This window comes from Acinetobacter sp. TR3, assembly GCF_027105055.1.
Lineage (GTDB): Bacteria > Pseudomonadota > Gammaproteobacteria > Pseudomonadales > Moraxellaceae > Acinetobacter.
Window position 1 is genome coordinate 173,015 of sequence record NZ_CP114264.1, and the last position, 57,671, is coordinate 230,685.

At 39.0% G+C, this 57,671-nt stretch carries 54 protein-coding genes and 1 pseudogene (2 of these 55 running past the window's edge); 29 read left to right on the top strand and 26 right to left on the bottom strand.

From position 1 onward, the window contains the following. The 4 genes from O1449_RS00845 to O1449_RS00860 form a co-directional block, all read left to right on the top strand. A protein-coding gene (locus O1449_RS00845; protein ID WP_269238893.1) for an MFS transporter crosses the window boundary here: on the top strand, window positions 1–1,174 show its 3' portion. 29 nt of this gene lie to the left of the window's left edge; the window shows 1,174 of its 1,203 coding nt (coding positions 30–1,203); the start codon falls outside the window, past its left edge; the stop codon is at window positions 1,172–1,174. Window positions 1,175–1,280: 106 nt separating this feature from the next. Continuing rightward, on the top strand, window positions 1,281–1,790 hold the full coding sequence (locus O1449_RS00850; RefSeq protein WP_087545085.1) for a hypothetical protein: 510 nt from the start codon (window positions 1,281–1,283) through the stop codon (window positions 1,788–1,790). Between the two features lie 166 nt (window positions 1,791–1,956). Then, the gene (locus O1449_RS00855) at window positions 1,957–4,338 is read left to right on the top strand and encodes a YgiQ family radical SAM protein (RefSeq protein WP_250753850.1); all 2,382 of its coding nucleotides are present in this window, start codon (window positions 1,957–1,959) and stop codon (window positions 4,336–4,338) included. A gap of 305 nt (window positions 4,339–4,643) precedes the next feature. Beyond that, window positions 4,644–5,177: a DUF2726 domain-containing protein gene (locus O1449_RS00860; RefSeq protein ID WP_005218803.1), complete on the top strand. Its 534-nt coding sequence runs from the start codon at window positions 4,644–4,646 to the stop codon at window positions 5,175–5,177. 4 nt (window positions 5,178–5,181) lie between these two features. On the opposite strand, the gene O1449_RS00865 is transcribed toward O1449_RS00860, so the two are convergent. The 4 genes from O1449_RS00865 to creC all read right to left on the bottom strand — a co-directional run bounded on the left by O1449_RS00865 (window position 5,182) and on the right by creC (window position 8,801). Next, the gene (locus tag O1449_RS00865; RefSeq protein WP_004659495.1) at window positions 5,182–5,535 is read right to left on the bottom strand and encodes a RidA family protein; all 354 of its coding nucleotides are present in this window, start codon (window positions 5,533–5,535) and stop codon (window positions 5,182–5,184) included. Window positions 5,536–5,616: 81 nt separating this feature from the next. Then, a complete protein-coding gene (locus O1449_RS00870; protein WP_034600758.1) occupies window positions 5,617–5,814 on the bottom strand; it encodes a hypothetical protein in 198 nt (65 codons plus the stop codon). A gap of 62 nt (window positions 5,815–5,876) precedes the next feature. Further along, complete coding sequence (gene creD / locus O1449_RS00875) at window positions 5,877–7,298, bottom strand: cell envelope integrity protein CreD (RefSeq protein ID WP_269238894.1); 1,422 nt, start codon at window positions 7,296–7,298, stop codon at window positions 5,877–5,879. 75 nt (window positions 7,299–7,373) lie between these two features. Then, window positions 7,374–8,801 (bottom strand): two-component system sensor histidine kinase CreC, encoded by a 1,428-nt coding sequence (creC, locus tag O1449_RS00880; RefSeq protein ID WP_269239649.1) that lies wholly within the window; start codon window positions 8,799–8,801, stop codon window positions 7,374–7,376. 180 nt (window positions 8,802–8,981) lie between these two features. Between creC and O1449_RS00885 the strand changes: the two genes are divergently transcribed. After that, window positions 8,982–9,779, top strand: coding sequence for a hypothetical protein (locus O1449_RS00885; protein ID WP_241335759.1), 798 nt, complete (start codon window positions 8,982–8,984; stop codon window positions 9,777–9,779). On the opposite strand, the gene creB is transcribed toward O1449_RS00885, so the two are convergent. From creB to O1449_RS00920, 7 genes and pseudogenes are all read right to left on the bottom strand, one after another. Beyond that, window positions 9,780–10,496, bottom strand: a complete 717-nt coding sequence (gene creB / locus O1449_RS00890) for a two-component system response regulator CreB (RefSeq protein WP_269239650.1) — start codon at window positions 10,494–10,496, stop codon at window positions 9,780–9,782. Window positions 10,497–10,792: 296 nt separating this feature from the next. Continuing rightward, window positions 10,793–11,848 (bottom strand): DNA polymerase IV, encoded by a 1,056-nt coding sequence (dinB, locus tag O1449_RS00895; protein ID WP_269239651.1) that lies wholly within the window; start codon window positions 11,846–11,848, stop codon window positions 10,793–10,795. A 1-nt stretch (window position 11,849) separates the two neighbouring features. After that, the gene (locus O1449_RS00900; RefSeq protein WP_269238895.1) at window positions 11,850–12,611 is read right to left on the bottom strand and encodes a glycoside hydrolase family 25 protein; all 762 of its coding nucleotides are present in this window, start codon (window positions 12,609–12,611) and stop codon (window positions 11,850–11,852) included. A 157-nt stretch (window positions 12,612–12,768) separates the two neighbouring features. Next, entirely contained in the window at window positions 12,769–14,166 is a 1,398-nt protein-coding gene (gene mdtD, locus O1449_RS00905) for a multidrug transporter subunit MdtD (protein WP_269238896.1), read from the bottom strand. 374 nt (window positions 14,167–14,540) lie between these two features. Then, on the bottom strand, window positions 14,541–15,134 hold the full coding sequence (locus tag O1449_RS00910; protein ID WP_269238897.1) for a hypothetical protein: 594 nt from the start codon (window positions 15,132–15,134) through the stop codon (window positions 14,541–14,543). 118 nt (window positions 15,135–15,252) lie between these two features. Next, window positions 15,253–15,414 (bottom strand): annotated as a pseudogene (locus tag O1449_RS00915) (IS1595 family transposase); the annotation flags it as partial. A gap of 145 nt (window positions 15,415–15,559) precedes the next feature. Continuing rightward, window positions 15,560–16,186, bottom strand: coding sequence for a TIGR00730 family Rossman fold protein (locus O1449_RS00920; protein ID WP_269238898.1), 627 nt, complete (start codon window positions 16,184–16,186; stop codon window positions 15,560–15,562). 326 nt (window positions 16,187–16,512) lie between these two features. On the opposite strand from O1449_RS00920, the gene O1449_RS00925 reads away from it, so the two are divergent. From O1449_RS00925 to O1449_RS00950, 6 genes are all read left to right on the top strand, one after another. Continuing rightward, on the top strand, window positions 16,513–18,096 hold the full coding sequence (locus O1449_RS00925) for a TerC family protein (protein WP_269238899.1): 1,584 nt from the start codon (window positions 16,513–16,515) through the stop codon (window positions 18,094–18,096). Window positions 18,097–18,180: 84 nt separating this feature from the next. Beyond that, window positions 18,181–18,651, top strand: a complete 471-nt coding sequence (locus tag O1449_RS00930; protein ID WP_269238900.1) for a YchJ family protein — start codon at window positions 18,181–18,183, stop codon at window positions 18,649–18,651. Between the two features lie 52 nt (window positions 18,652–18,703). Beyond that, window positions 18,704–19,348: a trimeric intracellular cation channel family protein gene (locus O1449_RS00935; RefSeq protein ID WP_087545102.1), complete on the top strand. Its 645-nt coding sequence runs from the start codon at window positions 18,704–18,706 to the stop codon at window positions 19,346–19,348. Window positions 19,349–19,496: 148 nt separating this feature from the next. Then, a complete protein-coding gene (locus O1449_RS00940; protein ID WP_269238901.1) occupies window positions 19,497–20,084 on the top strand; it encodes a tetratricopeptide repeat protein in 588 nt (195 codons plus the stop codon). Between the two features lie 114 nt (window positions 20,085–20,198). Then, on the top strand, window positions 20,199–22,418 hold the full coding sequence (gene parC / locus O1449_RS00945) for a DNA topoisomerase IV subunit A (RefSeq protein ID WP_269238902.1): 2,220 nt from the start codon (window positions 20,199–20,201) through the stop codon (window positions 22,416–22,418). A 156-nt stretch (window positions 22,419–22,574) separates the two neighbouring features. Then, window positions 22,575–24,254 (top strand): long-chain-fatty-acid--CoA ligase, encoded by a 1,680-nt coding sequence (locus O1449_RS00950; RefSeq protein ID WP_004659466.1) that lies wholly within the window; start codon window positions 22,575–22,577, stop codon window positions 24,252–24,254. Window positions 24,255–24,334: 80 nt separating this feature from the next. Here O1449_RS00950 and O1449_RS00955 read toward each other — a convergent pair whose 3' ends face one another. Next, window positions 24,335–24,727 (bottom strand): hypothetical protein, encoded by a 393-nt coding sequence (locus O1449_RS00955; protein ID WP_269239652.1) that lies wholly within the window; start codon window positions 24,725–24,727, stop codon window positions 24,335–24,337. 151 nt (window positions 24,728–24,878) lie between these two features. Between O1449_RS00955 and O1449_RS00960 the strand changes: the two genes are divergently transcribed. Continuing rightward, the gene (locus O1449_RS00960) at window positions 24,879–25,277 is read left to right on the top strand and encodes an MAPEG family protein (protein WP_269238903.1); all 399 of its coding nucleotides are present in this window, start codon (window positions 24,879–24,881) and stop codon (window positions 25,275–25,277) included. A gap of 116 nt (window positions 25,278–25,393) precedes the next feature. Next, on the top strand, window positions 25,394–25,921 hold the full coding sequence (gene ppa, locus O1449_RS00965; protein ID WP_004917070.1) for an inorganic diphosphatase: 528 nt from the start codon (window positions 25,394–25,396) through the stop codon (window positions 25,919–25,921). 102 nt (window positions 25,922–26,023) lie between these two features. Here ppa and O1449_RS00970 read toward each other — a convergent pair whose 3' ends face one another. Continuing rightward, on the bottom strand, window positions 26,024–27,349 hold the full coding sequence (locus tag O1449_RS00970) for an OprD family outer membrane porin (RefSeq protein ID WP_269238904.1): 1,326 nt from the start codon (window positions 27,347–27,349) through the stop codon (window positions 26,024–26,026). A gap of 725 nt (window positions 27,350–28,074) precedes the next feature. On the opposite strand from O1449_RS00970, the gene O1449_RS00975 reads away from it, so the two are divergent. Together O1449_RS00975 and O1449_RS00980 are read left to right on the top strand one after the other, a co-directional pair. After that, window positions 28,075–28,887, top strand: coding sequence for a TorF family putative porin (locus O1449_RS00975; protein ID WP_269229068.1), 813 nt, complete (start codon window positions 28,075–28,077; stop codon window positions 28,885–28,887). A 333-nt stretch (window positions 28,888–29,220) separates the two neighbouring features. Next, window positions 29,221–30,009 (top strand): TorF family putative porin, encoded by a 789-nt coding sequence (locus tag O1449_RS00980; protein WP_269238905.1) that lies wholly within the window; start codon window positions 29,221–29,223, stop codon window positions 30,007–30,009. Window positions 30,010–30,066: 57 nt separating this feature from the next. Here O1449_RS00980 and O1449_RS00985 read toward each other — a convergent pair whose 3' ends face one another. From O1449_RS00985 to O1449_RS00995, 3 genes are all read right to left on the bottom strand, one after another. Next, on the bottom strand, window positions 30,067–30,762 hold the full coding sequence (locus tag O1449_RS00985; protein WP_269238907.1) for a hypothetical protein: 696 nt from the start codon (window positions 30,760–30,762) through the stop codon (window positions 30,067–30,069). A gap of 12 nt (window positions 30,763–30,774) precedes the next feature. Next, window positions 30,775–32,253, bottom strand: a complete 1,479-nt coding sequence (locus O1449_RS00990; protein WP_269238908.1) for a YifB family Mg chelatase-like AAA ATPase — start codon at window positions 32,251–32,253, stop codon at window positions 30,775–30,777. A 68-nt stretch (window positions 32,254–32,321) separates the two neighbouring features. Further along, window positions 32,322–32,549, bottom strand: coding sequence for an accessory factor UbiK family protein (locus O1449_RS00995; RefSeq protein WP_087536529.1), 228 nt, complete (start codon window positions 32,547–32,549; stop codon window positions 32,322–32,324). Between the two features lie 275 nt (window positions 32,550–32,824). Between O1449_RS00995 and glnK the strand changes: the two genes are divergently transcribed. The 7 genes from glnK (at window position 32,825) to O1449_RS01030 (ending at window position 39,640) form a co-directional block, all read left to right on the top strand. Continuing rightward, window positions 32,825–33,163 carry a P-II family nitrogen regulator gene (gene glnK, locus O1449_RS01000; RefSeq protein WP_000780326.1) on the top strand — a complete coding sequence of 113 codons (339 nt, stop codon included), beginning with the start codon at window positions 32,825–32,827 and terminating at the stop codon, window positions 33,161–33,163. Between the two features lie 67 nt (window positions 33,164–33,230). Beyond that, the gene (locus O1449_RS01005; RefSeq protein ID WP_269238909.1) at window positions 33,231–34,649 is read left to right on the top strand and encodes an ammonium transporter; all 1,419 of its coding nucleotides are present in this window, start codon (window positions 33,231–33,233) and stop codon (window positions 34,647–34,649) included. Between the two features lie 126 nt (window positions 34,650–34,775). Further along, window positions 34,776–35,240, top strand: a complete 465-nt coding sequence (nrdR, locus tag O1449_RS01010) for a transcriptional regulator NrdR (RefSeq protein WP_269229062.1) — start codon at window positions 34,776–34,778, stop codon at window positions 35,238–35,240. A gap of 12 nt (window positions 35,241–35,252) precedes the next feature. Beyond that, window positions 35,253–36,353 carry a bifunctional diaminohydroxyphosphoribosylaminopyrimidine deaminase/5-amino-6-(5-phosphoribosylamino)uracil reductase RibD gene (gene ribD, locus O1449_RS01015; RefSeq protein WP_269238911.1) on the top strand — a complete coding sequence of 367 codons (1,101 nt, stop codon included), beginning with the start codon at window positions 35,253–35,255 and terminating at the stop codon, window positions 36,351–36,353. Continuing rightward, on the top strand, window positions 36,350–37,642 hold the full coding sequence (locus tag O1449_RS01020) for a DNA adenine methylase (RefSeq protein ID WP_004659442.1): 1,293 nt from the start codon (window positions 36,350–36,352) through the stop codon (window positions 37,640–37,642). Before ribD ends, O1449_RS01020 begins: the two co-directional genes overlap by 4 nt. Before the next feature lie 347 nt (window positions 37,643–37,989). Next, window positions 37,990–38,829, top strand: a complete 840-nt coding sequence (locus O1449_RS01025; RefSeq protein WP_005163178.1) for an MIP/aquaporin family protein — start codon at window positions 37,990–37,992, stop codon at window positions 38,827–38,829. Between the two features lie 151 nt (window positions 38,830–38,980). Continuing rightward, window positions 38,981–39,640, top strand: coding sequence for a riboflavin synthase (locus O1449_RS01030; protein WP_046738931.1), 660 nt, complete (start codon window positions 38,981–38,983; stop codon window positions 39,638–39,640). A gap of 43 nt (window positions 39,641–39,683) precedes the next feature. Here the strand turns inward: O1449_RS01030 and blhA are convergent, their stop codons facing one another. The 3 genes from blhA to O1449_RS01045 are packed head-to-tail and all read right to left on the bottom strand — an operon-like array spanning window position 39,684 to window position 42,205. After that, complete coding sequence (gene blhA / locus O1449_RS01035) at window positions 39,684–40,310, bottom strand: cell division protein BlhA (protein ID WP_269238912.1); 627 nt, start codon at window positions 40,308–40,310, stop codon at window positions 39,684–39,686. 35 nt (window positions 40,311–40,345) lie between these two features. Next, entirely contained in the window at window positions 40,346–40,753 is a 408-nt protein-coding gene (locus tag O1449_RS01040; RefSeq protein ID WP_269229058.1) for a DNA polymerase III subunit chi, read from the bottom strand. Window positions 40,754–40,756: 3 nt separating this feature from the next. Further along, window positions 40,757–42,205: a leucyl aminopeptidase gene (locus tag O1449_RS01045; protein ID WP_269238913.1), complete on the bottom strand. Its 1,449-nt coding sequence runs from the start codon at window positions 42,203–42,205 to the stop codon at window positions 40,757–40,759. 157 nt (window positions 42,206–42,362) lie between these two features. Between O1449_RS01045 and lptF the strand changes: the two genes are divergently transcribed. The 5 genes from lptF (at window position 42,363) to O1449_RS01070 (ending at window position 47,890) form a co-directional block, all read left to right on the top strand. Next, window positions 42,363–43,463 (top strand): LPS export ABC transporter permease LptF, encoded by a 1,101-nt coding sequence (gene lptF / locus O1449_RS01050; RefSeq protein ID WP_269238915.1) that lies wholly within the window; start codon window positions 42,363–42,365, stop codon window positions 43,461–43,463. Continuing rightward, entirely contained in the window at window positions 43,463–44,533 is a 1,071-nt protein-coding gene (gene lptG / locus O1449_RS01055) for an LPS export ABC transporter permease LptG (protein ID WP_269238917.1), read from the top strand. The genes lptF and lptG overlap by 1 nt, the downstream gene beginning before the upstream one ends. Window positions 44,534–44,547: 14 nt before the next feature. Next, window positions 44,548–45,042: a putative molybdenum carrier protein gene (locus O1449_RS01060; protein ID WP_269238918.1), complete on the top strand. Its 495-nt coding sequence runs from the start codon at window positions 44,548–44,550 to the stop codon at window positions 45,040–45,042. Between the two features lie 118 nt (window positions 45,043–45,160). Further along, window positions 45,161–46,705 (top strand): 2,3-bisphosphoglycerate-independent phosphoglycerate mutase, encoded by a 1,545-nt coding sequence (gene gpmI, locus O1449_RS01065; protein ID WP_269229053.1) that lies wholly within the window; start codon window positions 45,161–45,163, stop codon window positions 46,703–46,705. A 9-nt stretch (window positions 46,706–46,714) separates the two neighbouring features. Continuing rightward, complete coding sequence (locus O1449_RS01070; RefSeq protein WP_269229052.1) at window positions 46,715–47,890, top strand: S41 family peptidase; 1,176 nt, start codon at window positions 46,715–46,717, stop codon at window positions 47,888–47,890. A gap of 41 nt (window positions 47,891–47,931) precedes the next feature. On the opposite strand, the gene O1449_RS01075 is transcribed toward O1449_RS01070, so the two are convergent. Genes O1449_RS01075 through gacA form a run of 3 tightly spaced genes read right to left on the bottom strand, consistent with a single transcriptional unit; the run spans window position 47,932 to window position 51,599 of the window. Then, window positions 47,932–49,356 carry a sigma-54-dependent transcriptional regulator gene (locus O1449_RS01075; RefSeq protein WP_269238919.1) on the bottom strand — a complete coding sequence of 475 codons (1,425 nt, stop codon included), beginning with the start codon at window positions 49,354–49,356 and terminating at the stop codon, window positions 47,932–47,934. 22 nt (window positions 49,357–49,378) lie between these two features. Continuing rightward, window positions 49,379–50,944 (bottom strand): sensor histidine kinase, encoded by a 1,566-nt coding sequence (locus tag O1449_RS01080; protein WP_269238921.1) that lies wholly within the window; start codon window positions 50,942–50,944, stop codon window positions 49,379–49,381. 19 nt (window positions 50,945–50,963) lie between these two features. After that, window positions 50,964–51,599, bottom strand: coding sequence for a response regulator transcription factor GacA (gene gacA, locus O1449_RS01085; protein WP_005163158.1), 636 nt, complete (start codon window positions 51,597–51,599; stop codon window positions 50,964–50,966). Window positions 51,600–51,809: 210 nt separating this feature from the next. Here gacA and pbpG point away from each other — a divergent pair, with 210 nt between their 5' ends. Then, window positions 51,810–52,877: a D-alanyl-D-alanine endopeptidase PBP7/8 gene (gene pbpG, locus O1449_RS01090; RefSeq protein WP_269238922.1), complete on the top strand. Its 1,068-nt coding sequence runs from the start codon at window positions 51,810–51,812 to the stop codon at window positions 52,875–52,877. A gap of 160 nt (window positions 52,878–53,037) precedes the next feature. Then, window positions 53,038–53,805 carry a hypothetical protein gene (locus O1449_RS01095; RefSeq protein ID WP_269229048.1) on the top strand — a complete coding sequence of 256 codons (768 nt, stop codon included), beginning with the start codon at window positions 53,038–53,040 and terminating at the stop codon, window positions 53,803–53,805. A 68-nt stretch (window positions 53,806–53,873) separates the two neighbouring features. Here the strand turns inward: O1449_RS01095 and thrC are convergent, their stop codons facing one another. The 4 genes from thrC to xerD all read right to left on the bottom strand — a co-directional run. Then, window positions 53,874–55,013: a threonine synthase gene (gene thrC, locus O1449_RS01100; RefSeq protein WP_269238923.1), complete on the bottom strand. Its 1,140-nt coding sequence runs from the start codon at window positions 55,011–55,013 to the stop codon at window positions 53,874–53,876. A gap of 108 nt (window positions 55,014–55,121) precedes the next feature. After that, a complete protein-coding gene (locus O1449_RS01105) occupies window positions 55,122–56,423 on the bottom strand; it encodes a homoserine dehydrogenase (protein ID WP_269238925.1) in 1,302 nt (433 codons plus the stop codon). Window positions 56,424–56,550: 127 nt separating this feature from the next. After that, entirely contained in the window at window positions 56,551–57,366 is an 816-nt protein-coding gene (locus O1449_RS01110; protein WP_269238926.1) for a DsbC family protein, read from the bottom strand. 119 nt (window positions 57,367–57,485) lie between these two features. Continuing rightward, window positions 57,486–57,671: the 3' portion of a site-specific tyrosine recombinase XerD gene (gene xerD / locus O1449_RS01115; RefSeq protein WP_269238927.1), read on the bottom strand. Its footprint extends 735 nt past the window's final position; only the last 186 of its 921 coding nucleotides appear in the window; its start codon lies beyond the right edge, outside the window — the gene reads right to left on this strand; the stop codon is at window positions 57,486–57,488.

Sequence of the window (57,671 nt, forward strand, 5' to 3'; positions counted from 1 at the left end):
TATTGAATATGGTTCGAAATCGTTTACTGCGATTTTATGGTCTTTGTTCTTTGCTGGTTTTGCATCCTTTTCATCGTTGTATTGTGTACAACCGATGATGCCAATTTTTGCAAAATTCTTTCAGGTCACGCCGACGCATAGTAGTTTTCCATTATCTTTTTCAACCGTTGCTTTGGCGATAGGACTGCTGTTTACAGGCTTTATTTCTGATCGCTTTGGGCGTAAATCAATTATGGTTTGTGCCTTATTCCTCGTTTCGATTTTATTGTTAATCAGTGCCTCATTTCCAGTTTGGGAAATTTTTCTTAGCACCCGTATTTTTATTGGTTTAGCCGTGAGTGGTGTGGCTGCTGTTGCAATGACTTATATCGGCGAAGAAATTGCGCAGAAAGATATCGGTTTTGCGATGGGATTGTATATCTCTGGCACAGCGATTGGCGGCATGGGTGGACGTTTAATTGCAGGGGTATTGGTTGACTTTATTTCTTGGCAATCTGCAACCTATATCATTGGTTTTCTAAATTTTATTATTGCCTGTTTATTTTATTTATTGTTGCCCAAATCAGAGCATTTCAAACCATATCCGTTCCGATTTTCCCGTTTTAAAGCAGCGTTTGAGCAAAATTTAAAAGACTCGAAACTACGAATTTTATTTGCCCAAGGCTTTATTTTAATGGGCTGTCTAGTCACAGTTTTTAACTATATTAGTTATCACTTATTAGAAGCGCCATTTCATTTATCACAAACTTGGATTGGTTTGATTTCGATTGCTTATCTTGCTGGAATTTATAGTTCACCGAAAGCTGCGCAATGGGGGTATCAACATGGTCGAGCAAAAGTGCTGCCTTTTTTATTATTTAGCATGATGGTTGGCCTGTTCATTACGCTTATTCCTTCGCTTTGGGCAATTTTACTGGGATTGACGATTTTCACTTTTTCATTTTTTGCGGCACATTCAACTGCAAGTAGTTGGGTCTCAGTGCAAGCTGTGCAATATCGGGCAGTTGCTTCTTCGCTGTATTTATTTTGCTATTACATCGGCTCAAGTTTGCTTGGGAGTAGTGGTGGTTTGGTCTGGGAGCATTTTGGATGGATTGGAATTAATTTGAGTGTCGGAGTGGTCTTAGTGATTGGTTTTGCGCTCGCGATACACTTAATGAAAAAACGAAACTAAAACGACAAATAAAGTCGCATAAACTTGATAAAAGTCCTGAAAATTTAGTAATTTAAATAAGCACCTATTTGGGTGTAGAGATAATATTAAAATTGGGGGAGATAAGATGGAATTACATAGTCGAGTTTATTATAAACATCCTGACTCAACAATCATGGGACAATTAGAGGTCCTATTTACGACACATCATGGAGATGAAGAAAAGTTCATTCAGACAGCTTTACTCATTAATCCGCAAGCGGATGAGATTACTCAAGAGCTAGTTGATTTGATTGATTCGATTGAACATGATCTTGCGCCAGAAACATTACACTATATTGATGGGTTTGCTGTACTCGATTTTACCCATGGCTCAAATGGTGATGAAAACATTGAAAATATTTTATTATTTTTAAAAGGATTATTACCTGATATTCATGCTCAAGCTTGGGGCTGTGGTGATGATGATCCATGGGAGTTTTGGTTCAAATTTGATGGCGATGAGCTTATCCGTGAAGATGATGAACCATTGAATGATCCTGATGAAGATGAAGAAATTAAAGCTTCTATTTATACATGGTGGCATCAAGATTTACCTTCTGGAATTAAAGAAGGCTTCTTGAACGAAGAAGAGTAATTATCAACATCTTATGATGCTATTTCCTCCATAAGTTACAAATACTTTTGGGGAAATGCTTCTGTTTGTTTTTTAACCTATAAAAATGAATTGAATTCATGTTAAAATGATCGGCTTTCATCTTTGATGCTATCCCAGCATTTCAGCTAGCCGAGATTCGCAAGCCATGTCTACTGCCTATACCATGCAGACCGCGCCCAAAGCGTTGTTTGATTACGACAAATATTGGGCGTCGTGTTTTGAACCCGCACCATTTTTGCCGATGTCACGAGAAGAGATGGATCAACTCGGCTGGGATGCGTGTGACTTTATTTTGGTCTGTGGTGATGCCTATATTGACCATCCGTCTTTTGTTTCGGGTGTAATTGGGCGTGTACTTGAGGCACAAGGTTTCCGTGTCGGGATCATTGCACAGCCAGACTGGACCAATGCAGAGAGCTTTCGTGTTCTAGGCAAGCCAACCATTGCATGGGGTGTGACTGCAGGGAACATGGATTCAATGATCAACCGTTATACGGCAGATCGTAAAATTCGTTCCGATGATGCCTATTCGCCAAACAATGAAGCAAATAAGCGCCCAGACCGTGCAGCAACAGTTTACTGTCAGCGTTGCCGTGAAGCTTTTCCTGACGTTCCGGTCTTACTCGGTGGTATTGAAGGCAGCTTGCGCCGTATTGCACATTATGATTATTGGTCTGACAAAGTTCGCCGCTCTATTTTGATGGACTCAAAAGCTGATCTATTGATGTATGGTAATGGCGAGCGTGCGATTATCGATGTGATGCATCGTTTAGCCAAAGGTGAGAAAATCCACGAGATTACTGATGTTCGTGGTACAGCATTTATTATTAATAAGCATAATAAAGCATCTAAAGCGAAATTCGTTGAAATTGCCAGTAATGACGTGGATACCATTGGACGTGTTGATCCAATTATTAATCCTTATGTTATGACTGAAGATATTGATGGCTGTGAAGTTGAAAAAGAAAAAGGTAACTCATTAGCGCAGTATCAAAACTTCCAAAAAGAAATCGTTGCCAATCCAATCGTGCGTGAAGGCGACCAACTCGATCCAGATACACAGATTGTGCAGTTAAAGCCTGCACCATCAAAAGCGATTAAACATAAATTACCTCCACGTGAATTGGCCGTGATTCGTTTACCTTCTTTTGAAGCAGTGGCCGACGATCATGTGTTGTATGCCCATGCCAACCGTATCTTGCATCTTGAAACCAATCCGGGCAATGCACGTGCCTTGGTTCAGCGTCATGGTGAGCGGGACGTCTGGATCAACCCACCACCAATTCCTCTGACCACTGAGGAAATGGACTATGTGTTTGATTTACCCTATGCACGTTTACCGCATCCTTCTTATGGAAATGCACGTTTCCCAGCCTTTGATATGATCAAATTCTCGGTCAATATCATGCGTGGTTGTTTTGGTGGATGTACCTTCTGTTCAATTACTGAACATGAGGGTCGTATTATTCAAAACCGTTCTGAAGATTCGATTTTGCGTGAAATCGAAAAAATTCGTGATACGGCACCTCAATTTACAGGCATTATTTCGGACTTAGGTGGCCCAACTGCAAACATGTATCGTTTGCACTGTAATGATCCTGAGATTGAAAAGAACTGTCGTAAGCCATCTTGTGTCTATCCAGGTGTTTGTCAAAACCTACACACCGATCATGCGCCTCTTGTTCAGCTTTATCGTAAAGCGCGTGAAATCAAAGGGGTGAAGAAGATTTTGATTGGTTCTGGTCTACGTTATGACCTTGCGGTATTGAACCCTGAATATGTGAAAGAACTGGTACAGCATCATGTCGGTGGCTATTTAAAAATTGCACCTGAACATACCGAACAAGGTCCATTGTCGAAGATGATGAAACCGGGAATTGGTACGTATGATCGTTTTAAACAAATGTTTGAGCGTTTCAGTAAGGAAGCAGGGAAGGAACAATATTTAATTCCTTACTTTATTGCGGCGCATCCAGGTACGACCGACTATGACATGATGAACTTGGCGATTTGGTTGAAAAAGAATGGTTTCCGTGCCGATCAGGTACAAACCTTCTACCCATCACCAATGGCAACCGCAACGACAATGTACTATACAGGTAAGAATCCACTCTCTAAAGTGGCACGTTATACTGAAAATGTTGATATCGTGAAAGGTGAAAAGCGCCGTCGTCTGCATAAAGCATTCTTGCGTTACCATGATCCAAATAACTGGCCTTTGTTACGTGAAGCACTGAAAGAGATGGGGCGTTCTGATTTAATTGGTAATTCGAAGCAGCATCTGATCCCAACCTATCAGCCACAAGGTACAGCTGAAGGTGAATATAAATCGGCACGTAAAAAGAACTCAACTGTTGCAGGTGATTCAGCGAAACGTGGTCAAGCGCAATCTCAGCCACAATCAGGTCAGAAACGTCCACAAAAAGGGCAGATTTTAACGCAACATACAGGTTTACCGCCACGTGAAACAGGTGACAAAAAACCATTCTCAGGAAAAGCAAAACCTAAAGTGAAACCAAAGCGTTAAATGGATAAACAGAAGGCATCAATCATGATGCCTTCTTTTTTATACATAAATGGTAGGGGAGTCACAATCTGGTTATAAAAGTACAATTTATCGAAACATATACTGACAATATCCGCTTGAATATTTGCCTACTGATGATTATAAATATAGATGCAGGATGCTTTTACGACTTTGGTCGACGAGGGAAACGCGATTAAAAAAATTTAAGTTACACTGCTAAAATGACTTTAACTATCGTTATTACTGATTAAAAAAATGGCTCAAAGCCAAAATGATTATAAAAAATCTAAAGGGATTCGTTAGAAATGTATTATTTCATAACAATAGTTGGATTGCTGTTGATTACAGCACTTGTGTTTCGACGCCTACATCCTAATCGGCGTCAAGATAGTCCATTAAAACGCCGTGGTATTCTCAATATTTCTGAGCAAATTACTTTGATGCGTTTACAAGCTGTATTACCTCGTCATACGATTTTGGCGCATGTTTCTTTTGATGCGCTATTAACAACAAAATTTGCGCATACGCGCCGTAAATATCAAGGTTTAGTTGCTGATTTTGTCGTACTCGATCAGCAACACCAAGTGCTTGCAATTATTGAGATTGCAGACGAGTCATATGTGAATCGTCTACATCAAAAGCATTATCAAGACAGCTTATTAGAATTAGCGGGTTATCGAGTATTGCGCTATAGCAGTATTCCAACGGAGCAGGAGTTACGTGAGAACTTAGTTCCTGATCTATTTGAACCGATCATGCCTGTTTCAATTACAGCAACCACAATGCCGCAAACGGAACGGGTTATGAAATATAATGTTCTAGCAGCAAAATCATCTTAATTGATTATGGACGTACTGCTGTTACGGTCATTTCGACTAAAACATCTGGTGTATACAGTTTAGATTCTACGCAGGTACGTGCTGGGGGATGACCTTCAGCAATCCATGCATCCCAAACCGCATTCATTGCTGCATAATCTTGTTCAATGTCTTTTAGAAAAATAAGTACAGATAAAATATGCGTTTTGTCTGTACCTGCTTCTGCGAGTAAACGATCGATATTATCTAAAGTTTGTTGTGTTTGTGCAGTAACATCGACACTGGTATCATCTGCTAGTTGACCTGCTAAATGAACTAAATTTCCTGAAATTGCGACTTCGCAATAACGTGAAGTGACATGCAGTCTTTGCACAGTCATAAAGAATTACCTAATTAAAATGGATAACTAGAATTGTACTTGATGACATTTTGTCGCTGTGTAATTTTGTTTAAACCAAACTCAATAAGTTTCTATTTCCATTAAATTACGCTGTTGAAAAAACAAAATACAATGTTGTTGTGGACAAATAATCATATTACCGAGGTTAAGAAATTGGATTTTGGCTTGGCGTAGCCGATTTAGACAAGTTGCAATAGAACTGTGCATTGGGCAGAGTTGTTTTATTTGGCTTAATGCTGAATAAGTAGTTTGGTACATCATTTTATTCCTATCAATATGATTCAGTGCTTGGGCGAGATGAGAATTTCGCCCAATTCGATTTATATGGTTTGTTGTTCTGATTGATACCAATTGACATGACGAGTAATAAACATCACGCAGGCGATAAGAATGAAGGAAAGAATAGAACCAAATAAAAAGGTTTTACCGCTAGATTGCAGAAGTAGATACATCATGCCGTATAGCGTACTCAGCAAAAGCCCAAATAGTAATGCTGCTTTATAACCTTGAACAACAAAGTACAAATACCATGTAATTAAACTGATACAGGCAATTGCAGCGACTAGATAAGCCCATGCAAACGCATAATATTCACTGATTGAAAGTAATAATACAAAGAACACGCCTTGAGCCATAGCGACTAACGCATATTGGATAGGGTGAATTTTAAGGCTTTTTAAAACCTCGAATAAGAAGAAGCACCCAAAGGTAATAATAATGATCATGATGCCATATTTAATCGCGCGATCAGTTTGGGTATAGATATTTACAGGTTCTATAAATTGAGTAGAAATCCCTGAGATATTCGATAATGTGGTTGTAGCATAGGATGTTACGCTATCAGCAGCACGTGCTGCTTCGAGTGCCGCCATTGCAGCGCCTGAATTATTTAACACATCATAAATGCACTGGCTGTTTTCACACTTCGAAACACTGTCTAAATTACGCTTACCTAAAGCGATATTTTTCCAATCAGCTGAAAATTCTTGTTTTTTGCTGGACTTCTTAAACGGTAGACTTTGCCCATCATATTTGATATCAGCCCAATTGCCTGTGGCGTGATAGGTCATTTCATAACTGGTGGGAAGAAATGTAAATTTATTCAGTCCTTCTAGCTTAAATTGCAGATTGAATTTAAACCCTTGTTGAAATTTTTGGACTAACTCAGGATATTGTTTTGCGGTGATATGCATCAGATCAAAGCCTTGTTGACCTTGGCTTTGTTCAGCAAAGTCGAATTTATAGGCTTTACCATCAATATTAAACATGGGTTTGGCATTTAACCCACGTGCATCCTGAATCGGGAAAATAATTTCAGCCTGATCCCAGAGATAGTTACGTTGAGATTCATTGCTGACCGCTTTAAATACCCCTTTACCAGACATTGTATTTTGATAGCTGATGGCTTTATACATGTTCCGTTTATAAGTGCTGTCTGATACGTCAAATTGTGCTGTCCAGTCTGCTGTTTCTGCTCCTAAAGTAACAAAAACGGTTTGAGTACAATCATAAGTCTTCTTTTCTTCATTGGTACATTTGGTTTGCATTTGATAAGGAAGTTTTAAATAAGGTGCAATGACTTGCTGTGGTCGGATTTGTTCATTGGCAATATCTTTGATGACTTGTTGTTGATAGCTTTGGCGTTCAGTCACCAAGTTGGAAATAAAGAAAAGACCAATATAAAAGACCAAAATCAGAAACAGAATTGCTCCTATTTTGAGGTTAATAAAATTACGGCGCATGGTGGAATCCATTGTCATTGTGATATGACAAGTATCCTGAATTGAGATGCGCTTCGGATGAGTTCCGCTTGAAGCTTATGTGAAGTTTGTATGAAGTGTTAGTGTGACCAGTACGCCAGAACTATGATTTCCTAAGAAATCGAGAGCATTTTTTGAGATATTTTGAATGCTAATTTTACCTTGATGTTGCTGAATAATTTGCTGCACGATGCTAAGACCAATTCCTGTACTTCGTTGTTGGTTGTGCGGACGTGGTAGTGAAAAATAAGTCTCAAAAACACGCTTTAGGGCGTATTCAGGAATCGCTTCAGCCTCATTAAACAAGAAAATTTCAGTACTGTTTATAACGCTATGCTCTTTCACTTGAACTGCAATCAAGCCTTGTTCAGGGCAGAAATCTCTTGCATTATCCAATAGATTGTTGAGGGCTTGTTTTAGCCAAAATGGGTCAGCATAGATTGAACAATGTTCAGGAATATCAAGCCTTAGCTGTATTCGTTTACGCTGTAATGCACTTTGTTGTTGCTGAAAACATTGTTGAATCAGCGTGCTTAGATCGAGCATTTGAAATTCTAAAACATGCTGATTTTTTTCGAGTCGTGTCAGTAATAGCATACGTTCGATTAAGGATTGTAGACGCTGACTTTGTTGCACAATATGTGTTGCAAATTGCTGTTGATCTTCTAAGGGTAGATCATCCTGTAATAATTCTGCACTGGCTTGAATCGCAGTCAGTGGGCTTTTTAGCTCATGAGTGAGTGTATTGACATAGTTTTCAACATAGGCACGATCTTCCAACTTTTCCCGCATGTCACTGAGGGCTTGGGTTACTTGATTCAGCTCTTTGGCTGAATAGAAAAACGGTGCTTGATTCACAGGCGCGAGTGCTTGGGCATAGCGTCGTACTCGGTCGATACTATGTTTAAGCCAATAAGCCACCATACTGGCAAGTAATAAGCTGAGCGCTGCAATCCACAAGGCTTGATGAATGAGTTGTTGTTCGGCACGTTCAATATAAGGTTGTACGGATTGATTTGGTTTCCCGATACTCACCACACCGAGCAATTGTTGTTTATAGATAATGGGTGCAGCAATGTGCATGACGCTGCTACTTCGATCATTGGGATTGGTTGCAGTAGAGCGTGCGCCGTATTTGCCACGTAGCGTTAGGTAAACATCATTCCATTTAGAATAATCTTGCCCAACGGCTTGTCCTTCGGAATCGTAGATGACAATACCCTGTTGATTAGTAATATATAGTTGTTGGTTAATTTGATCTTTTTTATGTTGCCAAATCGTGGCATCGAGCTGACGTGATAATGCTGCCTGAATTTTTTGATCAAATTCAGGCGTGTTGACCTGTTGCTGATGCACATCTTCGGCGATCAATTGCGCAATAATATTGGCATTTTCAGCCAGTGTATCTTCAACCACTTGCCGTACATTGGGTTTGACTTGTTGAGTGAGGGTATAAGCAATAAAGCTGAGACTCAGTACCACCACCAAGCTAAAGAAAAACCAAATGCGGATAAAGATGGACATAATAAAAGTGGAGTTTTAATTGTTGTGTTTGAGTTTAATACTAATCGAACTAATTAGTGTGGGTAAATTGAAAAATGGGCTAGAAAATATTAAGATTCATCATCATAATTTTTTAAAAATGATAAATTTAAGGAAATAATTTTGAATAAGATAATCTTAATTTTTAGTTTGTTATGTACTACAAGCTGCTTTGCAATAAATCCTGATCAAGAATATATGATGTTCTTAAAAAAATATGAAGAACTCTCTAATTTGAATGATGCTAAAGAAATGGATATGTATGCTGATGATGCAAAAATTACGATGAAAGGAATTGCATCTGATGGTATAGAACGTTCGATGAGTATGTCAGGTAAGAAAGCAAAAGAATTCTATTTAGAAAATATGGAAATAATTAAAAAAATAGGGTCTCAAATAAAATTTAGTAATGTAACCGTAGTTAGAGGTCAGAACTCTACAAAAATAAAAGCTTCAAGGTATGGTAATGAAAAATGCTATACTGATAATGACTATTATATGGTAGTAACTAAAAAGGAAGATAAAAAGCTTTATATCACAGAAGAATATTTGACAATACCACAAGAAAACCTATGTAAAGAAGGGATCAAAGATGATTTGGCTCTTCAATTATCTTTATATGCAAATTTTATGCAGAAAAATCTTCCAATGCAGGTTGATAGAGAAACGAATTTAGAAAAAATTACTGCTCAAGATAAAGAGCTGATATTTGTTTTTCGATTTATTCATTTTACAGCAAATGATTTTTCAAAAGAGCAATGGGAAATTAATGGAGTCCCACAACTTATTCAAAATATCTGTAAAGATATACCTATGAAAGAGCGATTGGATAAGGGCGCACAGCTTAATTTTAAAGTTTATTATTCAGATTATACTCCTATTACTGATATTAAAATGACGAAGCAGGATTGTAGTATTTAATTAACTTTGAATTAAACTATACCCAAACCCTCGATGTGTCCGAATAGGATCATCAGGGGTAATCTGTTTAAGCTTTTGCCTTAAACTTTTGATATGTGTATCTACCGTCCTTTCTAAACTATGCTCAGGATGTTCCCAAATATGATCCATGAGTTGTTGACGGCTAAACACTTGTTCTGGATGCTGAATTAGTAAAAACAACAAACGATATTCATAACGTGTCAGTTGCAGCATTTGCCCATGATATTGAATTTGTAGAGATTGTGGATTACATATCCAAGTGGCAGAGTGTAGCGTAATTTCTGTTTGAATGATTGGTGGTTGTGGTGGAATATTTTGCGTTTGTACTTCCATTCTGCGCCATATCGCTTTGATTCGTGCCACAATTTCACGTGCGCTAAAAGGCTTGGTGCAATAATCATCAGCCCCGATTTCTAAACCGACCACACGATCAATTTCATCATCGCGAGCAGTTAAAAATAATAAAGGTGTTTGATATTTTTGACGCAGTTGTTTGCAGACTTCGAAACCATTGAGATCAGGTAAACCCACATCTAAAATAATAAAATCAAAGGATTGTTGCGCAAGTAATTCGAGTGCTTGCATTCCTGTATTTGCCCAACTGACACTCCAACCTTCACGTTCAAGCGCATAACGAAGGGGCAGCACAATCGCAGCTTCATCTTCAATACAGAGAATTTGTTTTTGATTCATAATGATCAGTAATCAATATTTTCTAATTTTATGTTGTTAGTTTAACTGAAGTCAGGAAAGAGGAAAGCCGTATTCAGAATTTTTATAAAAGACAAATAAGAAAAGGACACCTGAAGTGCCCTGTAATATTCGGATTTGATCGTCACGCCAACCACAGGAGCAAATGCTAAAAGCGAGGATTTCTTTAGCAAAGGCAAGTAACAAGGATAAAGTTACTGCGCCGCTTAGAGTACTGAAAACCGAATAAAAAGCAAACATAAATTTTAGTCTGAATCGTGCTTTTGTGTAAAAAAACGACACTACCATAAAGAAAGCTGTGATTCTTGCTGCAAGGGTTGTAATTGATAGACGCCTACGCCGACTAAACGGAATTGAAACGTAGGGTCAATATGCATTTCATTCAGTAGTTGAAAGATGACTTGTGCTAAGTCTTGTTCAGATTGTAGCGCTTGTTTGAAGCTTTTACTGTGCTGTAAGACCTGAAAATTTTTTAATTTTAGTTTGACGCTCACACCGCGAGCCGTGAGTTGTTTCTTATTCAAACTTCGCCATACTTGTTCAGCTAGGGGCTGCCATGTGTGACGACATTGCTCAAGTGTGTAATCATCGTCAAAGGTAATCTCTTTTGAAATTTGTTGGCGTTCTCGCTCGGCTTTGACGGGACGATGATCAATCCCTTGAGCATATAAATATAGTTGTTTGCCGTATTTTCCAAAATGATGAATCAGGACATTTTCTTCGATCTTTTGTAGATCACCGAGCGTATGTAAATTCAACTGATTCAATTTTTCGTGTGTGACTTTACCGACTCCTGGAATTTTATTGAGGGCTAAATCCTGAATAAAATTGAGTACCTGATGGGGCTTAATCACAAATAAACCGTTGGGTTTGTTCCAATCAGAGGCAATCTTTGCCAAAAATTTATTGGGTGCTACACCAGCGGATGCAGTGAGTCCTGTCACCGCAAAAATATCAGCGCGAATTTCTGCCGCGACTTCAGTCGCACTAGGAATATTCTTTAAATTTTCAGTGACATCCAAATAAGCTTCATCTAAAGATAAGGGCTCAATCAGGGGGGTATATTGTTGGAAAATTTGATGAATTTGTGCTGAGACTTCACGATATTTTTCAAAATTAGGCTCAATCACCATAACTTGTGGGCAGAGCTTTTTAGCTTGCCCCATCGACATGGCAGAGCGTAGACCAAAGACACGAGCGGGGTACGATGCTGCTGCAATCACCGCACGCGGATGATGAGATGAAATCACCACAGGTAAGCCGTTGAGATCAGGGCGTTCTATGAGTTCAACCGATGCATAAAAGGCATCCATATCAATATGGATGATTTTGCGCAGCTCATTTGGCATCTACGATGCCTTGTTGTTTTAAAAAGATTCGCCACTGTTTTGGCGATTCTGCATAGACATTCAGATCAACAGGTTTTGGAATACCCTCTATCTTTCCACTTTGGCTATGCTGCCAAAATAGCCATTGTCGTCCATCTTTGAGTTCAGGTTTACCTTCATAATCCCTCACCCATAATGGGGTATTGCTAAAATTACCCATCAAGACAATGTGATAAAAAGTCTTGGAAATATAAAAGATAGGTTGTTTGCCATAATGTTTATGGAGTTGATCATTCATGATCTGAATTTCTTTGAGTAACTGTTCTTTGGTATAGGTATTAATGCAATTACTGTCATATTCAAGATCAATTACAGGCGGTAAGGCATCTGCTTTCTTTGGCACAGTAGCGATAAAATTTTCAGCCTGAACGGTGCCATCACGGCAGAGACGGTAGAAGTGATAAGCTCCAACATGTAAGCCTTGTTCACGTGCTTTAAGCCAGTTTTGCTGAAAGTTACGATCCTTAAAATCACCGCCTTCAGTGGCTTTGAGATACACGAATTGATATTGCATCGGAGAGATTTTTTTCCAGTTAATCTCACCTTGATGATGTGAAACATCAAATCCACGGATTGAATAGTCTTGGGCTACGGCTTTTTGTTGATAGAACACACCGAAATAACTCACAAGCCCAAGCATCACTGTTAAAGCAATACTAGTCAGTGCTGGATAATACTGAGAGAGTGGATACTTTGGTATTTTCTTTGCCATAATGAGGTTTTGTACTATGCAATATCGAGTTGAGTGCTAGATTTACAGTATGGATCATACATTGATTGTACTCGGTTTAGCTTTTAGATTGATCATCTGATGGCTCAATTGTTCCACAAATTTACATGATGTATTGAGAGTAATCCTAGACATTCTCTTATGGAGACTCATCCGTAGTTTCTTTCGGGATCTGCCAAAAGATGATTGCAGTAATGATGTTCATACAACCCAGTGTAATCAAGGTGGCATGGAAAGCGGTCGTGATTGATGTTGTTGGAAAATGCTGACTGAATAGATTAATCAATGTGCCTGCCATTGCGACACCAATACTCATAGACAGCATCATAATCATTGATAAAAAGCTATTACCACTACTTGCATCGTGTTGTGGCAAATCTTTCAGAGTCAGGGTATTCATGCCCACAAATTGTAGTGAGTTCAACGTACCAAAGAGAAACAGATGCAAGACTTTCAGCCAAAGTGGCGTTATTGCGGTCATTAACGAGAAACTGGCGATACACAGTCCGACTAAAACGGTATTGGTGAGTAGAAAACGACGATACCCCACACGTTGAATCAATGGGCGAATAATGGGCTTGGAAAATAATGAACCGAGTACCATCGGAATCATCATTAGTCCTGTAATGAAAGCTTCAAAGCCAAAGGCGACTTGTAACATCAAAGGTAAAATAAAAGGAATAGCATTGCTGCCCAAACGTGCGAAGAAATTACCTAATACACCGATCGAGAAGATTTTGTAACGGAATAAACGTCCATGAAATAGCGCATTTTGATGGGTATGCGCATGATAGGCATAGCTAACTGTGGCAATTATACCAATCAACAATAAGCTGATACTCACAAGATTTGAATATTGTGATGCAGCAATATTTTCAATCCCTAAAGATAGCCCCACCATTGCTATCATGAGTAAAATAAAACCGCTTAAATCGAATGCTTTGACCGTTGGCTCTTTCTGATTCGGCATGATTTTCAATGTCATGATCATACCGAGAATACCCATCGGAAGATTAATCAGAAAAATCCAATGCCATGTTGCGACTTCAACTAACCAACCGCCTAATGTAGGGCCCATCAGTGGACCGATTAGCCCTGCCAAACTCATGAGACTCATGGCTGAAAGAAATTGGGAGCGTGGAATTAGCTTTAATAAGGCCAAACGGCCTACAGGCATCAGTAATGCACCACCGATGCCTTGAATCACACGGAAAAACAGGAGTTGTTCTAGATTTTGAGACAAGCCGCATCCCAATGAGGCCAAGCTGAAAATCACCATAGAGCTGAGATAAATATTACGAATCCCAAAACGATCGGCTAACCAACCACTCAACGGGATACAGGCGGCTACGGATAATACATAAGCGACAATTACGCTGTGCATTTGTAATGGATTTTCATGAAGCTGAACAGCCATCGCTGGAATTGCCGTGTTGACGATGGTGGTGTCTAGGGCTTGCATGAAAAAGCCAATCGAAACGAGGAGTACCAATAGGCGAAATTCAGGTTGTACCGTTTGATGAGTGGTCGTTGTCATAGCCGTGGCAAATGAGAATTCAGTTTTAGTTTAAAGTAACTGTATTTGAAATAAAGACAAAAATTGTCAAATAGTGGTCATGGAACTGACATTAAAGTGTCATTGAGTTCAAAGATTAGAGTACTTCGTTATATTGATGTGCACCGAGATAAATTCGTTTTTCAATTGCTGTAGTTAAGAAAGGATTGCTATTTTGAATGCACACTTTTAATGACTATAAAATCTTGTTTAATGATCTCGATTGCACGCTTTACGATTGCTGCACTCCTTGCTTGAAGTCCAACCACGCGGCTTAGACTGAGTCCAGATAAAATGTATTTTTGCCCATAACTAAAACATCATCAAATGATGATGTCATATGGAAAGGCTTACGTTTATTTGTTATTGTATGAAATAGAACAAGATACAGGATAACCATCATTAAAATGACTTGCATCTAAATTAAAAAGATAACCATAGCGGATGATATGCTGAGCCGTTGCGGAAGAACTATTTTTTCCATATTTATTAATTCTACTTGCCAACTCATTAATCACAGTCGGTACACGGTGATCTATATTTCGCCAAACATCTTTGCAGGCATTAAAAGCATCAGTTTTTGATTGTTCATAACTTTGATTATCTCGTATTTCAACAAGAAAATTACTCCAATTTTCTGAGTCTATATTTCTCGTAATTTTAATACTATACCAGTTCTCATAGGTCTTAAATTTACTATCAGAAGGGATATGCTTAGATAAAAGTCTTAGCTCTGTCGCATTGCTGTTATAGCTTGCTTGCGCATTTGGAAAACTGCTAATGACAACTTGAACAAGTTGAAGGAAATCAAGCTGGGCTGGTGGGTCAGATTTAGCATGGTGCTTTTTTACATAAGGAATGATGGTGGCTTTTGATGGCTCAACACTAGGCTCATCTTGTTTATTACAAGCTGCTAATAATATCACGCTTAATAATAATAGTTTTTTCATTTTATCCTTCAAATAACCAGAGTATGGTATTTAACAATACTAGTTACGAATAAAATTGGGGGGTTAGGACGTGAAAGAGGGTTGTTACGGAGTCATTTAAGCAAATCGAGGATAAAGTATCATGCCGATGATTGAAGCGATACTCCGTCTCTTTAAGATGCAAATAAAACATCTGCTTGTCAATTCCATTAAACTTGCTGAGCCATTTTTTCGCATAGCCCGAAAAGGATTCTATACCGTTAATATGACGTTCTCTACAGGCAAATTCAATGCCACTGTGATTTACTTTGAAGCTGTCAAAGATCCATAAAAATTAGTCGTGGCTAATAAGTTAGGTGGTTCAACCACAGTTTGCCCAGTCAATACACAATAGGCGGACATTAAAGAGAGCGGATCAGACTGATCCGTTTCAACAAAATTTAGAGTTAAATCACAAATTGTTTTGGTGTTTTTAGGTTTTGAACAACGTTGAAAATTTCATCTAGACTTTGACAAATAATCACTTTGGCACGATGTTGCGGAGGTAAAAAACCTTCTTCTACCGCATGATCCAGTTGTGCAATCAGTGCATCATAGAAATGATTAACGTTATAAATGATGATCGGTTTTTGGTGCTGATTGAGTTGTCCCCAAGTCGCTATTTCTAAAATCTCTTCAAAAGTACCTAAACCACCAGGTAAAGCAATAAAAGCACTGGCACGTTCAGCCATTAAAGCTTTACGCTCATGCATGGTTTGGACGACATGCAACTCCGTTAATTTATTGTGCGCAATTTCGTAGTCCAACATAAATTCAGGAATCACACCGACAACTTCACCGCTATGTTCCAATACAGTATCTGCAACTTGTCCCATTAAACCAATACTGGCACCGCCATAGACGATTCCAAAACCTTGGTTGGCAATATGTTGTGCTAATTCAATCGCTTTCTCACGATAAATGGGTTTGTTGCCTGTACGAGAACCGCAATATAAAGCAATCAGAGATTGAGTGGTTTTTCTGGGAGTAGAAGAAATGGTTTTTTTATCTGTCATTCTAAATACGCTATTCATTTGGTTTATTTTCACCTTATCATTTTCATTGTGCTTGTCTAGGTTAAATGACTTTTATGACAGTTTTATGCACACTTTACGTACAAAACAATATCATGAATTTTAGAAAAAATTTGAAAACAACAAGCACATAAAAAAGATGAATTTCACTGCAATCTTGCCTATACTGAAAATCCTTTTATTAATTTATGTACCTCTATGAGTAGTGGTTGTTGTCGCTCCGCTTTGTTCTTATTTCCTAAAAAAAATGTTTTGGCTATTTGTGCCGACCTTTTAAAATTTCAACTACATAACGATATTGCTGATTTTGCAGAGGAGTCACATCAATGATTTTTGAATGGATGTCTGATCCTGCTGCATGGGTTGGTTTAGCCACATTGGTGGTGCTTGAAATCGTACTAGGCATTGATAACCTAGTATTTATTGCAATCTTGGCAGAAAAACTACCACCAGAACAACGTAATGCTGCTCGTAGAGTTGGTTTGATTCTCGCCTTAATCATGCGTCTAGGATTGCTTGCTGCCATTGCATGGGTTGTGACTCTAACTGAACCACTGTTCCATATTTTTGACCATGCCTTTTCTGGTCGTGACCTGATTTTGCTGTTTGGTGGTGCGTTCTTACTCTTCAAAGGTACGATGGAGTTACATGAACGAATCGAGGGTCATCAAACACTGAAAGAAGAAAATCCTGTACATGCGACTTTTTGGATGGTGATTGTTCAGATTGTCGTTTTAGATGCCGTCTTTTCTTTAGACAGTGTGATTACTGCAGTTGGTATGGTGAAGCATCAAAGTGTCATGATGCTGGCAATGATTATTGCTGTTGGTATTATGCTTTGGGCATCCAAACCGCTGATGGATTTTGTGAATAAGCATCCAACGGTCGTGATTCTGTGTCTTGGTTTCCTGATGATGATCGGTTTCTCATTAGTGGTTGAGGGCTTTGGTTTCCATATCCCGAAAGGTTACTTGTACGCTGCGATTGGTTTCTCTGTCTTAGTCGAAATCGTGAATCAGACCATGCGCCGTAATCAAGAGAAATTGGTGACGACGACTGATTTACGTTATCGCACAGCTTCTGCAGTATTACGTATGTTGGGCAGTAAAGGTAATGGTAGTGAAGGCCAAAATAAAGAAGCCGAAGATGTTTTAGCGACTCAAGCCTATGCCAAAGAAGTGTTTGACGAAGATAATGGCGTCTATCACAGCGTATTGGTACAGGGTGTTTTAGGCTTATCTGAACGTCCTGTGAAATCTGTGATGACACCACGTCCTGAATTAGAATGGTTAGATTTAGACGCTGACCCAGCCGAATTGAAAGAACGTTTAATGGCAATGACCCATTCGCGGTTGATTATTGCGCGTGGTGAATTAGACAATATTGAAGGTGTTGTTTTAACGCATAAAGTGTTGAATGAATATATCGAAACAGGTGCAATTGATTTCAGTAAACACTTACGTGAGCCTGTGATTGTGCATGAAAATGCACAAGTATTAATGGTGATGGAGCAGTTACGTCAGGCTCCATTACAAATCGCAATCGTTTTAAATGAATATGGTTCTATCGAGGGAATTGCAACGCCGATTGATGTACTGGAAGCGATTGCTGGTGAATTCCCTGATGAAGACGAATTAGAAGCTGTGGCTGCCAGTTTGGATGATGGTTCAATGTTATTAGAAGGTTCAACGGACATTCGCCATGTATCACTGTTATTAGGTAAAGATCTGGTTGATGAAAGTGAAGAATATTCAACTTTATCTGGTTATGTGTTATTCCATTTAGGTCGTTTACCTGAAAATGGGGAAACGGTTGAAGCTGATGGCTATCGCTTTGAAGTTGTTACAATGGATGGGCACAAAATTGAAAAAGTGCGTATTATTGCCAAAGAAAAGTTAGCCGATACATAATTAAGTTTGTTTTAAATAGCCTTTGAGTTTTACGATCGTGATTACGGTCGTTTTGCTCAAGGCTATTTTTATTTGAGTATTGAAATGACATTGACAGAGAATTGCCCATGTGGAAGTGGGCTATATGTAACATGTTGCCAACCTTTGCATTTGAAACAACAATTTGCTCAAAATGCAGAGCAATTAATGCGTTCGCGTTACAGTGCTTTTGCTTTACAACAGATTGATTATATTTTGGAAACCACCGCTTTGGGGCAGCAAGCCGCTTTGGATCGAGATGCGATTGCAGATTGGAGTCAATCCAATCAGTGGCTAAAATTAGAAGTCGTGCAGCACCAGCCAAAACTGGATAAAACCCATGCCTTGGTAGAATTCAAGGCCCATTACTATGATGGAAAACAGCAACACGTTCATCATGAAATCTCTCATTTTGTTTTGCATCAGCAGCACTGGTATTTTCTTGATCCAACCTTAGATCTGCAAATCACCATGAAACAACCTTGTATTTGCGGTTCAGGGAAAAAATTTAAACAATGTTGTGCGCAATTCATCTAAGTTTGCCTTAAAATAGCGCACACTTTGATGCCTGATTTAGGGATGTCGGCAGATGTTGCTCACCGTGATTTATATAATTGCCATCACTGCGGAAGCGATGACAGGGGCGTTATCAGCAGGTCGCCGTAGTATGGATTGGTTCGGTGTGACACTGATTGCCTGTGTAACCGCATTGGGTGGTGGTTCAGTTCGAGATGTTTTATTAGGACATTATCCTTTAACTTGGGTGAAGCATCCTGAGTATTTGGTTCTGACGTGTTGTGCTGCATTTGTCACGATTATTATTGCCAAATGGATGAAACATTTACGTAGCGTGTTTCTATTGCTTGATGCTATGGGCTTAATTGGTTTTACCATCATCGGCTGTCAAATTGCATTGTCGATGGGTCATGGTTTTGTAGTTTCTGCGGTGGCAGGCGTGTTAACAGGGGTATCGGGCGGTATTTTGCGTGATATTTTGTGTAACGATGTACCTTTAGTGTTCCGCCGTGAGTTGTACGCTAGTATTTCTTTTGTTGCAGTGATCTGTTATTGGGTCTGTTTAGAGATTGGATTGCAGCACGATCTTACCGTGATTTTCACCTTAGTATTTGGTTTTACTTTACGTGTAATTGCCATTTATTTTGGTTTAGAAATGCCGAAATTTATTTATAAAGAAGATGATGCCGAATCTGCTTCTTCAACAGATGAGCATTGATTAATAAATAACAAACAGAGTAGAGGATTTTGGATTGAAATATCTACATATCCTTTACTACATATAAATTAACCATTACTTGAATCTTAAATTAAAAATGAATCTCTTATCTGTACAAGAAATGGCTCCTGAGGTCATGGAGTTCGATGTGGCTCAACAAATAAAGATAGGTCTTGATTATTGTCTTGGACGCAATGACAGGGTTAAAAATCTTTTATTAGGTAGAAACTGGTTGTGGATTGCAGCAACTTATAATAGATCACTTGTTGCTGAATATAATTGGGCTTCAACTTGGATGGAGCAACCCGAATATAACGAAAGTGAAGTTATCTATATTGAAGATCTTGAGCTAATTGCTGAGCAAGGCAATGCAGCCGCTTTGTATCTGTTTGGAGTTTATCATTCTGGTTCAAATGAAGATAAGCAGGTCGATATTGATCTTGCATTGAAATATTATGAGAAAGCCGCACAGCAGCAATTCTATCCTGCTATTAATAATCTTGCAGATAAATATGAAAATGGCACTGGTGTTGCAAAGAATGTAAAAATAGCCTTTGAGTTTTATTCTGCGGCAGCCGATCAAGGAATTGCAGCATCTCAGTTTAGTTTGGGTCTTTTTTACTTAAAGGGACTTTATGTCGAAAAAGATGAGGAATTAGCTAGAGACTGGTTAAAAAAGGCGGAGAAAAATGGCTGGTTTCCCGCATCAGAAATTCTATTGAATATGTTGCATTAAGCTTAACAAGACACCATTTGACGTTTAAACAACAACAAGGGCTTGTCACAAGGCATTCATCCACATAGCATACAAAACATTGACGATAACAATGATTTTGGATGACTTGCTGAAATGACCAGCCTTGCACATCATGCAACCGAAAACCGCTCCGTAGCCGAATTCACAGAACAAGCTTACTTAAATTATGCCATGTACGTGATTATGGATCGTGCACTGCCGCATATCAGCGATGGTTTAAAACCTGTACAACGTCGTATTGTCTATGCCATGAGTGAGCTGGGTTTAAAATCGACAGGTAAGCCGAAGAAGTCAGCCCGTACTGTTGGTGATGTACTTGGTAAATATCATCCGCATGGTGACTTAGCTTGTTATGAAGCGATGGTGTTGATGGCACAGCCATTCAGCTACCGTTATCCATTGATTGAAGGTCAAGGCAACTGGGGTTCACCTGATGACCCTAAGTCATTTGCTGCAATGCGTTATACCGAAGCCAAATTGTCTGCTTATAGTGAATTATTACTGAGTGAGCTTGGACAAGGGACAAGTGAATGGCAAGATAACTTTGATGGTTCGATGAAAGAACCGATTACTTTGCCTGCAAGGATTCCCAATATCCTACTGAACGGTACGACGGGCATTGCAGTGGGGATGGCAACTGATATTCCACCGCATAACTTACGTGAAGTGGTCAAAGGTACGATTGCACTGATTCGTAACCCTGAAACCACAGATGAAAAATTAGCAGAATATATTCCAGCCCCCGATTTACCGACCAAAGCTGAAATTATTACTCCACCAGAAGAATTACTGAAAATCCAAACTACAGGGCGTGGTAGCTATCGTGCGCGTGCAGTGTATACGGTCGAAAAAAATGAGATTGTGATTACTGAACTACCTTATCAAGTTTCAGGTTCAAAAGTCGTCACGCAAATTGCGGATCAGATGATTGCGAAAAAGTTACCTTTGGTGGCAGATATTCGTGATGAATCAGATCATAAAAATCCAACACGCTTAGTCATTGTATTACGTTCTAATCGTGTAGATGCTGAAACTGTGATGAGCCATTTATTTGCAACCACTGATTTAGAATCAAGCTATCGTGTCAATCTAAACATGATTGGTGCAGATGGTCGTCCGCAAGTCAAATCGATTCGCCGTATTTTGTTGGAATGGATTGAGATCCGTAAGCAAACCGTAACACGTCGTTTGCAATATCATTTAAACAAAATTGAAAAACGTTTGCATATTTTGGCAGGCCTTTTAATTGCTTATTTAGATATTGATACTGTAATTCGGATTATTCGTGAAGAAGATCAGCCAAAACCTGTTTTGATACAGCACTTTGCGATAGATGATATTCAGGCTGAAGCGATTTTGGAGCTCAAGCTTCGTCATTTGGCTAAACTTGAAGAAATGGAAATCCGCCGTGAACAAGAAGAACTGGAAGCAAAAGCTGCCATTATTCGCGAGCAACTTGCAAATCCTGAATCATTGAAGAATTTAATTATTGGTGAGTTAAAAGAAGACGCGAAAAAGTTTGGCGATGATCGCCGTTCACCGATTGTTACTCGTGCAGATGCGGTACAAATCAAAGAACAAGATTTAATGCCTGCGGAAACGGTAACTGTGGTCTTATCAGAAGCAGGTTGGGTGAGAGCTGCCAAAGGTGGTGATGTTGATGCAGCAAATCTAAATTTCCGTGCAGGTGATCAATATTTGAGTCATGCAGTCGGAAAAACCAATCAACGTGTCTACTTTTTAGATGAAACAGGGCGGAGTTATGCGCTGCCGATTAGTAGTCTCCCTTCGGCACGTGGCTTAGGCGAGCCATTGAGTTCGAAACTTGCACCAGCTAGCGGCGTGTCATTTATTCAAGTATTTGTTGATGAAGACAGTAATGAGTTACTTGCTGTCAGTTCAAATGGATATGGATTTAAAACGCAAGCGGCGCAGTTAGATACGAATGCTAAAGCAGGTAAAGCCTTTTTGACAGTCGCAGATCAGGCAACAGCTTTACCTTTATTGCCAATTCAACAAGCCACACATGTTGCAATTCTGAGTTCATCAGGGCGGTTATTGATTATTGATTTAGCTGAATTACCGATTCTAAATAAAGGAAAAGGTAACAAGTTGATACAACTTGATGAAAAAGAGCAAATTTTATCCATGACAACACTTAGTTTAGATGAAATAATCCAAGTCGCTGCAGGACAACAACACCTTAAACTGAAAGGGGATGATCTCCAAAAATATATAGGAAAAAGAGCAACAAAGGGGCAACTTTTACCACGGGGATATCAAAAAGCAAATAGACTCCTCATTCAGAGATAAGGCTAGTATTCTGTGATAAAAATACGTTATATATGACAAGGTATTCATATTATTTGAATAGATTGACAGGGCAATTTCAAAAGTTAAAAAAAAGTTTTGTCATGGAAAGTAACGTCGTTACATTTTTAAGGATTACTACTCGGAGATAATGGCATTATGGAAAAGATTTGGTTTGCAGAATACCAAAAGACAGGAATTCCAGAAACAGTTGCGCTGCCTGCTGAAAACACCTCACTTGTTGATATTTTTGAACGCAATTTCCAAAAATTTGGTTCACGTGATGCCTTTATCTTCATGGATAAAGTTTTAACGTACAATGAATTAGAAGTCGCTAGTCGTAAGTTTGCGACTTATTTACAAGGCCTTGGTTTGGCTAAAGGGACACGCGTTGCGGTGATGATGCCGAACGTATTTCAATATCCAGTAGTTGCTCTCGGCGTATTCCGTGCAGGCTTAGTATTGGTCAATGTAAACCCGCTTTATACTTCACGTGAGCTTGAGCATCAGTTAAATGACTCAGGTGCAGAAGCTCTTGTAATCATCGAAAACTTTGCTAGTGTTTATCAAAGTATTATTGGTAAAACACCAGTGAAGCATGTTGTGGTTGCTTCTGTCGGTGACATGCTCGGTACACTGAAAGGTACGATTGTAAACTTCGTTTTACGCAAAGTACGTAAACAAATTCCAGCATGGAATATTCCTGGCCACGTTAAATTTAATGCAGCGCTAGGTAAAGCGAATCCAAGCAATTATAAACGTCCAAGTTTGACCTTAAGCGATACTGCTGTACTGCAATATACAGGTGGTACGACAGGTGTTTCTAAAGGTGCTGAGTTGACACACCGTAACTTGGTTTCTAACCTATTACAATGTGATGGTATTTTCTCAAGTAAGTTTGGCACAGGTGACGGTTCTAAAGATGATCGTATCGTGTGTGCGTTACCGCTTTATCATATCTTTGCATTCATGGTGTGCGCGCTTTACGGTATGTATAAAGGTCAAGCCAATATTTTGATTCCGAACCCACGTGACCTACCAGCAGTCGTTGGTGAATTACGTAAATATCAACCTTCTTTCTTCCCAGCAGTAAACACCTTGTTTAATGCCTTAGTGAATAACGAAGAATTCAAACAGCTTGACCATAGCAAATTGAAGATGGCAATGGGTGGTGGTATGGCTGTATTGCCATCTACGGCTGCTGCTTGGCAGAAAGTAACAGGTACGATCATTATCGAAGGTTATGGTTTATCTGAAACATCGCCAGTGGCGACAGCAAACCCGCCTGCAACAACAGAGTTTAGTGGTACGATTGGTATCCCATTACCATTAACTGAAGTTGCTTTACTTGATGATGATGGTAATGAAGTGGCACTTGGTGAGCAGGGTGAAATTTCGATTCGTGGCCCACAGGTAATGAAAGGCTATTGGAATCGTCCTGATGAAACTGAGAAAGTCATGACCAAAGACGGTTTCTTCCGTACGGGTGATGTTGGTGTCATGGATTCACGCGGTTATTTCAAAATTGTAGACCGTAAAAAAGATATGATCTTGGTTTCAGGCTTTAATGTTTACCCAAGTGAAATTGAAGAAGTGATTGCGAAGCATCCAAAAGTATTGGAAGTTGCTGCGATTGGTGTGCCAGATGAAAAATCAGGTGAAGTGCCTAAACTATTCATCGTGAAAAAAGATCCTTCATTAACAACTGAAGAAATTATTGCTTATGCAAAACAAAACTTAACAGGCTATAAATGCCCACGTTATGTTGAGTTTATGGATGATCTACCAAAATCTAACGTAGGTAAGATCTTACGTAAAGATTTACGTAAACCAGCTTAATAATTCCACTTAGCCTCCGTTTAAAAGGGAGCTATTGGAAATAAAAAAACGCCACAATAGTGGCGTTTTTTTATTTGGGCTTATCGAGTATTATTTGATTTCATCAACCAACGATCAATATAAGGCCGTCCAATCCCAACAATGCCGACAAATACAAGCATGGTCGCAAGTTGAAAACGTAACCGAATTGGGTCAATTCCATTAAAGCTGAAGTAATTGTCCGCAAAAACGTAGAGAACAACTATCGTTAGCCAATGCCAAAGAGTGAGCCTTTTAATTCCAACTGCATAAAATGCAAGTGTGAGAATCGCGAAAGTCCCCAAAGTTGATTGCCAATTGAGGTTTGCACAAATCACACTGAGTAGAAATGCCATAATAGGCAACACCACTTTGAGTACGCGGTCAACTAAAAGCTGATGCTGTCGTTGTTGAGCAAGAACATCAAACAATTTGTTTTGATCTTGAGCTGGCATAACATGACCTTGAGATTGAATCAAAGAAAACTACTTTTAAAACTAGCAGAATATATAAAAGCAGTGCTTGTTGAACAAGCACAAATGAAAGTTCAATAAATTTTAAGTTATGATAGCATGATCACAAGAACTTCAAATGATGGATATCAGCATGCAAGGTATTAGCGGCATTATATTGATTATTATCGTTGCATGTTTATTGCCCTATGTTTTTACCTTAATTGCAAAAGCAAAAGGTGGCTTCCAAGCAAAGGATAATCAGAATCCGCGTGAATTTTTGGCGAAAACGACAGGTTTAGCTGCCAGAGCCAATGCAGTACAACAGAATAGTTTTGAGAGCCTACCTTTATTTATCGCTGCAATTTTGATGGCTGAATATATGGTTGTGCCTGAAAAATTTATTCTGAGCTTAGGCTGGGCGTATATCGTATTTCGCGTCATTTATGGAATATGCTATTTGGCAAATCTTGCTACTTTACGTTCGATTATTTGGTTTTTTTCAATATTTTGTCCAATTTTACTGTTTGTGATTACGATTAAACTGACCTAAATCGATATTGAGTATAAAATTCATTAACGCTCAGCATATCTAGCATCATTTTTATGGTATTCACGCTATAATCTGTTGGATTTACATCTAAGTTCACAAGATAAACGAGTGTTGATATGAGTTATAGCAATATTCCTGCGGGTAAAGACGCACCAAATGACATCTATGTCATCATTGAGATTCCTGCAAATGCAGCGCCAATCAAATACGAAATCGATAAAGATTCTGATGCGTTATTTGTAGACCGTTTTATGGGTACAGCCATGTTTTACCCAGCAAACTATGGTTATGTGCCAAATACATTGTCAGAAGATGGCGACCCATTAGATGTATTGGTTGTAACGCCACATCCTGTTGCTGCGGGTTCTGTGATTCGTTGCCGTCCAGTGGGCAAACTGAACATGGAAGATGATGGTGGTATTGATGCGAAACTCATCGCTGTGCCACATGAGAAGTTATCTCCTCTCTATAAAGATGTGAAAGAATATACAGATCTTCCACCTTTATTGATTAGCCAAGTTGAGCACTTCTTTGCTCACTATAAAGATTTAGAGCCTGGTAAATGGGTAAAAATCAGCGGGTGGGAAGGTGCTGACGTTGCAAAAGCTGAAGTGTTGAAAGCAATCGAAGCTGCTAAAAAATAATTTTTGCAAGATAAGGCCAGATTTTATCACCCTAAAATCAGGCTCATAAAAAAACCGCCATTCAATTGAGTGGCGGTTTTTTATGAATTGATCTAAAGTGAATTAGAACAGTTTCACAGGAATATCAAGGAACAAACGCCATTCATTGGTTGAGCCAATGACATTGCTGACATATTGACCAGAAACATTATTATAGGTATCACTTGAACGTAAGTAAGAATAGCGAACACGTAGGCTTGCATCTTTCAATGCACCTGTTTGAACTGTATATTTGACTTGGTTAAAGAACTCATGTTCTTCGGCTTGGTCAATGATTTTTGAGCGATCTGTTATTTTAGCGATATCAATATCCCAACCATAAACAAATGCAGTTGTCCAGTTTAGACCAGGTAAACCGTGATTTTTGAAGTTGTAGTTATATTGTAGCCCGACAGATTTTTCATCATTACCATTAAAGTCACCTAAATAGGAATTAGGGACATAGATACTTTGTAAACCATCAGCATTATAGCCATAGTCATACCCAGTATTACCTGTGTTATCTTGATAAGAAAGCATGACATTATGTACATCTTTGCCATAGCCCACTGAAACAGCCCAAATCGAGTTTTTACGGTTTGCTAGATCATCTGTGGTATGTGAATCAGTGAGCGCATCTTTATCCCATTTTGTATGATAACCCATGGCATCAAGTGTTAAGGTACTCTTGTCTTTTAAGCCTTGGGTAAAGTTTACATTAGCATAATGACGTTCTAACTTATCTTGAACATCTAAGCCATAATACGATGAATTGAGTTGATCATTAAATTTATATTTAGCACCCCAAACTACTGCACGATCAAGCCCTTGACCTGTCACATCTTTATCGGTACTAATTTGGTTTGACATTTGGTTTTTTGTGAATTTACCTGCAACCATATTTAGATTTGGAATTTCATTACTTTCAACGAAAACACCTGTGTAATACTCAGGTACTAAACGGGCTTGATTACTTGCCATGACAGGAAGTGTTGACACCTGTGTACCATAAGTCACGGTTGTGTTGGAAATACGTGCTTTCACATTAGCACCACCACGAGCCCAATGATCATAAGCAAATCCACGATCATCTACAGGAATCATTTGATTACCCGTATTATTATTCGCACCAAGCTTGAAAGATGCATCACCTACTAGGCCAACACCAAAGCCAACAACACCCTTTGTAAAGCCTGATTGAAGATTAAAAATGGCAGTTTGCGCTGTTGAGCTTGTATCATTTGTTAAACCGTCTTTTTTATCACGATTTAAAAAGCCTGTGCGGAACAATACTGAACCATTTGCATCCTCAACAAAACCTTTAGCTTCGCTTTGTTCGCTTGCATATGTTGAGGAGATCAATGCGGCATTAATCAAAACCGCTAATGTTAGTTTCTTTGCCTTTGGCATAGGTAGCCTCATAATAAATAAGATCAATTTCGGTCAGAATCGAAATTTTGACCAATTGTATAAGTTATACATAAAAAAGATAGATTTTTATTAAAATATTTTAATTAAATTTACACAAAATTAGGATAAGATTTTTTGTTTTTATTATTGTATAAAAAATAGATAAATTAAAATTAAATAATTGTTTTTTAATTAAAAAATATAGTATTATTCCTGTAATTAAAATTGATTATTTTTTGATATTTTCTTTTTAAAATATGTGATTATATTGATATTTTCTTTTTAAATTTAATGATTTATTTTGTAATTGATTAAAAAATGATTGAGTTGATTTGCAAAAAATAACATCCCGATGAGTGGTAAGATTTTTGTATCAAAAAGCGCTCGTTTTTTAGAAGTTGCACTTATGTTGTGCGAATTTTCCTCGCTTTTTAAGCCAAAACTGTAAATGTTTAACAATGATCGATTGTTGAGCAGTGTTGTTGCATTATTTTTGTGCGGTTTAATTACTAATCTTATTTTTTGCTTAAAAATGGATCAAAAAATCCAGTTTAAAACGCTTAAATAGCCCTTTTTTATTCTCTTTATATATTTCATGACAAAGATATGACATCAAACCTAGGTTTTATAGTGCTTTAAAGAAGTTGGCATAGCATTTGCTATTCACATAATGATGCAACTTAAAACATAAATTCAGTCGAATATCCATCATGGGGGAGATCAATATGATGAAATTTGCATGTAAGGCGATCGCGTTAAGTATTTTTGCTGTGACTTCGACTTTTGCTATGGCAGAAGATAAACCTTCATTATATGGGATTACTGCATCGGGCAATGTTTCAGCTGTAACAGATTATCGTTTTCGTGGTGTGACACAATCTTCGAATAATCCTGCGATTCAAGGTGGATTTACATTTTCACATACGTCGGGTGCATATTTAGCACTTTGGGGTTCAAGTGTTGACTTTAGTATTCCTGGTGTTTCAACTGAAACTGATGCTACATTAGGTTTTACTAATAGTTTTGCTTTAACAGATAAAATTAAACCAATCTATGATGTAGGTGTAATTCATTATGGATATATAGGTTCCAAATCTAATGCTGTGAATAAATATAATGATAAGAAAGGTTTAGCTTTTACAGAAGTATTTGGTAAGTTAACTTTCCCTGAAACATTATTAGCAGGCGATGCTCTAAGTGTAGGTGTGAATTATTCACCTGATTACTGGGGGAGAACTGATGATTTTTGGTATTTTAACTTAGGTTACTCAGCGCCAATTGCAAGCACTGGTTTAACAGGTTTAGCTTCAGTAGGGTACAATAAATTAAAAAATAAAGATTCTTTAAGTATTGTTGCTGGTGGTCCTGGAAAAGATGATAATTATATCGACTACAAAGTTGGTGTAAATTATAACTTCTTAGGTATCCTCGCTGAAGTTGATGTTGTTGGAACAAATGTAAGTACTTCAGATATGAGTGATAATGACAAAAAACCTTATGACACAGGTGTTTTATTTAGTTTGACTAAAACATTCTAATTTAAAAAACACTTATAAACCTTTAAAAAGCCAGCGTATATGCTGGCTTTTTTTATTTATTTTTAGAAAAGAAAAGCGAAAACATTATATTCAGAATAGGTGCTAATTATGTGCGCCTCTATATTTAAAGATGCATTTTATTATCGCACTCTTATCGTGGGAGATTGATTGATTAATAGAATAATAAAATAATTTTTTTTAAAATGATTATAATCAAATGTTTATACTTAATTTTAGCTTAGTTCTTACTTTTGGCACAGCATTTGCAAATTTCATCATGATGCAATTTAGAACATAAATCAGTTGAATATCTAAATCATGGGGGAAATCAATATGATGAAATTTGCATGCAAAGCTACAGTTCTATCGATGGTATTTACAACATCAACTTTAAGTTTGGCTGAAGAAACAAAGCTACCATTTCCAGGAACGATTACAGGCAATGTAAACGTAGTATCTAGTTATAATCTACGTGGTATGACAAATTCACCTGAAAGTGATACACCTGCAGTACAAGGTGGACTTGATTACACGCATGATAGTGGATTGTATTTGGGATATTGGTTTTCGACCTTAACTGCTGCATATGCAGATTTAAATACCTCACCGACTTATGTAAACGAAGATAAGAAGTCATTTGAAAATGATTTATATGCTGGTTATAAAGGTAAGATTACAGATGATCTTGGTTATCAAATTGGCGGTACGGTTTATTACTATTATCCAGGTTGGGAATCAACAGGATATGAAACCATTATCGGCTTAAGTTATAAAGATTTGAGTATTACAGCCCAAACGTTATTAAATAATGTCACTTTTGGAAATAAAGGTGATACTTATTTCCTAGCAACCTACGCACCAAAATTAGCTGGTGGCTTTACGGGTAAAGCTCAATTAGCAGCCTATTATTATGGTGATGATGATGAGTATTTAGCTTACCAAGCTAAAGCAGGAGATGTCACCAAAACTGATTTTGCTTTCCGTCACGCAACTCTTGGATTGTCACATCCTTTAGGAAATACTGGTGCAACTTGGAGCCTAGATTATATCTTTGGTGGCTATACTCGTGATGAAACAAAGCAAAAAAATAAAGTTGTTTTGGGTTTAGGTTACGCTTTTTAAAGACATTTTATTTAATAAAAAGTTGAGCAATATCTCACCCTTTTTATATTGGGTTGATTATTTGGAGAAAGTAAACCTTTCTCCAAAATCATTTTCAATACTTGTTAAATTGTATTCTTTGCCATTTTCTATTTTTCGATAACCCCTTAGAAATACATCTGTTCCTACACCCCAGCATCTTTTCTTATCACTCACCATCACTGCTCCTTGAGAGTATACTTGTTGGACGGGACCATCAAATATGAATCCATGTGGAATATATAGTGCTTTGTGAACTTCTTGCTTGGTTACTTCCATAAAAAATGGATTATTTTCATCAATAATTTTAGTATCCCTTAATACACTGGATGCACGTTTATTATAAAAATCAATAATGTTCAATTCTTGTTTGGCGTATGCTAAAAGCGTCTTAATACTTTGTAAGTTCAGATTTTTATTTTGTCCTAAAAGAGCATGATATTTTTCGAGTAATAACGATGCTTGTGATGAAGTAATGTCATTAATAATAATACAGTCTTCACCATTACCGAGAGCTGCTTGCCATGCAGAGTCAACCCCATTATAAAAAACAATACCTCTCCCTTGCTTAATTTGTTGACCTGAGTAACGACTTTGCGATGGAAAAATCAGTGCTTCGCCGCCATGTAATAAGGCAGGAACAAAAACAATAAAACGTTTCGTACGATTGACGACTTTTATTCCATGTTCAATGTCGCTAGGTTTTAGTTTTAATAAAGGCAATTTTTGATTCATGTAATTTTCTATCTAGCCTCGATAAGACAAGGCTTCTGTTAAATGGGTTGTTAAAATGATATCGCTTTCGGCCAAGTCGGCGATGGTTCGTGCAACACGAAGTACACGATGATAGGCGCGTGCTGAGAGATTAAGTCGCTGTTGAGCCATTTCGATGATTTTGGCTGAATTTTCATCTAATTGAGCATATTGTTCTAGCAAATTTGGAGAAAGTGCCTGATTCAAACATTGCTGTCTTAACATTTGTTTATCATAAGCTTTCATCACGCGTTGCCGCACAATTGTAGAACTTTCTGTCGGACTTTGATCTTGTAGTTCTTTGGTCTGCAAAGGTGGCACATCAATATGTAAATCAATACGATCTAGTAATGGACCTGAGATACGATTTTGATAGCGTTGAATATTTTCTGCTGAGCACTGGCAGCGACTATCTTGGTTAAATGCGTAACCACAAGGACATGGATTCATTGCTGCAATAAATTGAAAATTCGCTGGGAATGTCATTTGTCTTGCCGCACGGGAGATGACGATCTCTTTCGACTCTAGCGGTTGTCTGAGAACCTCCAAAACTTTGCGGTCAAATTCAGGTAATTCGTCTAAAAATAATACGCCTAAATGTGCAAGTGTAATTTCGCCTGGTTTAGGTTGTGAACCGCCTCCAACTAATGCAATCGCTGACGCAGTATGGTGTGGTGCGCGGAAGGGGCGTTGTCCAAAAGTATGTTGAGCGTTTGCAACCGAATAAATACTTGCGACTTCTAAATTTTCTTGGGCATTGAGTGGTGGCAAAATAGAAGGTAGCCGAGAAGCCAGTAATGTTTTACCTGTACCAGGTGGACCTTTAAAAAGTAAAGAATGTCCGCCCGCTGCTGCTATTTCTAGTGCACGACGAGGACGTAATTGACCTTTGACATCTGCAAGATCAAATTGATACTGAGTAGTGTTTAAATTTTCTTGTTTGGGTGCAGTTGATAAATGAGAAGTGCCCAAAAAGTGTGCACATACATCTTGTAAATGATTGGCAGCATAAACTTCAAACTGCGGAAGTTGATTGGCTTCTTCTAGATTATTAGTAGGAACCAATAAGCGGTGTTGGGCTTGTTGGCAAGCCATCGCAATTGGCAATATTCCAGTAACAGGGCGTAAATGTCCATCTAATGCAAGTTCACCAATAAATTCAAAGCCGTCAGTACAATTTTCAGGAAGTTGACCTGAAGCAATTAAAATTCCTAGTGCGATCGGTAAATCTAGGCGGGAGCCATCTTTAGGAAGATCTGCAGGTGCTAAATTAATCGTTAAACGTTTGGTTGGAAACAAGAAACCACTGTTGATAATTGCTGATCGAACACGATCTTTACTTTCCCGTACAGCGGCTTCTGCTAAACCTACAATGGTTAAGGAGGGGAGTCCTGAACTGATATGAACTTCAACTTCGATTTGAGGGGCATGTAAACCTAATAAACCCCTCGTGTAAATTTTTGCGAAAGACATTTTATTATTGTTCCATCATGGTGCTTTATTTTTAATCATTTTTGTTGATTTGTGCGCTAAACTGGTGCTTATTTTTGATCTTGCACCATTTTTTCTAGAGTGCTCATTTGCTGTTGTAACGCAGCGAGGCGTTGGTTTGCCAAATTTAGCGCTATTTTCTGGCGCTCCAGCTCTTGTTTAGAGACTAAATCTAATTTTTCGACGCTTTCATTGAGCAAAGCACGTAAATTTTTTTCTAAATCTTTTTTAGGTTGATCAACTTGTTCAAGAATGGCTTGTAAAAGAGTTTCAATCATGAAGCACTCAATAGGTTATATGTATTTGTAGGCAAGTGTACCATTGCTTGTAGTAATCCCATAGCCCTGTTCAACGCATTGATGTCACCGATATCTAAATTCAGTTAAACAGGAGCAAATGAAACTTATTTTCGATTGAATATCTACATCTTGACGTCCAAATAGGTTATAAAGAAAGCTCTTGCTGATGGTTTGAAAATCCCCAACCTTTAAATATTGGCATGAAAATTGAACATAAAACCTTACTGGTGAAAATAAGCCGAAGGAAAACACACATGAAGCTTGTAACTGCAATTGTAAAACCATTCAAACTCGATGATGTGCGTGAAGCACTCTCTGATATTGGTGTTCAAGGGATTACCGTAACTGAAGTAAAAGGTTTTGGTCGTCAAAAAGGTCATACTGAACTGTATCGTGGTGCAGAGTATGTCGTTGATTTTTTACCGAAAGTAAAGATTGAAATTGCGATTAGCGATGAAATGGTCGATGCGGTTATTGAATCTATCACTCGTGTCGCAAGCACTGGAAAAATTGGTGACGGTAAAATCTTTGTCACGAATTTGGAACAAGTCATCCGTATTCGTACTGGTGAAACTGGACCAGATGCTGTCTAAATTGGCACAAAGTTTGCTGAGTTAGAACTAAGAGAAATAGCTCACAAAATAAGGTTGGGGGACACGAATGAAAAAAATGCTTATGGCGCTCAGTCTATCTGGCGCACTCTTAGGTGGTTCAGCGATGGTTTGGGCAGAAGATGCTGCATCAACACCCGTTGCGGAACAAACTGTAGCAGCGTCTGATACGGCGGCTGCATCAACTGTGACTGTCGCAGCAGAAGCTCTAGCTCCTGTAGAAGCTGCTCCAGCTCCTGCACCAGTTGCAAAAGTTGATACAGGCGATACAGCTTGGATTCTCGTTTCAACAGCACTGGTTCTGTTGATGACTATTCCTGGTTTGGCTCTATTCTATGGTGGTATGGTTCGTAAGAAAAACGTACTGAGCACCATGATGTTTAGCCTTTCTGCGGCGATTTTAGTCAGCTTGATTTGGGTCATTGCGGGTTATTCACTTGCATTCTCTGGGTCAGGTGCTTACGTTGGTGATTTTGCGAAGGTCATGTTAAATGGCATACCGTTTGATGCCATAGTTCCAAATACGACTATTCCAGAAAACCTTTTTGTTATTTTCCAAATGACTTTTGCGATTATCACTGTTGCAATTATTAGCGGCTCGATTGCTGATCGTATGAAATATTCAGCATTCATGGCGTTTATTGCGATTTGGATCGTCTTGGTTTATGCACCAATTACTCACTGGGTTTGGGCGACAGATGGTTGGTTACTCAAAGCAGGTGCGTTAGATTTCGCGGGTGGCACGGTTGTCCATATCAATGCGGGTGTTGCAGGTTTGGTTGCTGCATATATGCTTGGTAAACGTGCTGGTCTAGGTCGCGAATCAATGGCGCCGCACAACCTTACTCTGACTGTGATTGGCGCAAGCTTAATTTGGGTAGGTTGGTTTGGCTTTAACGGTGGTAGTGCTTTAGGTGCTGGTGCTCGTGCAAGTATGGCAATTCTTGTAACTCAAGTTGCTGCTGCTGCCGCTGCATTCTCTTGGTTGATTGTTGAACGTCTCGTTCGTGGTAAGGCTTCAGTACTTGGTGGTGCATCAGGTGCGGTTGCTGGTTTGGTTGTGATTACTCCTGCTGCTGGTTTCGTTGGTGTGGGTGGTGCATTAATCATGGGCTTAATCGGTGGTGTAGTGTGCTTCTGGGGTATTACAGCACTTAAACGTCTCCTTAAAGCAGATGATGCATTGGATGCTTTCGGTCTACACGCAGTTGGTGGTATCGTTGGTGCGGTTCTTACGGGTGTGTTCTACAGTAATGAAATCATTAAAGCTGCTAACGTTGCGCTTGCTCCAACATTTGCAGGTCAATTATGGGTGCAAGTTGAAGGTGTACTCGCAACGATGGTATATAGCGCAGTAGTGACTTTCATTATCCTTAAAGTGATTGATCTTGTGATTGGTATCCGCGTAAGTGCTGATGATGAGCGCATGGGTCTTGACCTTAGCCAACATGGCGAACGTATCGAATAATTCATTATTCTTTGAAGTTTAAAAAACAGCCGAATAAGGCTGTTTTTTTATGCCTTTCGTGTGCTAGTTCTGCAATTGCAGAAACTTTGCTACACTTAAGCAAAGTGAGTAAATAATCGCACAATTATGCATTGTCCATTTTGTAACGCTGCTGATAGTAAAGTCATCGACTCTCGCCTTGCGGCTGAGGGTTGTCAAATCCGTCGTCGTCGAGAATGCACGATTTGTTGTGAAAGGTTTACCACCTTTGAAAGTTATGAAATGGTAATGCCGCGGGTCATTAAATCTGATTCAAAAAGCGAACCATTTGACGAAGCAAAATTGCGCCGCTCATTGATGCATGCTTTACAGAAACGCCCAGTAACCCAAGAGCAAATTGAAACGGTTTTAAGTGATATACAATCACAAATTCGACGTTTAGGTGAGCGAGATGTAAAGTCTAGAACAATTGGTGAGATTGTAATGCAGGCTTTATTCGCACTTGATCATGTAGCCTATGTTCGTTTTGCCTCTGTTTATCAAGATTTCCAAGATGTTGAAGCATTTCGTCGTCAGATTGAGCAAATGCAACAACGTGAAAATGAAGCATAAGTTAGAGAAATCATGTCTGAGTTCACGCAAAATCATTTATCCCAAGATCAATATTGGATGCAGCAAGCAATTGAGTTGGCTCGACTAGGGCAATATTCAACCAAGCCGAATCCTAATGTGGGTTGCGTTATTGTCAAAGATGGGCAGTTGATTGGAGAGGGCTATCACCCTAAAGCGGGTCAACCTCACGCAGAAGTTTTTGCACTTCGCCAAGCGGGCGAACATGCTAAAGGTGCGACAGCTTACGTGACTTTGGAACCATGCGCACATTATGGTAGAACGCCGCCTTGTGCAGAAGCATTGGTTAAAGCTCAGGTGAAGAAAGTCGTGGTCGCTTGTTTTGACCCCAACCCATTAGTCGCGGGAAAAGGCGTTCAAATTTTACAAGCAGCGGGTATTGAAGTTGAAACAGGAATTTGTGTAGAAACTGCAAAAACGCTCAATTTGGGCTTTTTAAAAGCGATGTCTACGGGTTCGCCGTATGTGCGTTTGAAAATTGCATCAAGTTTAGATGGACGTACTGCAATGGCTTCAGGAGAATCAAAATGGATTACTGGAGCAATCGCTAGACAAGATGTACAACATTGGCGTGCAATTTCGGGTGCTGTGATTACTGGTATTCAAACCGTTTTAGCGGATGATTGTGAGCTGAATGTACGTGCATTGGACGGTATTGAGCTAAGTACCGTGGTTCAGCCGAAGCGTATTGTATTGGATCGCCAAGGACAGTTACCACTTTCAGCTAAGATTTTGAAAAATCCTGAAACAGTGATGGTGATGACACCATTTCGTCAAGAACTTGCTGATTTAGGCGTGATACAATTGGCGCCGCAACCCTTAAGTCACTTATTGCAGACCTTAACTCAACAGCATCAAATTTATGATGTGTTGGTTGAAGCAGGCGCAACTTTATCAACGGCTTTTTTACAGCAGGGTTTAGTTGATGAAATGATCAGTTATGTTGCACCGACTTTACTTGGTCAATCTGCTCGTGCAATGTTTAATGCTGAATTTAGTACAATAGCAGAACAATTGCGTTTTGATTTAGTCGATGTAACCCAACTTGGGCAAGATATTCGCCTAAGATTGCTCCCTATCCAAGAGATGATATGAATCCAGAACCATCGGTTTATCACAAGCGTCGTCATGCAGCACGTACGACTGACGAATATCTTTTTCATCAGCTAGTACCTTATTTAGGCAATAAGCGTCGACTGCTTCATCTCATTTTGGAAGCACTTGAGATTACGGGCACACTGAATAGTAAAAAAAAGAATCCACCGATTTTTGCTGATTTCTTTGCAGGGAGTGGCGTGGTCTCACGTTTAGCACGTCAAAACGGCTATCGTGTCATTGCAAATGACTGGGAACCGTATAGCCATGCATTGAACAATGCGATTTTAGCCTGTGTTGATGCACCCGCATTTAAAGAGTTAGGTGGCTATCAAAAAGCGATCGACTATTTGAATCGATTGCCAGAAGTCAAAGGCTGGGTGACACATAATCTTTGTCCACGTAATGATGATGTGTATGATCCTGCTCGTGATCGTTTGTTTTTCAAACGCCGCAATGGGATGCGTATTGATGCAATTCGTCAACAGATCGCAACTTGGCAAGCACAAGGTGCAATCAATGATGTGGAAATGAGTGCTCTATTGGCACCACTTTTATATTCGGCAAGTTTTGTGAGTAATACCAGTGGTGTATTTAAGAGCTTTCATCAGGGTTGGGGCGGTCGAACTCAAACAGCGCTAGAAAGAATCGAGTCATTAATATGGCTTACACCGAGCCGTTTCTGTGAGATTGGTGATCCCAAACGTCCTGCGGCGGAAATGTGGTGTGTCGATGCACAGCATTTAGCCAATCAAATGAGTGGTTTTGAAGTCGATGTTGCCTATCTTGATCCACCTTATAATCAGCATGCCTACAGCAGTAACTACCATGTTTTAAATGCTCTGACTTTATGGGATCAAGTGGATTTACCATCACCTGATACCAAAGGCTTTAAGAGTGGAATTGATCGAGCATGGCGTAAAGAACGCCCAAGTCCTTATAACTCTTCTAAGTATGCGAAAGAAGCTTATGAAAAGTTATTGGAAACCATTAATGCTCGCTATATTTTGACTAGTTATTCGACTGATGGAAATATTGAGCCTAAAGATTTGCTTACTGCTAATTTAAAGCGCGGTAAAGTGACTTTGTTAACTCAAGATGTACCGCGTTATCGAGTGAGTAAACAGCGTCAATCAGAACGTGCACGTGTTCTTGAGTTTATTGTGATTACGGATACCCATGCGAAGTCTGGCCCTCCATTACGACAACTTTTAGGGCAGTTATATCATTTTGCTGAGTTGGGTGGTGTTGATACGACAGGCAATAGTACTCAGCTTGCACTTTGGTAAATTCAAGTAGACACCATTTTTGGATAAAGTGGTGTCTATTCACAATTTTCTATTTTTTTCACTTTCTTGCTAATACATATAATTTTATAAAATAAATGATTGTTTTTACATGAATTGTCATTGAATTTAAATAAGTCTTTCTGAATAATCATTTACCTTTAAATTAATTAAAAACAATTACTTATATATTTTGTTGTGTGACTTAATCTTTTTTATTTACAAAAAATATTTTACTATTTGGTTGAAAAACTATCAGGAGAATATTGATCATTTTCGAAAATGAATATATTTTGCCGAGCTTTATTTCAGGTCATGCCTATACGCAGCACTGACCAAGAGAGGTTGTGATGAGTCGCTCGGAACCCAGCTTGTTGGGACAATGTATAGCTGAATTTTTTGCTACCGCAGTTTTTTTATCTTTTGGTATTGGTGTTGTGGCTGCGCTTAAACTTGCAGGAGCAAGTTTAGGGTTGTGGGAAATCAGTCTTGTATGGGGCTTGGCTGTAGCATTGGCTGTTTATTTATCGGCAGGTATTTCTGGAGCTCATCTCAATCCTGCCGTTACGATCGCATTAGCGCTGTTTGCTGGTTTCGATAAACGTAAAGTTCCTTTCTATATTATTTCTCAAGTTTCTGGTGCTGCTTTAGGCGCACTATTGGTCTATGGTTTGTATAGCAATCTATTTATGGATTATGAGCAAACACACCATATGGTACGGGGGAGTGTAGAGAGTTTGGAGTTGGCTGGAATTTTCTCAACCTATCCACATCATTTATTGTCTATTGGACAGGCGTTTATGGTGGAAATGTTTATCACTATGTTATTGCTTTGGCTCATCATGGCGATTGGTGATGATCATAATGGTTTGCCACGTGGTGCTTTAGCACCAATTTTGGTGGGTTTATTAGTTGCTGTCATTGGCGCTTCTTTTGGTCCATTAACAGGCTTTGCGATGAATCCTGCACGTGATTTTGGTCCAAAAGTTGTGGCCTATTTTTCGGGCTGGGGTTCAATTGCTTTTACTGGCGGTCGTGATATTCCTTATTTTATTGTGCCTATCTTTGCGCCGATTGTTGGCGCTTGCTTAGGTGTATTAGGCTATAAATTATTTTTTAGCCATTTCTTGTTAAATAATACGGTTGAGCTTAAACAGACAGCCAATAAACGTGTCTCTGAAATGCAGTAATTTAAGATTGAAAATAATCAAAGGGTGATCAATGGATCGCCTTTTTTATTGCAGGTATTTGAACTTGGAGTCCCTTGTTATCTCTAGGGCTTTGCTTTAAGGTATTCGATTCACTATGGCATATATTGCATAAGATTAGGTTAGAACTCCCATGTTTACAGGCATTATTGAAAGTTTAGGTAAGGTTGAGAGCTTACAAAGTGTAGGCGGTGATGTACGTCTACGTATTCAAACTGATTTGGATATGTCTGATGTGCATTTAGGTGATTCAATTGCCACCAATGGAATTTGTCTCACAGTGATCGAGTGGGGAAGCAATTGGTATGCTGCAGATGTGTCTCGTGAAAGCTTAAATCGAACGACTTTAGGTCAATGGAAAGTGGGTCAATCCGTCAATGTCGAAAAAGCAATGTTGCCAACAACTCGTTTTGGTGGGCATATTGTGAGTGGGCATGTCGATGGTCTTGGAGAAATTACAGTCGTTCGACAAGACGCACGTTCATTATATTTTGAAGTAACAGCACCTGTTGAGTTAGCAAAATATTTAGCTGAAAAAGGTTCTGTAACTGTCGATGGAATTAGTCTGACTATTAACCATCTACGTGGCAATATTCTAAGTTTGAATCTCATCCCTCATACTGCTGAGCGTACCAATATTGGCACATGGCAAGTTGGTACAAAAGTTAATTTAGAGGTTGATGTGCTGGCACGTTATATCGAGCGCTTATTGTTGGGTGATAGAGCAGCGGAACAAAAAACTGAGTCAAACATCAGTATGGCATTTTTAGCTGAGAATGGTTTCTTAAAATAAAAAATGAAACATAAAAAGGCCCAGTTCAAACTGGGCTTTTTTATTATTTTTCATCTGAGAACTTACTATTTTTCAGAATGTAATCAATTTCATCTTGGGCAAGTGCATGTAGTTTTGCTCGGAATACGGTTACGGCTTGTTCTATCAAGCTTTCCGCTTCTAGTTCTAAGCGAACACGCACACTTTCGAGTTCAGACAAGATTTGTTGGTCATCAATTCGAACACGTTGAGCCTGCGCATAATCAATGCTTGGCTGTTCAGGATTCGCTTGATAACGCTCAGTTTGTTGTGCAATTTCTTGATCAATGTGCTGTCGAAGGGCAACAAGATTTTCTGTTTGTTGTTCGAACTGATTTAACTCATCTGCTTGCAGTTGCGCGGCATAAGCAGCTTGGGCAGCACGTTTTTCTTCCAAGGCTTTTTCCAAAGCCAATTGTTTACGGATACGTGCTTGTTCAATCAACTCAGCTTTTAGATTGGCATAGGCTTGATCAATGCGTTGTTGAGAGCGTAGCTGAGCTTTTTCTTCGAGTTGTATCCATGTTTGGATTTGTGTTTGTGGTAGCAGTAGATCACAGATACGAGCTAAATCTTCCTGATAGGTCTGACGTACCGCTTCAGGTGTATTTAACCAACGCTTTTTAAAATCCTGTCCTACATTTAATGCCACACGACACTCCTTACATGATGCTATTGTTTACAGACTTATAATTTAAATGTGCGTGGCTCAATGCCTAAACGACGATACATCTTAAATTTCTCTCGCCCGATCTGTTTTGCAGTTTCATTATTTTCAATAATTTCGATAATGTGGCGAAAATCTTGAGTTTGTTCAAGTGCATGATTGTTAAAATTAAACACAATCCAATCCTTGGATGGCGGTAATTCAGCTGAAATACACACGGGACTATTCAACTGATCAATTCCATGAGGAATAAAGCTACTTGGATCAAAACTCCATAGCTTGTCATCCAACTCATTTTGTAAATTTGAATCAACACAATACCACCAAATCTGTGGGTGCTGATTCAAAATTTTTCGACATAAACGGCAAGCACTTTCGACTTGCCGTTCTATGCTATTTTCAAACAGATAAAAACTAACTTGTGTCATGTGTTAGTTATTCGATTCTGTGCGATTAGCTAAAAACTGCATAAGTAATGGTACTGGGCGTCCTGTTGCACCTTTAGCTGCACCAGATAACCATGCTGTACCAGCCACATCAAGATGCGCCCAACGATAATCACGCGTGAAACGCTCAAGGAAACATGCTGCGGTAATTGCACCGCCGTAAGGGCCACCAATATTGGCAATATCGGCAAAAGGTGAATCAAGTAATTCTTGATATTCTTCCATCACAGGCATACGCCATACACGGTCAAGCGATTGCTCACCTGCTTGTTGTAGCTCTTGTACAAGTTCATCATCTGGAGAGAATAGCCCACTGACGACTTTGCCTAGCGCAACAACACATGCACCTGTAAGTGTCGCAATATCAATCACAAGCGCAGGATTAAAACGTTTGATATAAGTGAGGGTGTCACATAGAACCAAACGACCTTCTGCATCCGTATTCAAAATTTCTACAGTTTGACCGCTCATGCTAGTCACAATATCACCCGGACGAGTTGCATGGCCGGAAGGCATATTTTCTGCCGCAGCAATTGCGCCAACCACATGGATTGGCAGGCGAGCTTCACAAAGTGCTTGCATAGTACCTAACACTGAAGCAGCACCACACATATCGAATTTCATTTCATCCATGCCTAAGCCTGGTTTTAATGAAATACCGCCTGTATCAAAAGTAACACCTTTACCGACCAATACGACAGGTGCTTGATCAATTTGGGTGTTGTATTCAAGGGTAATAATCCGACCAGGACGATCAGAACCTTTGCTGACAGCAAGAAAAGCATTCATTCCCAAATCAGCCATTTGCTGTTCATTCAGGATGGTGACTTTTAATAGGTCAGGGTATTGTGCTGCAAGAGCAATCGCCTGATCTGCAAGATATTCAGGAAAACAGATATTGCCGGGACGATTGCCTAAATCACGTGCATAGTTCTGTCCAGATTGTACAGCGTGAATTAAATTTAATTGAGCATCATCAAGTGCAGTTTTATCTGCAACCAGATTAATGGTTTCTAAGATGAACTCATTTTTTTTTGATTTAAACTCATCATAAGCATAGGCAGCTTGGGTTAAACTTAAGGCAAATAAATAATGTAAATCAGTTGGTAATGCGCTGAGATCTACAGTGATTTGTCTAAATTTATTTTGTGATGATTTGATAATCGTTTGTGCGAGTTTTGCTAATTTTGTCGCTTTCAATTCTGCACTTTTGCCTAAACCGAGTAAATGTGCATTGGCTTGCACAGAGATATTGGTAATCAGTGCAATATTTTCATTAAAACCAGCTTTGAATTGTGTGGCATTCAGAACATCTTCTAGATGGTTGATTTGATAACTATTTAAGTTCTGTTGTAATTGTTCTGAATCAACCAAAATCCACAAAGATTCACTAGACGACTGTGTTGGGAATGCGGTATGAAGGGTAAATTTCATTGTTTGTATAGAACCTAAGCAGCGAAAAAGAAAGATAAGTCCATTAAACACTTTCGGATATGAGGTTGCAATCCGCAACAAGCGATAGGTTTTATATTTTTAACATTCGGGTAAACTAGCACTACCCCTCGATTGGTCTATTTTTGGAAGCATTACTTTGATTATTCGGCGTTATCTCGTCAAACAAGTGGTCTCCACCTCTTTGGTTGTGACTGCTTTGCTCACTTTAATTATTATGGGTGGGCAGTTAATCAAGATTTTTGGGCGAGCTGCACAGGGTCGTTTAGACGCTAGTGTGTTGCTGAGTATCATTGCTTATCGTTTGCCAGAGTTTCTGACCTTAATTTTGCCACTAGGCTTCTTTATTGGACTCATGTTGGTTTTTGGTCGTCTATATGTTGACCATGAGATGGCGGTTTTAAATGGCAGTGGTGTTAGCCGTAATCAATTAGCCAAACTTTTATTGCCGATGACCTTTGTGTTCTTGTTTGTTCAGGCGATATTGATGTTTTGGGGTTCATCATCGGGGATACGTGCTTACGAAAGTTTAATGCAAACACAAGCAGTGCGAGCAGGTTTTGATTTGGTCCGACCTAAGGAATTTATTTCTTCAGGTCCTTATACCATTTACGCAGGTTCATTGTCTGAAGACCGTAAAAATTTAAAAGATATTTTTTATTATCAAAAAGCAGACCGTGAAGATAAACCTGATGTGATGATTTTAGCCAAAGAAGCGACACGTGTTGAAATGGCAAATGATACCGCCAATGTTGTTGATTTGGTTCAAGGTCGTCGTTACGAAATTTATCCAAACCAGCCACGCTATACCCAAGCAGAATTTCAATCTTATCGTTTACGTTTAGAGAATGATAAAGACGTTAAGTTTGAAAGCGATGATGTTGAAGCTTTATCGATGTCTAAGCTATGGGAACGACGTGATGACCCTGTTATTCGCAGCGAGCTTGGTTGGCGTATCTTTGGTCCATTTGTGATTATTGTTGGATTGATGCTTGCGGTTGCGTTATCTGAAGTAAGTCCACGTCAAGGTCGATATTATCGTCTTATTCCATCTATATTTATTTTTGCTAGCCTTATTGTATTAATGATCGCAATTCAGACACGAATTAGTAAAGGTGAGTTAGATATCTGGGCTTATCCTGTCGCATTAATGATTTATGCCATTGCGGCGGCAATTTTTGCACGGAAACAAAAGTTAGCACCAAAACTTAAGAAAAGTATTCAGCGAGTGGGGTTGTAATGTTAGCACGTCGAATAGTCGCCAAACATGTGACAAAAACCACTGTCCTCGCGATGCTAGGTACAACACTTGTGTTGTCTTTTTTACAAGTATTATTCACTTATTTGGGTGAATTGGGTTCACTCAAGCCAACTTATACTGCGTGGCAAGCATTTCTTTATGTGATGTGGGGCGCACCTCGTTATTTATATGAGATTTTACCTGTGGCAGCACTTATTGGTTCTGTTTTAGGTTTAGGTGCTCTTGCTTCGAATAGTGAACTGATCGTCATGCGTTCGGTTGGTATCAGCCTGTGGCGTATAGTGGGTTGGGTGATGCGCTCAGCTTTACTTTTAATTTTATTGTCTTTTGTATTGAGTGAATGGGTGATTCCTTATACCAATGAAAAAGCACAAAGCATTAAAAAACAACGTAGTGTAGCGGCTCTAGGTGAGGTAAAAGGTTATTGGTCACGTGAAGGCCAACGTTTTATCTATATTGATTATGCGAATTCCCAAGGTCAATTGCGCAATATTCAAGCGATTGATTTTGATCAGAACTATCGATTGCAGTCCTTTGTCACTGCTGAAAAAGGCCAATTTTTAAAAGATGGTCAGTGGACTTTAGAGAAATCACATCAGGTTGATTTACTTGCTCAAGGCAATGCGATTAAAACGGATCACGAGCAACAAGCGTTAGGATTGGCTTTACAACCTAAATATGTACATATGGTGACTTTGGACCCAGACGATTTATCTCCAAGTCAATTGATTAGTTTTATGCAGTATTTATCAGAATATAGCCAAGTTCCAAAGACCTATGAGTTAGCCTTTTGGAAAAAAGTCACGTCTCCATTTGCACTGATTACGTTGGTTCTTATTGCCTGTTCATTTATTTTTGGTCCATTGCGTCAACAGTCGATGGGTTTTCGCTTGGTTATCGCACTTTTCACTGGGTTAGGGTTCTTCTATTTACAAGACTTTTTAGGTTATGCAAGCTTGGTTTATGCACCGTCACCTGCTTGGTTTGTACTGTTACCCGTTGTGCTGATGTTTATGGTTGGTAGTTACTTATTGTATCGAGCAAGGTAGAAAATTAGATTTCTATGCACATTAAAATTATATCTGGTGGACAAACCGGAGTTGATAGAGGTGCTTTAGATGCCGCATTAGATTTAGGGGTGCCGTGTGGTGGTTGGTGTCCCGAGGATCGAATGGCAGAAGATGGAAAGATTCCAGACAAGTATCCTTTAATTATTTTAGCAGAGAGTGGCTATCGAAAGCGGACTAAACAGAATGTTCGAGATAGTGATGCAACGGTCATTATCTATTTCGATTATATTTATCCCAAAGGTGGTACAGAGCTTACGTTATTAGAATGTATCAAGCAGTCCAAAGCATATTTGCTTATTGATGGAAATGAGGTTCCGATTGAGCGAGCCGCAGAGCGGATCTATTTATTTTGTCATCAGAATAATATTACTACTTTAAATGTCGCAGGTCCCAAAGGGGCGAGTTTGCCTCAGGCACATAGTTATACCCAACACGTCATCACGCAGATGCTCAATAAAATAATTAATCAATATCAGCCCCAAACTTGAATATAAAGATGATTCCCGATGCTTTTGATTGATGAAAGCCATCAGTAACGCCATAGAGAATTACAGTAAATTTGGGTAAAATACGCCGATCAAATGATAGACAAACAGAGAGTCCATTATGACGGATGCAAATGCTGGCAAAATTCCTCACGTTCTTGTAATTATGGATGGTGTAGGACATCGTGAAGCAGTTGAAGATAATGCATATTTAGCAGCAAAAACACCAAATCTGACTGCGATGAAAGCAAAGCATCCAAATAGTTTGATTTCAGGTTCTGGCGAAGATGTAGGCCTACCTGATGGACAAATGGGCAACTCTGAAGTTGGTCATATGAACTTAGGTGCAGGTCGTGTTTTATATCAGGACTTTACACGGATTACTAAAGATATTCGCACAGGTGCTTTTTTTGAGCATGAAGTGTTAGTTGATGCGGTTGAAAAAGCCAAAGCAGAGAATGGTGCCGTTCATGTCATGGGGTTGTTATCACAAGGTGGTGTGCATTCGCATGAAGATCATATTGTGGCGATGTGTGAGTTGGCATTAAAACGTGGTGCAACCGTATATCTACACGCTTTCCTTGATGGTCGTGATACCCCTCCACGTAGCGCAAAGCCTTCATTAGAAAAATTCGATGCTTTATTTGCCCAGTATCCAAATCAAGGTCGTATCGTTTCGATGATTGGCCGTTATTTTGCAATGGATCGTGATAACCGCTGGAATCGTGTTGAACTCGCTTATCGTTTAATGACAGAAGGTGAGGCGGCACGTGTTGTAAATTCAGCAGTTGAGGGCTTGGAGCAAGCCTATGCAGCAGAAGAAAATGATGAGTTTGTTCAAGCAACACGTATTGGTGAAATTGCCAAAATCCAAGATGGCGATAGTGTGGTTTTCATGAACTTCCGTGCTGATCGTGCGCGTGAAATCACCCGTGCCTTTGTTGAGAAAGATTTTACTGGGTTCACGCGTAAAGTCGTTCCAAGTTTATCTAAATTTGTGATGTTAACACGCTATCAGGCAAGTATTGATGCACCAGTTGCATACATGCCAGAAGAGCTTAAAAATTCCATTGGTGAATATTTATCTGGTTTGGGCAAAACCCAATTGCGTATTGCTGAAACAGAGAAATATGCACATGTGACATTCTTCTTCAGCGGTGGTCGTGAAGATGAATATCTAGGAGAGAAACGTATTTTGATTCCTTCTCCGAATGTCGCAACCTATGATCTAAAACCAGAAATGAGTGCTTATGAAGTCACCGATGAATTAGTAAATGCTATTAATTCGGGTGAGTTTGACCTCCTAGTTGTCAATTACGCCAATGGTGATATGGTCGGACATACTGGCGTATTTGATGCAGCTGTGAAAGCAGTTGAAACCGTTGATACGTGTTTAGGTCGTGTCTATGAAGCAGTAATGGCAAACAAAGGTCATATGTTAATTACAGCTGATCATGGTAATGTAGAGCAAATGCAAGACTACGACAGTGGACAAGTTCATACACAACATACCACTGAATTGGTGCCATTTATTTATGTGGGCCCAACTCAAGCAACGATTGCAGAGGGTGGTGTATTGGCTGATGTGGCACCAACATTACTTCATTTGATGAATATTCCTGTACCTTCCGATATGCAAGGCAAGAATTTAATTACTTTAAAATAAGGTGAACTTATGACCCAACACAACAACATTTATCGAGGGTTCTTTGCGAGTTTGTTGATGTGTTGGGGATCGCATACGTTATCTGCACCTATTACACATGCCTCAGGATGGGGGGAAGAGACTACAAGTCGGAATGCTGAAGTGCCACTTGAATCTATTCAGCAATTTGTACAGATTTATGGGATTGTGAAAGATAACTACGTTGATAAAAAAACAGACGATGCACTCTTTCAGCAAGCAATCAAAGGGTTGGTGAGTGGTTTAGATCGTTATTCTCGTTATTTATCGGCTGAAGAATACCGCCAGCTTATTCAATACACTGAAGGTGATCTTGCTTCTGTTGATTTCAATTTAAATTACGATGCTCATACTCGTTTATGGCAAATTCAAGACCTAAAATCAGGATCTGATTCTAGTAAGTTGGGATTGCGTAATGGGCAGGTCATACTCAAAGTCGATAATCAAGAATTAAAGAGTTTAAATCAGGATCAAGTGCAAGGTCTGCTTTATGGCTCGATAGGCAGTACCGTACAAATACAACCAGAAAATAATAATAGTACGGTGATTTTGGTTCGAAATAAAAAAGTTGAGACAGATATTGAACCTGTTTTACTACATAATCAGGTACTTGTGCTGAAAATTAGGGTTTTTCAACAAGATACAGCCAATGAGATTAAACGTTTAATTGAAGAATATAGTTCAACTAAACTAAAAGCGGTGGTTATTGATCTACGCAATAATCCAGGTGGTTTGTTGTCTTCGGCTGTTGAATCGACAGACTTATTCCTAAATCAAGGATTGATTGTAACGACAAAGAGTCGTTCAGAAGGAGATCAACAATTTCAGGCTTTACCCTCGAATGAGTTTCAAAATATTAAGCTTGGAATTTTAATTAATCACCGTTCAGCCTCGGCAGCTGAAGTATTCACCGCAGCATTAAAAGAACATAAACGTGCGTGGGTTGTAGGTGAAAATAGCTATGGAAAAGGTGTAGTACAAAAATTATTTCCATTACCGAGTGGTGCTGCACTGCAAATGACGGTGTCACATTACTACACGCCGAATGGGAATATGATTGAAGGGCAAGGAATTCAACCGAATCAAACTTATCCGTTGTTACCTGAAATGAAAGAAGATAGTTATTTGGAACATGTCACAGATTTGGTTATAAAAAGTAAAATTTAGTCAAAAATAAAGCCCCTATTTAGGGGCTTTATTGTTAACGCTTATTCATCATCTTCGGTATCTAAACCAAACTTCTTCAAACGATAGCGTAAAGAACGGAAGGTCATTCCTAATTTTTTAGCCGCTAAAGTTCGATTCCAATGGGTTAAATTCAGTGCATTGAGAAGAATTTCTTTTTCAATATTTTCTAAATAGAGCTCCAGTCCTTCAGGTGGTAGCTTTTTAGAACCCATAGGGCTAGTGCTTATCGCATGATCATTTTCATCTTGTGTTGAAAATGAGACTATTGGCGTTGCAATAGGGCTACGTAGAGGAGCTGTTTGAAGATGGGCTAGATCAATAGTTTCATCATCACTGAGCGTAATTGCACGTTCAATAATGTTGCGAAGTTCACGAACATTACCTGGGAAATATTGCTGTAATAAGAACTGTTCTGCGCGAGAAGAGAGGGTTTTAACCGATACTTCCCATTCTTGGCTGATCTTTTGAATAAAGTGGCTTGCAAGTAGTAAAATATCTTGTCCACGTTCGCGTAATGGTGGAAGCACAATATCCATTACATGTATACGGAAAAATAAATCTTGTCTGAAGCGACCTTGTTGTACTAGTAATTCGAGATCTTGATGACTTGCGCTGATGACACGGAAATCAACATCAATTTCTTGATCTGAGCCAACAGGGCGAATTTTCTTTTCTTGTACAGCACGAAGCAGTTTTACCTGCATACTTAAGGGTAATTCAGCGATCTCATCTAAGAATAAACTACCCCCATGTGCGGAAAGAATGAGACCTTGTTTGTCTTGGGTTGCGCCTGTGAAGCTGCCTTTTTTATGACCAAATAATTCACTTTCCATTAACTCTGTTGGAATAGCACCACAGTTGATCGCAATAAAAGGTCCTTCGCTACGATTACTCAGACGATGAACTAAATTGGCAACAACTTCTTTTCCTGTCCCTGATTCACCGGTAATAAAGACAGGGGCTTGAGATCGAGCAATTTTCTTTAAAGCAATTCGTAATTGTTGAATAGGCGTAGAACGACCAATCAGAAGTTTATTTTCTAGTGCACTCTCAGCAGCTTCTTGTTCAGGCTGTGGTCGATTCAATGCTTTTTGAATCAATTGATCTAGGTGAGTTTGATTGACAGGTTTACTGACAAAATCAAAAGCACCTGCTTTTAATGCAGCAATTGCAATATCCATATTGCCATACGCTGTTAATACTGCAATCGGTGTGTTGGGATAGTTTTGTGTGACATGTTTAACCAAGTCCAGACCGTTGCCATCTGGGAGATTCAAATCTGTTAAACAAGCATCGTACTGAAACTCGGTAAAGAATTTTTTTGCTTGCTCTACGCGATAGGCAAGATGAGTTTTAATGCCCATTCGTGCGAGCGTCATTTGCATTAAAAGACATAAGTCTTCTTCATCGTCTACGAGTAAGACGAGAGGTTGTTTAATTGCCATTTCCCCGAAAAACCTAATCTAATCAATGAATTTTTGAGCATTCAATCCTGAAACATGCTCCTTGTTGTCGCTCTACGTAAGTGAGCTTTGCATGATTTGCCTCACAAAAAGTATGAGACAAATACAATCCTAAACCAGTTCCTTTAATTTCGGTACTAAAAAATGGTTTGAATAGCTGAGAAATATCTCGTTTTGCGACCCCTGTACCAAAATCAATCACATCAATACATGTTCTGCCATCTTTTAAGTCTACATTCACTTCAATAAATTGAGCATCAGCTGCATTGTGCCGCAGGGCATTTCGAATCAGATTAATTAAAACTTGACGTAATTGTTTCTCATCAAAAAGAATATTAATTCGTTCTGCAAGATTGAGTTTAATCATATGTTTCGCATCGACTAGATCTTCATTCAATAGGCTTTCAAAAAAATCAGCAAGTTGAATGACTTGTGGCTCAGTTGGTTTGTTGCGTGCCATGCCTAATGTGTCTTGTACAATATTATCAATACGTCTAGCTTGTTTGCTGATCATACGACAGAGCATTTCTTGTTGATGACTATCACTTTCTTTAAATAATTCATTGGCCTGCACAATCGCCGCTAAAGGGTTGCGAATTTCATGTGCAATACTTGCAGAGAGTTGACCAAGCGCGGCCAGTTTTAATTGTTGAACTTGTTGCGTGAGTTTTTGTGCATCTTTCAAGATAAGTAAAATTAATGATTGTTCGGGGACGATTAGGTGTTTAACACGGATATTGATCGTATAAGGACTTTGTTGTGATTCAAAACTAAATTCTTCACCATCTTCTAAATCACTAAATTTAATCAGTTCAAATAAATCAGGTTGCCACTTGAGCAGAGGGGTTTTTTCTGGAGAAACAGGGATTTGAATGCCTAATAATGTGTTGGCTGCTGGGTTACTCAACACAATATGGTTGCTATGATCCAATACCAAATAGCCATCTTCGATTTGCTCCAAAATATAGCGGTTAATATTTTGCAGCTGATGAATTTCAATAGACTGATGAAAAGTGAGTGTTTCTAAAATCTTAAATCTTTGAACGGCAATACGACCAATTGCATGTACTACAAAAAATAAGAAAGCAAGTAATGCGCTATTACCTAAGTTATTTAAATTATTGTAATCAAAGAAATTGCCAAGAAAACGTTGATAAACCACCATAATAACGGCAAAAAGCGTCACAATCAGTGAAAGATGAGCATTTAATAGAATTGCAGATGAGAAAATAATAATCACATACAGCAAACTGAGTTGTAAGTTGGGTCCTCCCGCAGAGAAGGTAATGATACTCAAGCAGGCAATATCCACAATAAAGACGAAAATGAGTTGTTTCGTAACATGTAATGGAATGAGCTTGAGTATGAAGAGTTGAAAAATGTTGATACAGATATAGCAGACTAACGTATAGAAATATAAAAAAGGGTAATCGTAGTTGGTGGAAAGCTGTTCCGCAGTGAGTAAGTAAATAAGAATTAGACTGATTGAAATAATCAGTCGATATCCACTATACCAAATTCCGAGCCGATAAACGGTTTGGGACACTGATGACGCAATTTTTCCCAACATAAGCGATCACTTAATATGATTAAGGTTTAATGAGTCCATAACGAATGGCGAGATGGGTTAATTTTACATCACTATCAATTGCTAGTTTTTCGAAAATGCGGTAGCGATAAGTATTTACAGTTTTAACGCTAACAAATAATTTGTCGGCGATTTCTTGAGCACTAATACAATTAACCACCATCATTGCGACTTGCATTTCACGCTCAGAAAGTGCGTCAAAAGGGGATTGTTGTGTATCTGAAAGATAAGAACTCGCAAGCTGTTCGGCAATATCTGCACTGAAATATTTACCACCTTGCATCACTTTATTGATTGCACGTACCATTTCTGAAATAGGCGCACCTTTTGTGATATAGCCTTTTGCCCCTGCTTTTAATAACAACGATGGGTAGGGTTCTTCCGCTAAACCACTAACAGCAATCACTTTAGTCTCAGGTGCTGTTTGTAAAAGACGACGTGTTGTTTCTACGCCACCAATTCCCGGCATATTGACATCTAATAATACAACTTGAGGATGCTTTAATCGAACTAAAGCAATCGCTTCTTCTCCAGATTCAGCTTGTCCAATGACTTCTACATCTGGATGGTCTTCCAGCATACGACAAATGCCTGTACGTACGAGTTCATGATCATCAACAACGAGAACAGTGATCAAGAAGACCTCCTTTTTTTAAAAAAACGATTTTTTTGTTACATAAAGAAAAATGAGCTTGCAATCAAACGACAAAATTAGCAATCCTATTCTCCATGTTTAGAGAATAGTTGTACACAATTGTGTCTATAAAAGCTTTACCCGATTTGTTCAAATGTAAGGCATAATGTTATTAAGCGCAAATGTGCAGCGTCCCGAGTTGAGTATTGTGTCGTGAGAAATTCTAAAAAATCTATCATGCATGCCTTGAGCATGTCTATTTTGTTGGCGCTTAGTTCAACAAGTTATGCTGAGCTGGTTGTAAATAACAATCCAGTCTCTACAAATGCGAATAGTTCTTCAGCTTCGTTAAATTGGTCTGCAAGTGATGCAAGCCAATTGATGGAAGATGATGATTCATTAGAGATCAGCCCGCAAGGTTCAACTTCGGTTACGACCACCTTACGAAGTGGTGGTTCTGCAAGTATTAGTTCATCTACAACGCCACAAAAAAGCATACAGATTCGAGATACCTCTCATTTCGGTAGCCAACCCGCTGTAAATGCACGTGCAGCCTTGGTGATGGATGCACAAACGGGCGAAGTACTGTTTAGTAAAAACAGTAATATGTCTGTACCAATTGCCTCAATTACCAAATTGATGACGGCTGTGATTACCGCAGATGCACGGCTGAATATGTCAGAAGAAATTACGCTACAGCAAATTGACTTTGCGGGTGCAGGTGGAAAGAATTCAAGCTCGACCTTGAACGTCGGCGATACCATGAATCGTGCGGAACTGTTGTTATTCGCTTTGATGAAATCGGAAAATCCTGCAGCGGCAGCATTAGCACGCACTTACCCAGGTGGTCGTCCTGCTTTTATTGCAGCAATGAATGCTAAAGCTAAAAAACTTGGTATGGCATCTACGCATTATGCAGAATCAACAGGTTTAGACCCGCACAATGTATCATCTGCACGAGATTTAGGGATTTTGGTGAGTGAAGCTTCGCAGTATGGCTTGATTCGTCAATTTTCTACTACGCCAACTTATGATTTTAATTTAGGTTATCGTGTACTTAAGTCAAATAATACCAATGCCTTGGTACGTAATGGTGGTTGGAATATTAATCTATCTAAAACAGGATATATCGGTGAGGCAGGACGTTGTGTAGTGATGCATACCACAGTGAATTCTCGTCCAGCTGTTGTCGTATTGCTCGGAGCTTCAACTTCTCAGGCACGTACCAATGATGCAACCAACCTATTAACTTGGCTGAGTACTTTACCGAGAAGAATTTAATTGCTTATGAACGTAAAGCTCCTCAACTGAGGAGCTTTTTTATATAATGGAACGACATTTTATGACGTGAGAAATGCTTTATCACTTCTATTTTGAGCAATTTTTGTTAAATTATCATTCTTAATATTTAAAAATCACACACTGAAATTGGGAAATTAAAATGAAAAAATATGTTATTCGTGAAAAAAGCTTTGGTTATAACGATGAGTTTTTTTATGTAATTGGACATCGTATGAGCAATGTGTTTGATGATAAACAGCAAGCCGAAGTGGTCTATAAACAACTTGAAATTAAAGCTGCACGTAACTTTTTTTTATATGAAGTTGAATCATTAGTTGATGCAGATGAGGCATTATTAAAACAATTAGATGATTTTGTCTTTTCACGTTGTGGTGAACATATTTATCAGGAGGGAGAGGTTTCTCGAGAAACCTTGCCTGAAAGCTTAAATGATGAAGATACTTTTGAGTTTATTCAGCTTGCTAACATGCAAAGTTATCAATTAATTCATTTTGATCAAGACATTAAGTTCTATGGTTTATGGTCAGTGAAAAAACAAGCATGGGTGGAAGAGCATGATGAGTTTTTTGCAGGTTTAGTGTATGCAGATCAACCTGAACAATTAAAAACGAATGTCGGAACTATTTTTGCAGATTACGATTATGATGATATTGAATTGAAAGGTTCATTCGAAGATTTATCGGAACAACCTGTATTATTACAAGCCTTAATAAAAAATAATAAAGCGTTAAAATATAACAATAAAAGTCAAACATTAATTATTATGCAAGGCTGGGAAGAGGAGGGGTTGTATGCGGTTAATCCTTTATTAAAACAGCCTTTATTTGAAATCAAAGAAATTAGTTTAGATGAAATTCAGACGATTGAAAAAGAATTGGCGGAGCAATATGGCTATGATGAAGAATAAGTTTGTACTTTAGTCAATAAAAAAACCAGTTGCGGGCAACTGGTTTTTTATATTGTAAAAATTTATGCTTACATATTTGAAAGAATTGAATCTTTCACTTGAGCCATTGTTGCATCAATTGACAGCATCACGGCATCAGCGCATTGCTTGATTGCAGTATCTGGATCTTTTAAGCCATTACCTGTTACTGTGCATACAATTACAGAACCTTCAGCAATTTTACCCGCTTTAATATCGCGAATTGCACCGCCAATAGACGCTGCTGAAGCAGGTTCTACAAACACACCTTCATACATAGAAAGTAAGCGTTGTGCTTCAAGAATTTCGCTATCTTGAAGTTCATCAAACCAACCTTTTGAATCGCGTACGACTGCTTTTGCATGGTTCCAGCTTTGTGGGTTACCAATACGAATTGCCGTTGCGATCGTTTCTGGACTTTCGACTGGAGCACCACGTAAGAATGGCGCTGCGCCAGAAGCTTGATAACCGACCATCGTCGGTAAACCTTCTGGTTTAGGACCTGTGAATTGATCTGTTGCAGCATCATAGATAACAGATTCAAACTGATCAGCAGGTTGATTTGCAACTGCTTCGGTATAACCCATCCAGTGAGCCGTGATATTACCTGCATTACCAACTGGTAAGCAGTGATAGTCAGGTGCACGACCCAATGCCTCTACGATTTCATAAGCAATCGTTTTTTGGCCTTGCAAACGGTAAGGGTTGATTGAGTTTACGATCGTCACAGGTGCTTGATCTGCAACTTCTTTTACGAGGCGCATACCATCATCAAAGTTACCGCGAATTTGCATGGTGATCGCACCATACATCATCGCTTGCGCCATTTTACCCATTGCAATTTTGCCTTCTGGGATTAATACGAACGCTTTAATACCTGCACGTGCTGCATATGCTGCTGCTGCTGCTGAAGTATTTCCAGTAGATGCACAGATAATCGCTTTTGAACCTTCTTCAACAGCTTTTGTTACAGCCATCGTCATACCACGGTCTTTAAATGAACCTGTTGGGTTAAGACCTTCGTATTTCACATAGATTTCAACGTCTTTGCCAATAATACGCGGAATGTTCTCAAGTTTAATAAGAGGAGTATTTCCTTCTCCTAGAGAAATTGCACGTGTAGTTGCAGACACAGGTAAACGGTCACGATAACGATCTACAAGACCAGTATAACGATTGGCATTCGACATGATGGTGTTCCAATATGAGGTAGAGAGAAAATCCCTCCCAACCTCCCTTTTCCAAAGGGAGGAGTTCCCCCTCTTTTATAAAGAGGGGGGAGGGGAGATTTAAACTGATTAACTATCGAGCGATTCTAAACGAATTCTTACGATTTCGCCACGAATAGCTGGTAATGCTTGAATTTGAGCAAGTGCTTCATCCATTTTTGATTCAACAATTGGATCTGTTAAAATCACGATAGGAATCAAATCTTTCAAGCGAGATTGCTGCATGATCGCATCAATACTGATACCAGCACGGCTGAGAATGGTGGTTACATCAGCGAGTACACCCGTTTGGTCTTCAGCATTTAAACGGATGTAATATCCAGTCGTCATTTCTTCACGACTGAGAATTGGCATGTTTGTTAGTGCTTCAAATGCCAACTGTGGAATCGTTCCTGCACCATCTTCGGTATAAGAAATATCACGTACGATATCAATCACATCAGCAACAACTGCAGAAGCCGTTGGTCCAGCACCTGCACCAGCACCATAGTAAAGCGTTGGGCCTACGGCATGTGCTTGTACCAATACTGCATTTTTAACGCCGTTCACATTCGCAATCAGTTGTTCTGCTGGAATTAGTGTAGGATGAACACGTAACTCAATACCATTACTTGCACGACGTGCAATACCTAAATGTTTGATACGAAAGCCAAGCTCTTCAGCATATTTCACATCTTGTGCGGTAATTTTGCTAATGCCTTCTGTGTAGACCTTATCAAATTGTAATGGGATACCAAAAGCACATGACGCCAAGATAGTGAGTTTGTGCGCAGCATCAATCCCTTCTACATCAAAAGTTGGATCTGCTTCAGCATAACCGAGTTCTTGAGCTTCTTTGAGGACATCATCAAAGGCACGACCTTTTTCGCGCATTTCAGTCAGAATGAAGTTACCTGTACCATTGATGATACCTGCAAGCCATTGAATATGATTCGCAGCTAGACCTTCACGAATGACTTTAATAATTGGAATACCACCAGCAACCGCTGCTTCATAGGCGATTTGCACAGCATTATCTTCTGCTGCTTTGAACAGCTCATTACCATGTTCAGCAAGTAAAGCTTTATTCGCGGTGACAACTTGCTTGCCATGCTTAATCGCTTCCATGATGATTTCATAGGCAGGATGAATACCACCCATCACTTCGACTACGACATCAACATCAGGTTGACGTACGATGTTCATGAGATCATCACTTTGTTTGATCCCTTCGAGTTGTAAATCTGGACGTGGACGGCGTGTGCCTACATGTGTAATTTGAATTTCGCGACCGGTACGGCGTTTAATTTCAGCAGCATTTTCTTGTAATAATTTAAGGGCTCCACCACCTACAGTACCAAGACCGAGTATCGCCAGACGAACTGGTTTCACGTCACACTCCATTTTATTCAATCATTTTAATGAAGCTTGATCATAGCTAAAAAAGTGCGCAGACACTAGGGCTAAGATCATCTTTAATCTGTCGCCCGAGTCGTGGTGAGACGGTGTAGAGAATGTTTTATTTTTCTAGGCGGTTAATGATTTCATCTGGAGTCATGTACCCACCTAAATACACACCTTCAACATTATAAATTGCAGGTGTGCCATTCACGCCCATATTTAAGCCTAATTGATATTGATCACGAACTGGATTTTTACATTCTGCTGATGCAACTGGTAAGCCTTGCGCAGCTTGATCGAATGCAGCTTTACGATCTTGACTACACCAAATCGCTTGCATGGTTGGCATAAATTGCTCTCCGCGTGGCCATGCGATGTAACGGACTTCAATGCCTTTTGCATTAATTTCAGCAAGATGCTCATGCAGTTTATGGCAATAAGGACAGCTTGAATCAGTGAATACATAAATGACGTGTTTCGCTTTACCCCCTTGTGCTGGGTAAACGATAAGGTCCTCAGTTTTAAGGGTAGCTAAGTGCTTTTTATTTTCACCCGCTTGTAAGCTTTCACTCACATTACGTAATTGTTTTTCTCCAAGATGAATGACATCGCCCTGAATAATATATTGCCCATCACTGGTCGCATAAACCGATCCCATACCTTCTAGGCTGACCCAAAATAAATTTGGAACCTCAGTTTTTTTAATGGCAAGAATTTTGGCGTTGATATTGGCGGTTTTAAAATTTTTTTCTAAAGTAGAAACCAGACGTTGTTGCGTATTACGTTCATTTAACGTTGATGCTTCACCAGTAGCTGGCGCACTCGCTGTCAGAGCATCAGGCTTTTGTGCTGAATTTTCTTTTGAACAAGCACTGATCAAGAGTGTTGAAGTTAATGCACATGCAATAAACAACTGAGACCGAGTAAACAACATAAACAACCTTTCATACTGTATTTATAAGTTTGACCAAGCATACCAAAAATTTAAATTGAGTTCGTTAAATCTTGCTGATGCCATGTGAATGAAATCATGTTGATTGATAAAAGGTAGTTTTATCCTCTTGGATGGTATTTGTTATGTAGTTCTTGCATCCGATGCTGAGCAACATGCGTGTAAATTTGAGTAGTTGATAAATCACTATGACCAAGTAACATTTGCACAACACGTAAATCAGCACCATGATTGAGTAAATGTGTTGCAAACGCGTGTCGTAAGGTATGCGGGGATAGTTCAGCGAT

Excerpts from the sequence above, each read along its gene's own strand:
- O1449_RS01070 (WP_269229052.1), top strand. The coding sequence starts at position 46,715 with ATGACCCAACACAACAACATTTATCGAGGGTTCTTTGCGAGTTTGTTG.
- O1449_RS01005 (WP_269238909.1), top strand. The coding sequence starts at position 33,231 with ATGAAAAAAATGCTTATGGCGCTCAGTCTATCTGGCGCACTCTTAGGT.
- parC (WP_269238902.1), top strand. The coding sequence starts at position 20,199 with ATGACCAGCCTTGCACATCATGCAACCGAAAACCGCTCCGTAGCCGAA.
- O1449_RS00855 (WP_250753850.1), top strand. The coding sequence starts at position 1,957 with ATGTCTACTGCCTATACCATGCAGACCGCGCCCAAAGCGTTGTTTGAT.
- O1449_RS01110 (WP_269238926.1), bottom strand. The coding sequence starts at position 57,366 with ATGTTGTTTACTCGGTCTCAGTTGTTTATTGCATGTGCATTAACTTCA.
- thrC (WP_269238923.1), bottom strand. The coding sequence starts at position 55,013 with ATGTCGAATGCCAATCGTTATACTGGTCTTGTAGATCGTTATCGTGAC.
- O1449_RS00990 (WP_269238908.1), bottom strand. The coding sequence starts at position 32,253 with ATGTCTTTCGCAAAAATTTACACGAGGGGTTTATTAGGTTTACATGCC.
- O1449_RS01040 (WP_269229058.1), bottom strand. The coding sequence starts at position 40,753 with ATGACACAAGTTAGTTTTTATCTGTTTGAAAATAGCATAGAACGGCAA.
- O1449_RS00920 (WP_269238898.1), bottom strand. The coding sequence starts at position 16,186 with ATGAATAGCGTATTTAGAATGACAGATAAAAAAACCATTTCTTCTACT.
- O1449_RS00850 (WP_087545085.1), top strand. The coding sequence starts at position 1,281 with ATGGAATTACATAGTCGAGTTTATTATAAACATCCTGACTCAACAATC.
- O1449_RS00860 (WP_005218803.1), top strand. The coding sequence starts at position 4,644 with ATGTATTATTTCATAACAATAGTTGGATTGCTGTTGATTACAGCACTT.
- O1449_RS01080 (WP_269238921.1), bottom strand. The coding sequence starts at position 50,944 with ATGTTGGGAAAAATTGCGTCATCAGTGTCCCAAACCGTTTATCGGCTC.
- O1449_RS01095 (WP_269229048.1), top strand. The coding sequence starts at position 53,038 with ATGAAAAAATATGTTATTCGTGAAAAAAGCTTTGGTTATAACGATGAG.
- O1449_RS00930 (WP_269238900.1), top strand. The coding sequence starts at position 18,181 with ATGACATTGACAGAGAATTGCCCATGTGGAAGTGGGCTATATGTAACA.
- nrdR (WP_269229062.1), top strand. The coding sequence starts at position 34,776 with ATGCATTGTCCATTTTGTAACGCTGCTGATAGTAAAGTCATCGACTCT.
- O1449_RS00995 (WP_087536529.1), bottom strand. The coding sequence starts at position 32,549 with ATGATTGAAACTCTTTTACAAGCCATTCTTGAACAAGTTGATCAACCT.
- ribD (WP_269238911.1), top strand. The coding sequence starts at position 35,253 with ATGTCTGAGTTCACGCAAAATCATTTATCCCAAGATCAATATTGGATG.
- O1449_RS00970 (WP_269238904.1), bottom strand. The coding sequence starts at position 27,349 with ATGCCAAAGGCAAAGAAACTAACATTAGCGGTTTTGATTAATGCCGCA.
- O1449_RS00975 (WP_269229068.1), top strand. The coding sequence starts at position 28,075 with ATGATGAAATTTGCATGTAAGGCGATCGCGTTAAGTATTTTTGCTGTG.
- O1449_RS00960 (WP_269238903.1), top strand. The coding sequence starts at position 24,879 with ATGCAAGGTATTAGCGGCATTATATTGATTATTATCGTTGCATGTTTA.
- O1449_RS01020 (WP_004659442.1), top strand. The coding sequence starts at position 36,350 with ATGAATCCAGAACCATCGGTTTATCACAAGCGTCGTCATGCAGCACGT.
- lptG (WP_269238917.1), top strand. The coding sequence starts at position 43,463 with ATGTTAGCACGTCGAATAGTCGCCAAACATGTGACAAAAACCACTGTC.
- O1449_RS00925 (WP_269238899.1), top strand. The coding sequence starts at position 16,513 with ATGATTTTTGAATGGATGTCTGATCCTGCTGCATGGGTTGGTTTAGCC.
- O1449_RS00910 (WP_269238897.1), bottom strand. The coding sequence starts at position 15,134 with ATGAAAAAACTATTATTATTAAGCGTGATATTATTAGCAGCTTGTAAT.
- O1449_RS00870 (WP_034600758.1), bottom strand. The coding sequence starts at position 5,814 with ATGTACCAAACTACTTATTCAGCATTAAGCCAAATAAAACAACTCTGC.
- O1449_RS00980 (WP_269238905.1), top strand. The coding sequence starts at position 29,221 with ATGATGAAATTTGCATGCAAAGCTACAGTTCTATCGATGGTATTTACA.
- O1449_RS01060 (WP_269238918.1), top strand. The coding sequence starts at position 44,548 with ATGCACATTAAAATTATATCTGGTGGACAAACCGGAGTTGATAGAGGT.
- O1449_RS00935 (WP_087545102.1), top strand. The coding sequence starts at position 18,704 with ATGTTGCTCACCGTGATTTATATAATTGCCATCACTGCGGAAGCGATG.
- ppa (WP_004917070.1), top strand. The coding sequence starts at position 25,394 with ATGAGTTATAGCAATATTCCTGCGGGTAAAGACGCACCAAATGACATC.
- glnK (WP_000780326.1), top strand. The coding sequence starts at position 32,825 with ATGAAGCTTGTAACTGCAATTGTAAAACCATTCAAACTCGATGATGTG.
- O1449_RS00955 (WP_269239652.1), bottom strand. The coding sequence starts at position 24,727 with ATGCCAGCTCAAGATCAAAACAAATTGTTTGATGTTCTTGCTCAACAA.
- mdtD (WP_269238896.1), bottom strand. The coding sequence starts at position 14,166 with ATGACAACGACCACTCATCAAACGGTACAACCTGAATTTCGCCTATTG.
- O1449_RS00950 (WP_004659466.1), top strand. The coding sequence starts at position 22,575 with ATGGAAAAGATTTGGTTTGCAGAATACCAAAAGACAGGAATTCCAGAA.
- O1449_RS01045 (WP_269238913.1), bottom strand. The coding sequence starts at position 42,205 with ATGAAATTTACCCTTCATACCGCATTCCCAACACAGTCGTCTAGTGAA.
- creD (WP_269238894.1), bottom strand. The coding sequence starts at position 7,298 with ATGCGCCGTAATTTTATTAACCTCAAAATAGGAGCAATTCTGTTTCTG.
- O1449_RS01025 (WP_005163178.1), top strand. The coding sequence starts at position 37,990 with ATGAGTCGCTCGGAACCCAGCTTGTTGGGACAATGTATAGCTGAATTT.
- gpmI (WP_269229053.1), top strand. The coding sequence starts at position 45,161 with ATGACGGATGCAAATGCTGGCAAAATTCCTCACGTTCTTGTAATTATG.
- O1449_RS01030 (WP_046738931.1), top strand. The coding sequence starts at position 38,981 with ATGTTTACAGGCATTATTGAAAGTTTAGGTAAGGTTGAGAGCTTACAA.
- O1449_RS00865 (WP_004659495.1), bottom strand. The coding sequence starts at position 5,535 with ATGACTGTGCAAAGACTGCATGTCACTTCACGTTATTGCGAAGTCGCA.
- O1449_RS00985 (WP_269238907.1), bottom strand. The coding sequence starts at position 30,762 with ATGAATCAAAAATTGCCTTTATTAAAACTAAAACCTAGCGACATTGAA.
- O1449_RS01075 (WP_269238919.1), bottom strand. The coding sequence starts at position 49,356 with ATGGCAATTAAACAACCTCTCGTCTTACTCGTAGACGATGAAGAAGAC.
- O1449_RS00900 (WP_269238895.1), bottom strand. The coding sequence starts at position 12,611 with ATGGCAAAGAAAATACCAAAGTATCCACTCTCTCAGTATTATCCAGCA.